This window comes from Streptomyces sp. NPDC058620, from assembly GCF_042717135.1.
Classification (GTDB): domain Bacteria; phylum Actinomycetota; class Actinomycetes; order Streptomycetales; family Streptomycetaceae; genus Streptomyces.
In genome coordinates, this window is the sequence record NZ_JBHXQO010000035.1 from 1 (window position 1) to 56815 (window position 56815).

51 protein-coding genes and 1 pseudogene (1 of these 52 cut by a window edge) are annotated in these 56815 nt (G+C 70.8%); 31 read left to right on the forward strand and 21 right to left on the reverse strand.

The window, feature by feature from the left end; all coding sequences use genetic code 11:
• Nucleotides 1–546 precede the first annotated feature (546 nt).
• Entirely contained in the window at nucleotides 547–1905 is a 1359-nt protein-coding gene (locus ACFWSK_RS26365) for a hypothetical protein (RefSeq protein WP_383790911.1), read from the forward strand.
• Here the strand turns inward: ACFWSK_RS26365 and ACFWSK_RS26370 are convergent.
• Nucleotides 1875–2408: an NUDIX hydrolase gene (locus ACFWSK_RS26370; protein WP_383790914.1), complete on the reverse strand. Its 534-nt coding sequence runs from the start codon at nucleotides 2406–2408 to the stop codon at nucleotides 1875–1877. The two genes, ACFWSK_RS26365 and ACFWSK_RS26370, sit on opposite strands and share 31 nt — an antisense overlap.
• 230 nt (nucleotides 2409–2638) lie before the next feature.
• Here ACFWSK_RS26370 and ACFWSK_RS26375 point away from each other — a divergent pair, with 230 nt between their 5' ends.
• From ACFWSK_RS26375 to ACFWSK_RS26430, 12 genes and pseudogenes are all read left to right on the forward strand, one after another.
• Complete coding sequence (locus tag ACFWSK_RS26375) at nucleotides 2639–2950, forward strand: hypothetical protein (RefSeq protein ID WP_383790917.1); 312 nt, start codon at nucleotides 2639–2641, stop codon at nucleotides 2948–2950.
• Between the two features lie 457 nt (nucleotides 2951–3407).
• Nucleotides 3408–8636 (forward strand): sacsin N-terminal ATP-binding-like domain-containing protein, encoded by a 5229-nt coding sequence (locus tag ACFWSK_RS26380; protein WP_383790920.1) that lies wholly within the window; start codon nucleotides 3408–3410, stop codon nucleotides 8634–8636.
• Nucleotides 8637–9309: 673 nt separating this feature from the next.
• A complete protein-coding gene (locus ACFWSK_RS26385; RefSeq protein WP_383790923.1) occupies nucleotides 9310–10347 on the forward strand; it encodes a hypothetical protein in 1038 nt (345 codons plus the stop codon).
• A gap of 377 nt (nucleotides 10348–10724) precedes the next feature.
• Nucleotides 10725–10856: pseudogene (locus ACFWSK_RS26390) on the forward strand (undecaprenyl-diphosphatase); the annotation flags it as partial.
• A 39-nt stretch (nucleotides 10857–10895) separates the two neighbouring features.
• Nucleotides 10896–12164, forward strand: coding sequence for an FAD-binding protein (locus ACFWSK_RS26395; RefSeq protein WP_383790926.1), 1269 nt, complete (start codon nucleotides 10896–10898; stop codon nucleotides 12162–12164).
• 423 nt (nucleotides 12165–12587) lie between these two features.
• On the forward strand, nucleotides 12588–12983 hold the full coding sequence (locus ACFWSK_RS26400; protein ID WP_383790929.1) for a molybdopterin-binding protein: 396 nt from the start codon (nucleotides 12588–12590) through the stop codon (nucleotides 12981–12983).
• Nucleotides 12984–13032: 49 nt separating this feature from the next.
• The gene (gene modA, locus ACFWSK_RS26405) at nucleotides 13033–13818 is read left to right on the forward strand and encodes a molybdate ABC transporter substrate-binding protein (protein ID WP_383790932.1); all 786 of its coding nucleotides are present in this window, start codon (nucleotides 13033–13035) and stop codon (nucleotides 13816–13818) included.
• Nucleotides 13819–13899: 81 nt separating this feature from the next.
• Nucleotides 13900–15843, forward strand: coding sequence for an ABC transporter permease (locus ACFWSK_RS26410; RefSeq protein WP_383790934.1), 1944 nt, complete (start codon nucleotides 13900–13902; stop codon nucleotides 15841–15843).
• Between the two features lie 157 nt (nucleotides 15844–16000).
• Nucleotides 16001–16741 carry a class I SAM-dependent methyltransferase gene (locus ACFWSK_RS26415; RefSeq protein WP_383790937.1) on the forward strand — a complete coding sequence of 247 codons (741 nt, stop codon included), beginning with the start codon at nucleotides 16001–16003 and terminating at the stop codon, nucleotides 16739–16741.
• Complete coding sequence (locus tag ACFWSK_RS26420; protein ID WP_383790939.1) at nucleotides 16738–17856, forward strand: pyridoxal-phosphate dependent enzyme; 1119 nt, start codon at nucleotides 16738–16740, stop codon at nucleotides 17854–17856. Before ACFWSK_RS26415 ends, ACFWSK_RS26420 begins: the two co-directional genes overlap by 4 nt.
• Nucleotides 17853–19076, forward strand: coding sequence for an ATP-grasp domain-containing protein (locus ACFWSK_RS26425; RefSeq protein ID WP_383790942.1), 1224 nt, complete (start codon nucleotides 17853–17855; stop codon nucleotides 19074–19076). The genes ACFWSK_RS26420 and ACFWSK_RS26425 overlap by 4 nt, the downstream gene beginning before the upstream one ends.
• On the forward strand, nucleotides 19066–20343 hold the full coding sequence (locus ACFWSK_RS26430) for an MFS transporter (RefSeq protein WP_383790945.1): 1278 nt from the start codon (nucleotides 19066–19068) through the stop codon (nucleotides 20341–20343). Before ACFWSK_RS26425 ends, ACFWSK_RS26430 begins: the two co-directional genes overlap by 11 nt.
• Here ACFWSK_RS26430 and ACFWSK_RS26435 read toward each other — a convergent pair.
• A complete protein-coding gene (locus ACFWSK_RS26435; protein ID WP_383790948.1) occupies nucleotides 20332–20982 on the reverse strand; it encodes a sigma-70 family RNA polymerase sigma factor in 651 nt (216 codons plus the stop codon). The two genes, ACFWSK_RS26430 and ACFWSK_RS26435, sit on opposite strands and share 12 nt — an antisense overlap.
• A 166-nt stretch (nucleotides 20983–21148) precedes the next feature.
• Complete coding sequence (locus tag ACFWSK_RS26440) at nucleotides 21149–21844, reverse strand: hypothetical protein (protein WP_383790951.1); 696 nt, start codon at nucleotides 21842–21844, stop codon at nucleotides 21149–21151.
• A gap of 229 nt (nucleotides 21845–22073) precedes the next feature.
• Between ACFWSK_RS26440 and ACFWSK_RS26445 the strand changes: the two genes are divergently transcribed.
• The 4 genes from ACFWSK_RS26445 (at nucleotide 22074) to lnt (ending at nucleotide 26531) form a co-directional block, all read left to right on the forward strand.
• A complete protein-coding gene (locus tag ACFWSK_RS26445) occupies nucleotides 22074–23048 on the forward strand; it encodes a ferric reductase-like transmembrane domain-containing protein (RefSeq protein WP_383790954.1) in 975 nt (324 codons plus the stop codon).
• Nucleotides 23049–23271: 223 nt separating this feature from the next.
• Nucleotides 23272–24138, forward strand: coding sequence for a universal stress protein (locus ACFWSK_RS26450; RefSeq protein WP_383790957.1), 867 nt, complete (start codon nucleotides 23272–23274; stop codon nucleotides 24136–24138).
• Nucleotides 24139–24232: 94 nt separating this feature from the next.
• Nucleotides 24233–24709, forward strand: coding sequence for a nuclear transport factor 2 family protein (locus tag ACFWSK_RS26455; RefSeq protein WP_383790960.1), 477 nt, complete (start codon nucleotides 24233–24235; stop codon nucleotides 24707–24709).
• A gap of 154 nt (nucleotides 24710–24863) precedes the next feature.
• On the forward strand, nucleotides 24864–26531 hold the full coding sequence (gene lnt / locus ACFWSK_RS26460) for an apolipoprotein N-acyltransferase (protein ID WP_383791084.1): 1668 nt from the start codon (nucleotides 24864–24866) through the stop codon (nucleotides 26529–26531).
• Here the strand turns inward: lnt and ACFWSK_RS26465 are convergent.
• Complete coding sequence (locus tag ACFWSK_RS26465; RefSeq protein ID WP_383791087.1) at nucleotides 26455–27360, reverse strand: Gfo/Idh/MocA family protein; 906 nt, start codon at nucleotides 27358–27360, stop codon at nucleotides 26455–26457. The two genes, lnt and ACFWSK_RS26465, sit on opposite strands and share 77 nt — an antisense overlap.
• Before the next feature lie 20 nt (nucleotides 27361–27380).
• The gene (locus ACFWSK_RS26470; protein WP_383790963.1) at nucleotides 27381–28577 is read right to left on the reverse strand and encodes an FAD-dependent monooxygenase; all 1197 of its coding nucleotides are present in this window, start codon (nucleotides 28575–28577) and stop codon (nucleotides 27381–27383) included.
• Nucleotides 28578–28653: 76 nt separating this feature from the next.
• On the opposite strand from ACFWSK_RS26470, the gene ACFWSK_RS26475 reads away from it, so the two are divergent.
• The gene (locus ACFWSK_RS26475; protein ID WP_383790966.1) at nucleotides 28654–29280 is read left to right on the forward strand and encodes a TetR/AcrR family transcriptional regulator; all 627 of its coding nucleotides are present in this window, start codon (nucleotides 28654–28656) and stop codon (nucleotides 29278–29280) included.
• A 41-nt stretch (nucleotides 29281–29321) separates the two neighbouring features.
• The gene (locus ACFWSK_RS26480; RefSeq protein WP_383790969.1) at nucleotides 29322–29837 is read left to right on the forward strand and encodes a DinB family protein; all 516 of its coding nucleotides are present in this window, start codon (nucleotides 29322–29324) and stop codon (nucleotides 29835–29837) included.
• Between the two features lie 747 nt (nucleotides 29838–30584).
• Here ACFWSK_RS26480 and ACFWSK_RS26485 read toward each other — a convergent pair.
• The 7 genes from ACFWSK_RS26485 to ACFWSK_RS26515 form a co-directional block, all read right to left on the reverse strand.
• Nucleotides 30585–31058, reverse strand: coding sequence for a hypothetical protein (locus tag ACFWSK_RS26485; RefSeq protein WP_383790973.1), 474 nt, complete (start codon nucleotides 31056–31058; stop codon nucleotides 30585–30587).
• 129 nt (nucleotides 31059–31187) lie between these two features.
• On the reverse strand, nucleotides 31188–31871 hold the full coding sequence (locus tag ACFWSK_RS26490; protein ID WP_383790975.1) for a uracil-DNA glycosylase: 684 nt from the start codon (nucleotides 31869–31871) through the stop codon (nucleotides 31188–31190).
• 77 nt (nucleotides 31872–31948) lie between these two features.
• On the reverse strand, nucleotides 31949–33529 hold the full coding sequence (locus ACFWSK_RS26495) for an ABC transporter substrate-binding protein (protein WP_383790977.1): 1581 nt from the start codon (nucleotides 33527–33529) through the stop codon (nucleotides 31949–31951).
• A gap of 117 nt (nucleotides 33530–33646) precedes the next feature.
• The gene (locus ACFWSK_RS26500; RefSeq protein ID WP_383790980.1) at nucleotides 33647–34402 is read right to left on the reverse strand and encodes an SDR family oxidoreductase; all 756 of its coding nucleotides are present in this window, start codon (nucleotides 34400–34402) and stop codon (nucleotides 33647–33649) included.
• Nucleotides 34403–34419: 17 nt separating this feature from the next.
• Nucleotides 34420–35181 carry a 3-oxoacyl-ACP reductase FabG gene (fabG, locus tag ACFWSK_RS26505; RefSeq protein WP_362846299.1) on the reverse strand — a complete coding sequence of 254 codons (762 nt, stop codon included), beginning with the start codon at nucleotides 35179–35181 and terminating at the stop codon, nucleotides 34420–34422.
• A gap of 215 nt (nucleotides 35182–35396) precedes the next feature.
• The gene (locus ACFWSK_RS26510) at nucleotides 35397–35780 is read right to left on the reverse strand and encodes a DUF3037 domain-containing protein (RefSeq protein WP_383790983.1); all 384 of its coding nucleotides are present in this window, start codon (nucleotides 35778–35780) and stop codon (nucleotides 35397–35399) included.
• The gene (locus tag ACFWSK_RS26515) at nucleotides 35777–36667 is read right to left on the reverse strand and encodes a HipA family kinase (RefSeq protein WP_383790986.1); all 891 of its coding nucleotides are present in this window, start codon (nucleotides 36665–36667) and stop codon (nucleotides 35777–35779) included. Before ACFWSK_RS26515 ends, ACFWSK_RS26510 begins: the two co-directional genes overlap by 4 nt.
• Nucleotides 36668–37111: 444 nt before the next feature.
• Between ACFWSK_RS26515 and ACFWSK_RS26520 the strand changes: the two genes are divergently transcribed.
• Nucleotides 37112–38611, forward strand: coding sequence for a hypothetical protein (locus ACFWSK_RS26520; RefSeq protein ID WP_383790989.1), 1500 nt, complete (start codon nucleotides 37112–37114; stop codon nucleotides 38609–38611).
• A 365-nt stretch (nucleotides 38612–38976) separates the two neighbouring features.
• On the opposite strand, the gene ACFWSK_RS26525 is transcribed toward ACFWSK_RS26520, so the two are convergent.
• Nucleotides 38977–40464: a SulP family inorganic anion transporter gene (locus tag ACFWSK_RS26525; protein ID WP_383790991.1), complete on the reverse strand. Its 1488-nt coding sequence runs from the start codon at nucleotides 40462–40464 to the stop codon at nucleotides 38977–38979.
• A 324-nt stretch (nucleotides 40465–40788) separates the two neighbouring features.
• On the opposite strand from ACFWSK_RS26525, the gene ACFWSK_RS26530 reads away from it, so the two are divergent.
• Together ACFWSK_RS26530 and ACFWSK_RS26535 are read left to right on the forward strand one after the other, a co-directional pair.
• The gene (locus tag ACFWSK_RS26530; RefSeq protein ID WP_383790994.1) at nucleotides 40789–41211 is read left to right on the forward strand and encodes a MerR family transcriptional regulator; all 423 of its coding nucleotides are present in this window, start codon (nucleotides 40789–40791) and stop codon (nucleotides 41209–41211) included.
• 98 nt (nucleotides 41212–41309) lie between these two features.
• Nucleotides 41310–41747 carry a Rieske (2Fe-2S) protein gene (locus ACFWSK_RS26535; protein WP_383790997.1) on the forward strand — a complete coding sequence of 146 codons (438 nt, stop codon included), beginning with the start codon at nucleotides 41310–41312 and terminating at the stop codon, nucleotides 41745–41747.
• Here the strand turns inward: ACFWSK_RS26535 and ACFWSK_RS26540 are convergent.
• On the reverse strand, nucleotides 41734–42402 hold the full coding sequence (locus tag ACFWSK_RS26540; RefSeq protein WP_383791000.1) for a cysteine hydrolase: 669 nt from the start codon (nucleotides 42400–42402) through the stop codon (nucleotides 41734–41736). The two genes, ACFWSK_RS26535 and ACFWSK_RS26540, sit on opposite strands and share 14 nt — an antisense overlap.
• Nucleotides 42403–42525: 123 nt before the next feature.
• Here ACFWSK_RS26540 and ACFWSK_RS26545 point away from each other — a divergent pair, with 123 nt between their 5' ends.
• Complete coding sequence (locus tag ACFWSK_RS26545; RefSeq protein ID WP_383791003.1) at nucleotides 42526–42996, forward strand: pyridoxamine 5'-phosphate oxidase family protein; 471 nt, start codon at nucleotides 42526–42528, stop codon at nucleotides 42994–42996.
• A 28-nt stretch (nucleotides 42997–43024) separates the two neighbouring features.
• Here ACFWSK_RS26545 and ACFWSK_RS26550 read toward each other — a convergent pair whose 3' ends face one another.
• Nucleotides 43025–43933 carry a LysR family transcriptional regulator gene (locus tag ACFWSK_RS26550; protein WP_383791006.1) on the reverse strand — a complete coding sequence of 303 codons (909 nt, stop codon included), beginning with the start codon at nucleotides 43931–43933 and terminating at the stop codon, nucleotides 43025–43027.
• 74 nt (nucleotides 43934–44007) lie between these two features.
• Here ACFWSK_RS26550 and ACFWSK_RS26555 point away from each other — a divergent pair, with 74 nt between their 5' ends.
• Nucleotides 44008–45057, forward strand: a complete 1050-nt coding sequence (locus tag ACFWSK_RS26555) for a DMT family transporter (protein WP_383791009.1) — start codon at nucleotides 44008–44010, stop codon at nucleotides 45055–45057.
• Here ACFWSK_RS26555 and ACFWSK_RS26560 read toward each other — a convergent pair.
• A complete protein-coding gene (locus ACFWSK_RS26560) occupies nucleotides 45044–46375 on the reverse strand; it encodes an aminotransferase class I/II-fold pyridoxal phosphate-dependent enzyme (RefSeq protein WP_383791012.1) in 1332 nt (443 codons plus the stop codon). The two genes, ACFWSK_RS26555 and ACFWSK_RS26560, sit on opposite strands and share 14 nt — an antisense overlap.
• Nucleotides 46376–46410: 35 nt before the next feature.
• On the opposite strand from ACFWSK_RS26560, the gene ACFWSK_RS26565 reads away from it, so the two are divergent.
• A complete protein-coding gene (locus ACFWSK_RS26565) occupies nucleotides 46411–47121 on the forward strand; it encodes a pyridoxamine 5'-phosphate oxidase family protein (protein ID WP_383791015.1) in 711 nt (236 codons plus the stop codon).
• Between the two features lie 56 nt (nucleotides 47122–47177).
• Here ACFWSK_RS26565 and ACFWSK_RS26570 read toward each other — a convergent pair whose 3' ends face one another.
• The 3 genes from ACFWSK_RS26570 to ACFWSK_RS26580 form a co-directional block, all read right to left on the reverse strand.
• Nucleotides 47178–48134, reverse strand: coding sequence for a DMT family transporter (locus ACFWSK_RS26570; protein ID WP_383791017.1), 957 nt, complete (start codon nucleotides 48132–48134; stop codon nucleotides 47178–47180).
• A gap of 158 nt (nucleotides 48135–48292) precedes the next feature.
• Nucleotides 48293–49324, reverse strand: coding sequence for a DMT family transporter (locus ACFWSK_RS26575; protein WP_383791020.1), 1032 nt, complete (start codon nucleotides 49322–49324; stop codon nucleotides 48293–48295).
• A gap of 49 nt (nucleotides 49325–49373) precedes the next feature.
• Nucleotides 49374–49916, reverse strand: a complete 543-nt coding sequence (locus ACFWSK_RS26580; protein ID WP_383791023.1) for a Clp protease N-terminal domain-containing protein — start codon at nucleotides 49914–49916, stop codon at nucleotides 49374–49376.
• A gap of 430 nt (nucleotides 49917–50346) precedes the next feature.
• Here ACFWSK_RS26580 and ACFWSK_RS26585 point away from each other — a divergent pair, with 430 nt between their 5' ends.
• A complete protein-coding gene (locus ACFWSK_RS26585) occupies nucleotides 50347–50778 on the forward strand; it encodes an SRPBCC family protein (protein ID WP_383791026.1) in 432 nt (143 codons plus the stop codon).
• A gap of 104 nt (nucleotides 50779–50882) precedes the next feature.
• On the opposite strand, the gene ACFWSK_RS26590 is transcribed toward ACFWSK_RS26585, so the two are convergent.
• Nucleotides 50883–51488, reverse strand: coding sequence for a PadR family transcriptional regulator (locus tag ACFWSK_RS26590; protein ID WP_383791029.1), 606 nt, complete (start codon nucleotides 51486–51488; stop codon nucleotides 50883–50885).
• A gap of 325 nt (nucleotides 51489–51813) precedes the next feature.
• Between ACFWSK_RS26590 and ACFWSK_RS26595 the strand changes: the two genes are divergently transcribed.
• The 5 genes from ACFWSK_RS26595 to ACFWSK_RS26615 all read left to right on the forward strand — a co-directional run bounded on the left by ACFWSK_RS26595 (nucleotide 51814) and on the right by ACFWSK_RS26615 (nucleotide 56192).
• Nucleotides 51814–52332, forward strand: a complete 519-nt coding sequence (locus ACFWSK_RS26595) for a toxin-antitoxin system HicB family antitoxin (protein WP_383791031.1) — start codon at nucleotides 51814–51816, stop codon at nucleotides 52330–52332.
• A gap of 83 nt (nucleotides 52333–52415) precedes the next feature.
• Nucleotides 52416–53264 carry a DUF4097 domain-containing protein gene (locus ACFWSK_RS26600; protein ID WP_383791034.1) on the forward strand — a complete coding sequence of 283 codons (849 nt, stop codon included), beginning with the start codon at nucleotides 52416–52418 and terminating at the stop codon, nucleotides 53262–53264.
• 62 nt (nucleotides 53265–53326) lie between these two features.
• Nucleotides 53327–54337: an ATP-binding cassette domain-containing protein gene (locus ACFWSK_RS26605; RefSeq protein WP_383791037.1), complete on the forward strand. Its 1011-nt coding sequence runs from the start codon at nucleotides 53327–53329 to the stop codon at nucleotides 54335–54337.
• A complete protein-coding gene (locus ACFWSK_RS26610; RefSeq protein WP_383791040.1) occupies nucleotides 54334–55125 on the forward strand; it encodes an ABC transporter permease in 792 nt (263 codons plus the stop codon). Before ACFWSK_RS26605 ends, ACFWSK_RS26610 begins: the two co-directional genes overlap by 4 nt.
• Before the next feature lie 245 nt (nucleotides 55126–55370).
• Nucleotides 55371–56192, forward strand: a complete 822-nt coding sequence (locus ACFWSK_RS26615; RefSeq protein ID WP_383791043.1) for a PhzF family phenazine biosynthesis protein — start codon at nucleotides 55371–55373, stop codon at nucleotides 56190–56192.
• 52 nt (nucleotides 56193–56244) lie between these two features.
• Here ACFWSK_RS26615 and ACFWSK_RS26620 read toward each other — a convergent pair whose 3' ends face one another.
• Nucleotides 56245–56815 carry the 3' portion of a CPBP family intramembrane glutamic endopeptidase gene (locus tag ACFWSK_RS26620; protein WP_383791046.1) on the reverse strand. It continues 209 nt past the right edge of the window, so the window shows 571 of its 780 coding nt (coding positions 210–780); the start codon falls outside the window, past its right edge — the gene reads right to left on this strand; it ends in the stop codon at nucleotides 56245–56247.

The window sequence follows — 56815 nt, forward strand, 5'->3', positions numbered from 1 at the left end:
TCAACCCGCCACCCTGTGGATACCTCATCCTCTCGTGATACCGCAGGCAGACACCCCTCGTCAGCCCTTATGACTTCACGAGTTCAATCTCAGTAAGGGAGCCTTCAACGCCGGAAGGCGGCCACTACGCCGACCCCGGCGCGATAAATGCCGGCTGAAAGGCACGGACCGACGACGAGGTACCGCCACAGCGGAGGCATTCGCACGGGGGGTAGCGGCCGGGGTTGGAGAGGATGTCGAACGGGTCGGCTTCCAGGACCCGTGTACGCGGCGACCACGTCCGGCCCGAGTCCCGCGATACCCGGATGCTCATCAGGACGCGGGGCTCTATGCCTAGGTCAGGGGTTGCCCCGAGGGCCGTTCGCTCTGTGTCAGGAGTGCCCGCCGAATCGTTCAAGGCGGTCGTCCTCGGTCGCTTCGCCATGTCCAGAAGGATCGCGATCAGGACAGCGAGCCAGAAAGGCCCAGCGGATTACCCAACTTGGGTAACATCACGGTCGGTTGAGAACTTGAAGCGATCCGTAGTCTTCCTCCGGAGCGTGCCCGATGCCCGAGACACGTCGTACGAAGGAACTACCAGTAAGTCTGCTCACCGAGCCCGAGATGATCGACGCGTGCCGCGTGCGCGACTTCGCGAGGGTCTTTCACCTGGTCAAGACTCGGGCAGGCATTTACCCGTCGATGATCGCGCGTCAGTGCGAGCTGACGCCGAGTCGAGTGGGTGAGGTGATCGCGGGTCAGCGGCAGCTCCTCCACATGGAAGTGATCGAGCGGATCGCTGATGGATTGCGTATCCCGAGGCACATGCTCGGGCTTGCCCGCCGCACGTGGGAGACGCCGGCTGTCTTGGCCCTGGCCGAGCGGGAACGGTCGGAGTTCGGTCACGTGGCCGTTGAGCCGAAGCTCCTCAGCGCCTTACCGGGCGTGGAGGTGGACAGCATCCTGGCCCTGGCCGCCGGAACCAACCCGAGCCCATCCACACTGCACGCTCTGCGTTCCTCGATCGAGGACTACTGGCGTCGCGATGACGAGCACGGGGGCGAGGCGCTTCGACCTGCTGTCGTCGGCCAGCTGCGATATGTCGAAGGGCTGCTGAAGGACCAGCGGCCCACGTCGATCCAGCACGGCCTGTACGGCATCGCGGCGGAGCTGGCGCGGTTGACCGGGTGGACGTACTTCGATGCCCGGCAGTACCACCAGGCCCGCGCGTACTTCTCGGAAGCTCTGCAACTCGCAAGAGAGATTGACGACCACCCATTCATGGCCAACGTCCTGGCCTGCATGAGCCTGCAAGCGACCTACCAGGACAAACCAGCGGACGCGCTCGCGCTGGTGTCTGCCGCCCAAGACCAGGCCCGAGCAGCCATCGGCACGACGCCGAGAGTACGAGCCATGCTGGCCATGCGTGAGGCATTCGCCCACGCGACCTTTGGTGACCGGACAGCAACCCACACCGCAATCTCCGAGGCGCACAGTCAGTACGACCGGATCAAGGCAGATGACCCGGACCCGGCATGGGTGACGTACTTCGACGAGCCGAAACTCATCGTGGACACGGGCATCGCGCACGGTCGTCTTGGCGAGGCGGCGATCGCCGAACCGTTGATCGCGGATGCGCTGGAGCGGGAGGACCCCGCGAACCAGCGCGGTAGGGCGTTTCACGCCTTCTGGTTGGCCCGTACGCAGCTCCAGCGGGGCAAGCTCGACCAGGCGTGCCACACGGCGATCGACGCACTGGTGCCCGCAGCAGCCGTGTCGTCGGAGCGGGTGACCGGGCACCTTCGCGAGTTCTACGAACAGCTTGCGCCGTATCGCGAGGTGCCGGCCGCGGTCGCCTTCGAGGCACGCCTACGAGCGATGCTTCCCCCGCAGGGTCAGCGAACCCCTTCGTCCATCAGGACGTAGAGCAGGCCGACGAGGGAGCCGCTGCTGACGATCTCGCGGCGGTCGATCATGCCCCGGATGTTCGACAGGGGGATCCACTCGATCCGGTCCGACTCGTTCTTCTCGGTCGGCGGCCCGTCGTACGTGGCTCCGTCGGCGCGGAACAGGTGGTGCTGGGAGTCGGTGATGCCGTTCGCCGGTTCGGCGTAGATCAGCGGCTTCAACGGGCGCGACCGCCAGCCGGTCTCTTCGAGGACTTCACGGGCGGCAGCCTCGCCGGGCGTCTCGTCCGCCTCGACCAGGCCCATGGGCAGCTCCCAGGCCCACGCGTCCGTGATGAAGCGGTGGCGCCACATCATCAGGACCTCTTGGCGGTCGTTGATGACAGCGGCCACGGCCAGGTGGCGGAGCTTGACGACGTGGTGTTCCCAGCGGTGCCCATCCGGCGTCTCGATGTCGGTGAGCCACAGGTTCACCCACTTGTTTTCGTAGATCGGACGTTCACCGTGGATCTTCCACTGCATCGCTGCGGCCCCTCTCGATCGGCCTCCAGCATCGCAGAGCCAATTTAGAAAGCAGCCTGGTTCAGGCAAATTCACGTCACAGTGACGAATATGAAGGGGGTCCTGCCGGTCTGTGGAGGGACCTGGGCCCGCAGCAGCAACCCGATGATCACTGATCTGACCGGACGGCTGTCCGAGATCGGCGAGCAGGCCATCGCCGGGCTGCTAACGGCGCTGCCGGGGGTGCCCCGTTGTATGCGCCGAACGTCAGCTCCCCGTCCCTCGCTCTCTCCGCGGCGCTCGCTTCGGTGACTTATGGCATCAAGCGGCAGCTCACCCCGCCGACGCCCTGCACTTCCAACGCCCACGAGGCCACCAACGCGGCTCTCCTGCCCCTCACCCTCGATCAGGCCCGATCCGCGTTCCGGCACAGCCCCGTCACCCAAGAGGTGTTCGGGAGGGGCGTGGTCGAGCACTACGCCCACCTCGCGCAGCTCAAACTCGACCACCACCGCGGCATCGTCACCGACGCCGAACAGGCGCGCTGGTTCACCCGCGCCTGATCCCGCCGCACCGAGACCAGACTCCGGCCGGGAGAGCTCTCCCTGGGCCGGGGTCTACTCAACCTGCACTGCCACGCCATCGCCGAAGCGAGAGGGCCCGTTCATGCCCGCGCGGACCTCCACGGCCGCCTCACATCCGACCCCGGCGCAGGTGAGGAGGGCGTGGGAGCGGCGCTCGACGCTGGGTAGCGCCTTCAGTGAGATCGCGCAATCGGCAGCCAGCGCCGCCCGGTAATCACCTGCATGGATCTGTGAAGTTGCACAGCGAGGGGGCACCGAAGTCTCCTCCGTGGCCACGCAGGCAGGATGGCCCCGCCAAGCCCCTTACCCGCTGATAAGATCATCTTGCGGTTGTCTCGGGGGGTACGGCGTGACGGGTGCTAAACATAGTCGGTCCGCGGATGCGCGGTCTCGGAAGTCCGCCGCGTGGCGCAAAACGGTCATGGACCGGGCGCTCATGGAGACCCGTGGCTGCCTGCGAGACTGGCAGGACGGCCGGGAGTCGGCCCAGGAACTCAAATCCGTCGCTGAGACGATCATCGTGCCCGAGTACCAAGGGCGAGTTCTGATCGAGCTGTTGCAGAACGCCCACGACGCGCACCCCTCACGTGCCCTCGACGGGCGCCTCGAGATCCTCCTCGACGAAGACGAGGGCGAGCACGGCACCCTGTACGTCGCCAACGGCGGAAGGCCCTTGGGTACAGGGGACTTCATCGACCTGTGCAACATCGGCCTCTCCCGCAAGCGCCCCGACGAGGGCATCGGGCACAAAGGCGTCGGCTTCAAAAGCGTTCTCCAACTCACCGAGTCACCCGAGCTGTACAGCGTGTCCCGGGCGGGTTCGAAGACTTTCGACGGCTTCTGCTTCCGCTTCGCCCTGCCCGGCGACTTCGCCTGGCTGGCCCGTCAAGTCGATCCCGGTCAGGAAGGCCTGGCTGCCTACCTGGAAGCCAACCTCTTCCGGCTCAAAGTGCCGGTCCCCTTGGACGAAGTGCCGGAGGCCACCCAGCGCTTCGGGCGGCGGGGTTTCGTCACCGTCGTCCGGCTTCCGCTGCGCTCGCCGGAAGCGGCCAAGGCCGCCCGGGATCAGCTCGGTGAGCTGATGGACGACGCGGCACCCTTCGAGCTCTTCCTGGACCGTTTGGAACGGGTGACCCTCGGCCGCAGGACGGCGGGCAGGACTCAGCGCAAGAGCTACGACCGCACGGTTCGCCAGCTCTACCGCTACCAGGGCCTCACGGTCCAAGAGGTCACACTGCGGCGGGGGATGCGCCTGATCCTGGTGCGGGCGAAGGTCGACGAGCAGCTGGCCCGGACGGCTATCGCAACCTCCGTCGAGGAGGGGACCATGCGCCCTGACTGGGCGGTGTGGGCGAAGAAGGCCGAGGTCAGCGTGGCCGTTCCGGTCGGCGATCCGCTGGACCGCGGCCGACTCTACACGTTCCTCCCCATGGGGGAGCAGATCTCCGCGCCGCTCAACGGCTTCGTCAACGCGCCGTTCTTCGCCGAACTGAACCGACGGTCCTTCAACGAGGCTATGCCCTGGAACGACCTTCTGCTGGACACCCTCGCGACGGCCTGCGCTCGTGCGGTCTTGCTCGGCGGCCGGGGGCGTCTCCCGCTGCCGGCGGGGGCGCTGACGGATCTGATGTGCTGGAGCCCGGACCAGGTGGAGCGGCTGGAAGCGGCGTTCGACGCGCTCGGCCACGACCTGGACCATGTGCCGTTCATGCCGGTGCTCGCCCCGGCCGGCGGGAGTACCTCCGTCGGGTACGGATACCTGTGGGCCGGCCAGGACACCGCGAAGGTGTTCACCCCGGAGGCCCTCGCCGCCACCGGCCTGGAAGACCTCATCGACCCCGGGCTCCACCCTGCCCGGCTGCTTCGCCTCACCGTGCTGGCCGACGCGCGCCGGCTTGGCCTCACCCCGGGACCGGATCAGGTTGCCGAGTGGGCCGAGAGGCTGGCGCAGAGGACCCTCAAGGATCCGCTCGACCCGGGCTGGTGGGCCGACTTCTACTACGACCTGTCCGTCTGCTTCCCGAATGCCTTGGCTCTGAACGGCAAGGAAATCATCCTCAGTTCCGCGATGACCCTTGCTCCCGCCGGCGCCGAGAACGTCTTCCTGGATCGAGGCGCCGATTCCGCGTCCGCCCTCCCGGCCATGCCCGCAGGGCTTGCCGATCACGTCTTCTTTGTCCACGAGTCGGTTGACTGGTCCGGGAAGCGCGCCAAGCGCCGGGCCTCGGGGCGGCGCTGGCTGCAGTCCGAGCGCCTGGTCCAGGAGTACGGGTCCGAGGCCGTTCTCCGTGTGGTCACGGCGGCCATGGGAGCCAACGGCCAGGACGAGGGCCTGCGGTTCCAGTGCCTGTGGTACCTCTGCTCGGTATCGACCGCGCTGGAGCGAGCCGGCCGTAGGGCACCCGCACCGCAGGGACTGCGCGTACCGACCCGCGGTGGCTGGCTGGAGGCGACCCGGGCCATGTTCGGGCCCGGCTGGCCCGGAGACCACCGTTCGGTGGACGACACCCTGACCCGCTTCCTGGATGGTGTCCTAGGCATCCCCGTACTGGCGACGACCGCCGGCCGGCTCCTGCTGACACCCGAGGAAATCTGCGGGGAATCGGGCCTGACTCCCCAGACCATGCTGCAGTTCCTTGAACGCCATGGCGTACGCCATGGCCTGCGGCCGCGCTACGAGGCGTTCTCGGGCGGCGTCAGAGGGGAGGGCCTCAACACGCCGGGATGGTTCTCCGGCATGTGGCACAAGGACGCGGGCGGCGACTTCCCGAAGCAGTGGCGTGACACCGCCGTGCACTGGCCCAATCGACGGCCCGTCGCCCACGCCACCGTCGAATACCACCCGTCCCGCAAGGCGCTGCCCGTGCTCCCCGGCCAGTACGACTACGCCGAGTTCGATGAGCAGAGCCGCCGGTTGTACGCGGAACTCATCGTGCACGGTCTTGGAACCTGGCGGGACAGTGATCTCGAGACGAGGTTCGTCCGTCCCGTGTCAGACGGCCACGGCACTCCGTGGCCGACGCCGCTATCGGCCTTCCTCGCCCAGGCACCCTGGATCCCCCAGATGCCTGCCCACGGAGGCGGGGTCACCTTCGCCCCGGCCGCGACAGCATGGTGGTGGTACTCCCACGAGACTCCACCCGACTACCTAACCGTAGTTCCCCCTGCACTGCGCCGGCGGCAGTCCGCGGGGGTGCCCGACCGGTTGCGTCTGCTAGGCATCCGCGCCTGGGATGATCTGCGGACCGCATCCGAGCGGCTCCGTCATCTCCCCGCCCTCGTGGAGGAGCACGGGTACCTTCGCCAAGGGATTCACCGGTACGCGCTGAGCCGAGCATACGAGCAGGCCTGGTCCGAAGTGCTCTCCGCACCGGAGGGCGCCGCAATCTCCCCGGCCGCGCCGGACCTCCTTCTTGTCGCACGGGCCGGGGCACTGGAGACTCATCGGAGCGTGCCGGAGGGCGAGACCGTCTACGTACCCGACCCGCAGGGGGCACAGAACCAGAAGCTCCTCGAACGCGTCCCGGTTCCCCTCCTGCCGGTCGAGGACAGAACTCTCGGCCTGCGGATCCACAAGTACCTGAAGGCGCGAGGGGGATTCGCCGTCCGCCGCGCAAGCAAGGCCGACACCGACATCCGCGCAGGGGTCCTGCCCCTGGGCCGGGCGCCGCGCGAATCACTGCTGGCGTACGCGGGGTCATGGCTGCGCACGTTCGTGGCAGCGGCGGTGGAGCTCGATGAGGAAAGGCCCTCGCGCCCGGACCCCGTAGCGCTGCCGGAAGTACTCCGGCGCCTGCAGGCGTGCGAGTTCACCGTGGCGCGCGAGGCCGTCGTCTGGATTGCCGGGCACAGGGTCGAAGAATCGGCCGCCGATCACTCGCTCCTGCACCAGGACCCGACTCGGCCCTGCCTCGTCATCCTGCACACGGGAGAGCCCACGAAGTGGCGGCTGCTGCGGAACGCGGCGACGGGGCTCGCCGGTCTCGTCGGCGCGCCCTACCTGGCCAAGGGTTTGCGCGCGGCACTCATCGAGCTACAGGATCGGTGCCCGCAGACGGAGGAGATCGACGACGAGCAGATCGCGGCCGCGCTCGACGTGCCCCTGCGAAGGCTGGAACTCGTCCTCGCGGACCGAGCCTCACGGCGCTCCGGCAGCGCCCTGCTCGTCCCCCTCCTCGCCTGCGTCGACATCGATCTCGCGGAGGAGCTGCAGCGGAGCCTGGAGAGCTTCCACGGCCGTACCGAACTGCGAGACTGGCTTGCCGGCAAGCTCGATCACCACCGTGCGGACCTGCTGCTGCGGCTGCTCGACGATGACGACCGGCAGCGGCAACTGACCGAGCTGTCCGTCTCGCTGGCCGACGCCAACCAGGCGTGGCGGACGCTGGGGCTGCCGACGCTCGACCACCAGGCCAGGCACCGGCAGCAGTTCGAGGCGTGGCTGCAACGGAACCAGCCGGCCCTCGCCGCGCGGGTCCGCGACGCCCACGCCGGCGTGCACCGGTCGGGCCGCTCCCTCGCCGGATACCTGAGGCTGCGCTCGCTGCCGGGGTTCGAGCCCGACCCCCTGTGGCACACGACCCGGTGGGACCTGTCCCCCGAGCTGCTCCAGTTCCACGCGGACGCCTGGGCCGCGGCCCGACTTCCGGCTCCTGCCCGTCGGCAGATCACCCTGCGCCCCCTGGAGGAGGTCCGCGAGACGTCCATCGGCGCGGTCCACCGATCACTGCCGAGGCTACGGGGCCTCATCGAGGAGTGGACGCGACGCGCAGGCTCCGCATCGGCTCTCTCCCTGCCGGGTGCCGCCGACCTCGTCCAGGAGCTGGACGAGGAGGGCCTGCTCGATTTCGAGGCCCTCACCTCTTCGGTCCTCATCGGCTGGCTGAAGGGCCACGGCTACTGGCCCGACGGGATGCCCGCGACGGACCGTCGCGCCGAACTGGGCCTGGATACTCCCCACGTGTCGTTGCCCAGGCAGCGTTCCGGTAGCAGCTCACCCTCCGGGTCCACCCCGCCTGCGGGGGGACCGGGACCGCACATCCTGCTCAACGGGCAGCCCCTGCCTACCGAGCCGGACGAACTGAGGGAACTTGCCCAGGCGGTCGCCGGCGACCTGACCGCTGAGCAACTGGCCACGCCCGCCCAGCCGACGGGAGCCCTGGCCCCGGCCGTTGGCAGAACCCGCAGAACACCGGGGTCGGGCGGCGGATCCGGAGGCTACCGCGCGCCCACCACCGACCAGGACAAGACCACAGCCATCGGTCTCGCCGGTGAGGCGGTCGTCGGCGCCTGGCTGCGTCAGCAGTTCGATGTCCCCGAAGAGACCTCCTGGAAATCCAGCCTGCGTTCCCATGTCATCGCTGGCGGACTGGGGGACGACAGGCTGGGCTACGACTTCCGCATCCACGACGGAGACCGGACGTACCTGTACGAGGTCAAGGCCTCGGTCGGCAACAGCGGCGAGTTCATCCTCGGAGACTCCGAGGTGGAACGGGCCTCTCACCTGGGCCCGGACGAGACGTACATCATCGTGTACGTCTCCGACGTCCTGGACCGCACTCGCCGCCGAATCACCCCGCTCCCTAATCCCTTCGGCGCACCAGGCCTGGCTGGTTACGAGCTCGTCAGCACGAGAATGCGGCTCCGTTTCGCCCTCTCACGGTAGAGGGTTCCCGGAGGGGTCTCGCCGAACTCATATGCGGACGCTGGTAATCAGCTGACTGAGCGCTACGCGGACGGTCGGCACGCCACCTCATCAGAATCGCCCGGTGGCGTGCAGCCCGGCCTCGCCAGGGGCACGGCAGGGAGTCGTCGGGTCGGCAGATCAGGTGATCCGCGACCGCGGAAGCCGCAGTGGCCCTGTATGCCGTCGGTGACCTTGAGCAAGGAGGTGACCTGCTCAGCTCACGGCGCGCTCCGACCCCGTACGGCAACGTGACCTCGAGCTGTGAGGCGACGGCAGGCCTCTCTCGCCGCCCAATACCATGCCCCGAAACTGGCAGCGGAGTTGCTTGAGCGAGCAGAACGGCTGGCCGACGACGTTTCTTCCGGCTCCACGGCCGATCCGAGCACCCCGTGACGGCCTGGGCCGCTGTCGCGGCCGCGGGCCCGCACGCCGCACGGCTGCACGACCGGATCGTCCGCTACGCCGACGAGTTCCCCGCCGCCCCCTGTCCTGCCTGGTCGACGCCGCGACGGCCTTTGCCCTGGCCAACGACCGCCCGGATCACGCGCATGCGCTGGCCCGGCAGGCAGCCCGGCGCCTTGAGAGTGCGCTGGGCGACCCCGACGCTCTTGCCTACGACGACGCGCAGAACCTCGCCTTCCTCCTGGCCCCGATGCTCACGAGCGTTACACGCGCCCTGGTGGACACCGGCTCCACAGACGACGCACGCCACCTCCTGACCTGCGTGCCCGACACACGGCACACCTTCCTCGGCAGGGACGTACGCGACGGAGCGTACACAGTGATCGCCGCGGACCACCGCTCCCCGGTCGAGCACCCCTCCGGGGAAGCACTGGCCGAGCAGGCCTGCCACCTCGCGCAGCACAACCGGCACGAGGAGGCGAGCCGCCAGCTGCTCCAGGCCCTGGAATCACTCGAAGCCTCCCCCCACGCCGCCGAACCTCTCCGTCCGCGACGGCACGCCCGGCCGCGACGTCAGCGATGCGGGGGCCGACGCACAAGCCCTGGCGTATGCCGGCGAGGCCCGCGAGCCCGTTCCCTCGTGCAGGACACCAACGGCCCGGGCAGCGACCGGAGCCAACGCGCGCTCGTCGCCGTGGCGGCCGGGCTGCGCTCCCACGCCCCGGCCGCCGCAGCCGACATCATCGGCCACCAGCGGGAACTGCTCCTGGCCAGCACCTCCCCGCGGGGGCCGGGCGGGCGCATCGCCGATCTTGCCGAACTCCTCACCGCTCTCCAGGACACGGATGCGGCCTGCGCCGAACGCCTCCGCGACGCCGCCGAACGCACATGGGAACAGCTGAAGGACACACGCACACCGCTGGATGCGGAGGACACCCTCGTCCTGCTCCTCCTTAATACCCCCGGGCAACGCGAGCAGGCCGGGCAGACACTGACAGGGTGGGAGGAGAGCAGGACGAACGTGCCGCCGTGGGAACTGCCGACCGCAGCTGTGGCCGTCGCACACGCCGCGTTCGGCGACCTTGATGCCGCCCGCCGCTGCGCGAACGGTCTCAACGTTCCCCACGGCCGGTCCGCGGCGTTCGCCGACGTGGCCAGCTACCTCACCGGCGCGCCCGTAGCCCTCGGATCCGTCTCCGAAACCACCAGCACTGCCTTCGCCCGGACGTTCCGGCCGGGTTCCGGCGTCGGCAGTTCCCCGCATCGGTCCTGGAGTGGTGGGCGTTGACCTCGTCTCCTCCGCTGCCGGTGAACATGACGTCGCACCGTCGGGTGGTTGCCTGGGCTCGTACGACGTCGAAGGCTTCTTGGTAGAGCGCCCCTGCCGGATCATGCGGCCGGGGCCGACCGTATCGCCGTCGACCGACCGTTCTACTCGGGCAAACACAAGCTCGCGGGCCGCACGGACGTCATCGACGGACCGACAACTCGCACGTTTCCCTGACCATGCAGCAGGAGATTGCCGATTCGCTGCAAACCAGGTGGCTGCGCTTCGTGGCCAGCGAGGGAGAGCACTGGAAAGTGCCATCTCCCACTGCTCTCCCATTCGATCTTGATGAGTGGTGGAAACAGCAGGTCAAGGCCGCCCAGGACCTCGACTTGAACTGGTTCATGAAGTTCATTACCACCAAGAGCTTCATGCCGTTCGTCATCTACCGCGTGCTGCTGGGCATCCTGCTGTTCGTGCTGGTGTCGGCCGGAGTGCTCAGCCCGCACGCGGGTGAGTCGGCGGGCTAGCCGGCGACCGTTGCGGGACCAGGGCAGGGGAGAGACACGATGACGACGGACGGCCTGCGGACAGCCGTGACGAACTGGGCGGGCAACGTCGGTTTCACCGCCCGTGAAGTGCTGCGCCCCGCCTCGCTCGACGAGCTGCGGCGCGTCGTCGCGGACGGGCGGCGCGTGCGGGTGCTGGGCAGTGGGCACTCGTTCAACACGATCGCCGACAGCGACGACGTGCTCGTGTCGCTGGCCGGGCTGCCGCCGGCCGTGGACGTCGACACGGCGGCGCGCAGGGTGCGGGTGGCGGGCGGGGTCCGTTACGCCGAGCTCGCGCGACGGGTGCACGCCCAGGGGCTCGCCCTGCACAACATGGCCTCGTTGCCGCACATTTCCGTCGCCGGTTCCGTGGCGACCGGTACGCACGGTTCGGGCGATGCGAACGGGGCGCTGGCGAGCGCGGTCCGAGAGGTGGAACTGGTCACCGCCGACGGTGAGCTGCTGACACTGAGCCGTGACAAGGACGGCGAGCGCTTCGGCGGCGCCGTCGTCGCGCTGGGCGCGCTCGGTGCGGTGACCTCGCTGACGCTGGACCTGGTGCCGGGATTCGACGTGCGTCAGTACGTCCACACGGACCTCGACCTCTCCGACGCGCTGGCGCACTTCGACGCGATCACGTCGGCCGGTTACAGCGTGAGTCTGTTCACCCGGTGGCGGGAGCCGTCCTTCGGGCAGGTGTGGCTCAAGTGCCGTGCGGGCGAGCCGCGGCCCGACTTCCCGTGGGCGGCACCCGCGGTGAAGCAGGTCCATCCGGTGCCGGGGATGCCCGCGGTCAACTGCACCCCGCAGCTGGGCGTGCCCGGTCCCGCCCATGAGCGACTGCCGCATTTCCGTGCGGAGTTCACCCCGAGCGCCGGTGCGGAGCTGCAGTCCGAGTACCTGGTGGCCCGTACGGACGCGGTGGCGGCTCTGAGCGTGCTGGACGGGATGCGGGAGGTCATCGCGCCCGTGCTCCAGGTCTGCGAGGTGCGCACGATGGCCGGGGACGAGCAGTGGCTGAGCCCCGCCCACGGCCGCGACACGGTCGGCCTGCATTTCACCTGGGTGCCGGAGACCGCGGACGTACTGCCCGTGCTGGCAATCCTGGAGGAGCGCCTCGCCCCGTTCGCCCCGCGTCCGCACTGGGGGAAGGTGTTCACCGTCCGCCCGGACGTGCTGAGGGGGCGGTATCCGCGGATGACGGACTTCGAGGCGCTGGCCCGCGAGCTGGACCCGTCGGCCACGTTCACCAACACCTTCCTGCGGGACGTGCTGTACGGCGCCTGACGGCGCGGGGACGCCGGGGGCCACCCGGTGGGCGGCTCAGCGGCCGGGACGTGTGACGTTCCAGGACAGCGGTGGCAGGACCGCCCGCAGCCGACCGTCCGTGAGCATGGCCCCGTCGACGCTGTACGGGGCGCCGGGTTCAGCCCGCTCCGGCCCCGGCGGCGGCGGCTGCTGACCGCGAACGCCGTGAGGTGCCGTCCTCACCGTCCACGGCCCGTGGCGTGCAGCAGGTCCGCCTCCGCGTACGACGGCGTCTCGTACGTCGGTGAGTCCACGCGCACCTCCACGACGCGGCCACGCCGACACCGGCCACCTGCGTGCACGGAGGTCACTTTGGATCATCCTCCAGCCGATTCCGCAGGTGCTCCAAAACTCGGCGATATCCATTGCACGTGCGAGATGAATCCGAATATCTTGTCGCACATGCAGTCCTACACCATCGGCCAGGCCGCCCGCCTGCTCGGCGTCAGTCCCGACACCGCCCGGCGCTGGGCCGATGCCGGGCGAGTGGCCACCCACCGGGACGAGGCCGGGCGGCGTCTCATCGACGGGCGTGACCTCGCGGCTCTCGCCGTCGAGGTGGGCCGGCCCGGGAGCGAGGAGGAGGACCCCTCCTTCACTTCCGCGCGCAACGCGTTCCCGGGCATCGTCACCGCCGTCAGACTCGGCGATGTCGCGGCCCAGGTCGAGATCCAGGCAGGGCCCCACCGGGTCGTCTCGCTCCTGACCCGCGAGGCCGTCGAGGAACTCGGACTGGCCGTCGGTATGCGGGCCACCGCCCGTGTGAAGTCGACCAGCGTGCACATCGACCGCACTTGAGCCGGCCGGCTGCCGGCCGTCCGACGTGTACCCGAGGAGTCCCCCGCCCATGCCACCCGCCATCACCGGACGCCGTCTCGTCGTGACCGCGCTGACCGCCGCCCTGCTCGTTCCGCTCGCCGCCTGCGGCAGCGACGGCGGGAGCGAGGACAGTGCCTCCGGGGCTCCGGAAACGAGACTCACCGTCCTTGCCGCGGCCTCCCTCACCGACGTGTTCGCGACGGCGGGCGCGGCGTACGAGAAGGAGCACCCCGGCACGAAGGTGACCTTCTCCTTCGCCGGCTCCCAGGAGCTCGCCGCCCAGGTCGAGCAGGGCGCCCCGGCGGATGCCCTGGTCACCGCCGACACGAAGACCATGGACGGGCTGGCGTCCGAGACGGGCACGCCCACCGTGATCGCGAAGAACCGGCTGGTCATCGCCACCGGCGAAGGCAACCCGGAGAAGATCGAGGGCCTGGAGGACCTGGCCCGCAGCGGACTGAAAGTGGTCCTCGCCGCACCGGAGGTCCCCGTCGGCCGCTACAGCAAGCAGATCCTGGACGCCCAGAAGCTCACCGTGAAGCCGGTCTCGCAGGAGGCGGACGTCCGCGCGGTCCTCAGCAAGGTCGCGCTCGGCGAGGCGGACGCGGGCCTCGTCTACAAGACCGACGCCGCCTCGGACGCGGACCGGGTCGACGCGGTCGACATCCCCGACGCGCAGAACGCCGTCGCCTCCTACCCGGCGGCCACCCTGCGGCAGTCGGAGAACGCGGAGGCCGCGACGGCGTTCGTGAAGTGGCTCGGCGGGCCCGAGGCACAGAAGATCCTCCAGGACGCGGGGTTCCAGCAGCCGTAACCGCGCGGCTCCCGGGGGGCGATCCGCGTGCCCGTCCCCGGGCCGTCCCCCCTTGGCCCCGCCCCAGTTCAGGAACCGCCGATGAGACGCCTTCGCCGCCGCCGGACCACCGGCGCCCGTACTCCCCTGGCCCTGGCCGTGCCCGCGATGGTCGCGATCGCGTTCCTGCTCATGCCCCTGGTCGGCATCCTGGCGCGTACGTCCTGGCGCGACCTCGGTACGCATCTGACGAGCCCCGGCGTCACCGAGGCGCTGCGGCTGTCCCTGCTGGTCTCGTTCTGGGCGCTGGGTCTCTCCCTCATCCTCGGTGTGCCGCTGGCCTGGCTGCTGGCCCGTGTCGAGTTCCCCGGCAAGGCCCTGGTCCGCTCGCTCGTGCTGCTGCCGATGGTGCTTCCGCCGACGGTCGGGGGCGTGGCCCTGCTGCTGGCCTTCGGGCGGCGGGGGCTGCTCGGGCCGTGGCTGGAGGACACGTTCGGCATCACGCTGCCGTTCCACACCTCGGGTGCGGTGCTGGCCGCCACGTTCGTCGCGATGCCGTTTCTCGTCATCAGTCTCGAAGGCGCGCTCGCCGGGCTGCGTCCCCGTTACGAGGAGACCGCCGGGTCCCTCGGGGCCTCCCCCTTGCGGGTCTTCTGGACCGTCACGCTGCCGATGGTCGCCCCCGGGCTCGCCGCGGGCGCGGCGCTCACCTGGGCGCGGGCGCTGGGTGAGTTCGGCGCGACCATCACCTTCGCGGGAAATCTGCCCGGCACCACCCAGACCCTGCCCCTCCAGGTCTATCTGCTGCTCCAGGACTCGCCGGAGGCCGCGACCTCGGTGTCCCTGCTCCTGCTGGCCATCGCCATGGCCGTCCTCGTCGCCCTGCGGGGCCGCTGGACCGGCGGAACGGGAGGCCGGGTCCGCGAGGTGCGGAATCCGGCCGACGACGCCACACGGCCCCCGGCGGAGCCGCCGGTCCCCGTACCCGCGGAGCAGGAACTCCCCGAGCAGCGGTGGCCGCTCCACGCGGTGGTCACCGGCTTCGATCAGCTGACCCTGGACGCCGCACCCGGCACCACCATCGCCGTCGTCGGTCCGAACGGGGCGGGCAAGACCACCCTCCTGCGCGCCCTGCTCGGCCTCACTCCGAGGGCCCACGCGGAACTCCGCCTCGGCGACACCGACGTCACCGGACTGGCACCGCATCACCGGGGCGTCGCCTGGGTCCCCCAGGACGGCGCGCTCTTCCCGCACCTCAGCGCCCTGACCAACACGGCGTACGGGCTGCGCGCCCACGGCGTACCCCGTGCCGAGGCACGGCGCGAGGCGCAGCGGTGGCTCGACCGGCTCGGTGTGGGCCACCTCGCCCAGCGCCGCCCCGCCCAGCTCTCCGGCGGTCAGGCGGGCCGGGTCGCCCTGGCCCGCTGCCTCGCCGCCCGCCCCCGTCTGCTGCTCCTGGACGAACCGCTCGCCGCCCTCGACCAGACCACCCGCGCCCAGGTCCGCCACACCCTGCGGGCCCATCTCGACGGCTTCGCCGGGGTCTGTCTGATCGTCACCCACGACCCGGTGGAAGCGGTCGCACTGGCCGACCGGGTCCTGGTGCTGGAGGACGGCCGCATGATCCAGTACGCCCCGCCGGCCGAGGTCACCCGGCATCCGCGCTCGCCGTGGGTCGCCCGGATGCTCGGCAGCAACGCCTGGACGGGGACCGCCACCTCCGACGGCCTCGCGCTGAGCGGCGGCGCGCATCTCGTGGCCGCGGAACCCCTTGCGCCCGGCACCGACGCCCTCGCCGTCATCGCCCCCGAAGCGGTGTCGCTGCACCGGAACCCTCCGGAGGGCAGCCCGCGCAACGTCTACCCCGGCACCGTCCGGGAGATCACCGCGCTCGGCAGCCGTCTGCGGATTCTCGTCGACTGCGAGGGGGTGCCCGGACTCGTCGGGGAGATCACCCCTGCGGCCGCAGCGGAACTGGGCCTGCGCGAGGGCAGCGCCGTGTTCGCCGGCATCAAGGCCACCGAAGTACGGCTCGTCGGCCACTGACCACGCGCGGCTCCAGGGACCGCGCCACGGGCCACCGGTCTCGTCCTCCGTCGTGATCTCCGGGAACCAGGTGCCGGAGTCCACCGACTACTGGGACGAAGCACCGTGACACGAGCGGTATCAGGGGCCCGTGCGGCCCAGGAGGAGGCCGACAGGCATGCACTGGTACGAGGACGACTCCCTGTGGTCCGACTTCGCACCCACGATGTTCTCCGCCGACCGCACCGCCTCCGCGGCTGCGCTGGTGGAGTCCTCGCCCCTGCTGGACTTCCCGCCGGGCTGCCGGGTGCTCGATCTCTGCTGCGGCCCGGGACTCTTCCTGGTGCCGCTGGCCCGCCGCGGCCACGTCGTCACGGGCGTCGACCTCTCGCCGTCGATGCTCGGCCGGGCGCGGAGCGCCTGCGAGCAGGCGGGGGCCGAAGTCCGGCTGGAGCGGGCCGACATGCTGACGTACACGGCTCCGGGGGCGTTCGACGTCGTACTCAACGTGTTCACGTCCTTCGGGTACTTCGACGACCCGGACGACAACCTGCGGGTGCTGCGCAACGCCTGGCAGAGCCTCGCCCCCGGCGGGCAGCTCCTGGTGGACGTCATGGGCAAGGAGGTACTGGCCGGCTGGATCGGGCGCCCGCAGGCCGTGGACCTGCCGGACGGTTCGTACGTCGTCCAGCGGGACACCGTCCTCGACAGCTGGCGGCGGCTGCGGACCGACTGGACGCTGGTGCGCGGCGCCTCGGCCCGTACGGCATCGCTGACGTCCTGGCTCTACAGCGCCGCCGAACTGCACGCGCTGTTCGAGACCGCCGGGTTCACGGATGTCGACTGCTTCGGGGGCTTCGACGGATCGGACTACGACCACCTGTCGAAGCGCCTGATCGTCCGCGGGCGGCGCAAGTGAGCCCCCGCGCGGAGGCGAGCCCTCCCACCACGGACGCGCGTTCCGGAGCACCGGGCGTCCATGAGCACATCACCGACGCCATCAAGGCGCCCGACCTCGTCCGGCTGGACGGCAATGTCGTGCTCGCCCGTTTCGAGACGATGAAGGTGTACGCGGCGCTCGGCGCCGTCCGCTCGCTGCTGCGGCGGGGGCGGATCGTGCCGGGCCAGACGCTGATCGACAGTTCGAGCGGCATCTACGCGCTCGCCCTCGCCATGGCCTGTCACCGCTACGGTCTGCGGTGCCACATCGTGGCGTCCACGACGGTCGACTCGGTGATGCGCGCCCAGTTGGAGATCCTGGGCGCCACGGTCGACCAGATGCCCCCTTCGCAGAGCCTCCTCCTGGACCAGGAACGCCGGGTGCGCCATGTGCGCGGGCTCCTCGCCGACCGTCCGGACTTCCACTGGATGCGGCAGTACCACGACGCCGTCCACTACGAGGGGTACCGGGACTGCGCCGATCTCGTCTCCGGGGCGCTGCCCGAGGGGCCGGTGACCGTCGTGGGCGCCGTGGGCACGGGGGCGTCCACCGGCGGTCTCGCGCAGGCCCTGCGGGCGTCGGGGCGGGCGGTGCGCCTGGTGGGCGTCCAGCCGTTCGGCAGCGTCACGTTCGGCAGCGAGCAGTTCAGTGACCCGGACGCGATCATCGCCGGTATCGGCAGTTCCATCCCCTTCCGGAACGTCCGCCACGAGCTGTACGACACCGTGCACTGGCTTGACTTCCGGCACGCGATGGCGGGTGCCGTCGGTCTGCTGCGGCAGCACGCGGTGTTCGCGGGTCTGTCCACGGGCGCAGCGCATCTCGTCGCGTCGTGGGAGGCCGCCAGGCATCCCGAACGCCTCCACCTCGTCCTCGGCGCCGACACCGGTCACCGTTACGCGGAGCGGGTCTTCTCCCGGCACGCCGAGGCGCGGGACATGGCGGGACTCCGGCCCCTGTCCATCGGATCGCTCGCCGAACTGCGCCCGCCGTGGTCGGTCATGGAGTGGGCGAACCGCGCCGCACCGCCGGGAGCCCGCTGCAGTGGTGAGAACGCCCCAGAATCCGTACCGTCCGTGGAGCTGACGTCATGACGCTCGCCGCACTCGAATCGCTCTCGTTCGGCCTCGCCCGTATGGTCTCGGCCGCCGAGGAGACCGGACACCGGCTGTGCCTGCTCACCGGCGACCGGTCGGTGTACGGGCACGAACTGGCCACCCTCACCGACGACGCGCTGACCGTCGTCGATGTCGACACCCACGACCCGGTCGCGGTCCGTCACGCGCTGGCCGCCGTCCCCGGTCTGGCCGGACTGATCAACACGACCGACACCTGGAGCGTCCCGGCCGCTGATCTCGCGGCGGAGTTCGGGCTGCCGGGCCCGGACCCGGCAGCGGTGCGCCTGCTGCGCGACAAGCACCGGGTGCGCGGCCTGCTGCACCGCCGCGGTCTGAGCGGCGGCGGCGCCGTGCGCGTCGAGACGGCCGGAGACGCGGCGGGGGACATCCTGCGCGAGGTGGGTCTGCCCGCGGTGCTCAAGGACTCCGCGGGGACCTCTTCGCGCAACGTCTGGATCGTCCACGACGAGGAGGCCCTGCGTGACGCACTGGCGGAAGCGGCCCAACAGCCCTTCATGGGAACGCTGTTCGCGGAGAGCTTCCTGTCCGGCCCGCTGTACAGCGCGGAGACGCTCAGCTGGGACGGCGTCACCCGGCTGCTCGGCGTCCTGAGCCGCCAGACGTCCCGGCAGCCCGCGGTACGGGAGGAGGCCGCCGCCTTTCCCGTCGCCCTGCCGGACACCGAGCGGCGGGGGATCGCGGAGTGGGTCGGGCGGGTCCTGTCCGCGGCGGGGCACCGGAGCGGCTTCGCCCACGTGGAGTTCATCCTCACGGCCAGGGGACCCGAACTGGTCGAGATCAACCGGCGGATCGGCGGGGCGCTGGTGGGCGAGGTGCTGTGCCGCTCCCTGGGGACGAACGTGTACACCGCCATGATGGAGGAGGCGCTCGGCCGGCGGCCCCGGCTGATGGACGCGCGCCTCGACGCAGCGGGGCCGGCGTTCGGCTTCGTGCTCGTCCACGCGGACCATCCGGGTGTTCTGAAGGGCTGGCTCGGGCTGGACGAACTCGCCTCCTTCCCCGGCTCGGTGCGCTGGTACCCCACGAGGGAACCGGGCGAGACGCTGGCCCACGTCGGCGACCAGCGCGGCTGCACGGGCATCGTGCTCGCCGAGGCCGCGACGGCGGAGCTGGCGCAGCACCGCGCGTGGAGCGCGGCCACCCGGGTGCGGCCCGTGGTCACCGGTGGGCCGTGAGGCCGCGGCCGCCGGGCGGCGGGTCACCGGCCCGCAGGCGTTCCTGCTGGCCGGCTCGTTCCTGATCACCCTCGGCAGCTTCGCCGTCCTGCCCTACATGTCGGTACTGCTGCACCAACGGCTCGGGCTGGGGCTCGGCACGGTCGGATTCGTCCTGGCCGTCGCCTCGTTGGTGCAGTTCTCCGGGGGTGCGGCGGCAGGGGCCGTGGCCGGCCGGATCGGTCTGCGGGCGACGATGCTGGTGGCGCTCGCGCTGCGCACTGCGGGATTCGCGGCGTTCCTGCCGGGGATGCGCAGCCCGGTGGCCGCCGTCGGCGCCCTGCTGCTGGTGTCCTGCGGAGCCGCCCTCTATCTGCCGGCCAACAAGGCGTACCTGGTGGAGGGTGCCACGGAGGCGGACCGGCCCCGGGTGCTGTCGGCCGGGAACTCGGCGTTCAACGCGGGCATGGCTCTCGGGCCGCCCGCCGCGGCGCCGTTCGTCCTGGGGTCGCCGGCCGTGCTGTTCGCCTGCGTCTCCGTACTGTTCGCCCTCGTCGGCGCGGGGCACGCGCTGCTGCCGCAGGTCGGAGCCGGAACGGCGACCGCCCCCGCGAGCGCCGGCAGCGGCCCCTCGTACGGCAGGGGCCCGGGCCCCTCCCCCTTCGCCGCGACCGTCCTCGGCGTGTACGTCTTCATGTTCTTCCAGCACTACCTGGCCCTGTACGCGGTACCGCGCACCTCGGCAGCCTTCTACGGGGCCGTCCTGATGGGGTACGCCGCCCTCCTGGTGGTCGTCCAGCCCCTGCTGTCCCGCCGGATCGCCGCGCTGACCTACCGCAGCGCGATGCGGGTGGGATTCGGAGCCATGGCCGCCGGAACGGCCGTCATCGGCTTCGGCGGGTACGTGGGCATCGGCGCGGGCGCCGCGCTGATGTGCCTGGGGGAGATCGTCCTCTTCCTGAAGAACGACCTGGAGGCGCTGGCCCGTTCGTCCGCGCCGCCTGCCGCGGTCTTCGGCAGACAACGGCTGGCGGCGGGTATCGGCGCGTTCGGGAGCGGTGTCGTCGGGGGCCAGTTGTACGCGACGGCGGACGCGGCGGGCTCGGCCCGGGCGTTCTGGGTGGCCGTATGCCTCCAGGCCGTGATCCTTCCCCTGTGCTTCCTCCGTGGCCGGGTGGGGCCGGTTCCAGGTACCGGCCCCACCCGGCCGGTTCCAGGAACCGTCCGGCGACGGAGGAGGCGACGGCCGCCGGAGCAGCCCGGCGAGCCTGTCAGGTCAGGGCAGTAGGGCGTCGGGGCCGGACCCGCCGGCCGGTATCGACGGTTCCGTGCTCCAGACCGCCGCGAGATCCCGCCGGGCGCGCGCCACGCGGGAGCGCACCGTGCCGATCGGGCAGCCCGCGGTGTCCGCCGTCTCCTCGTACGACATACCCAGGAGCTGGGTGAGGACGAACGCCTGGCTCCGCGCCGCGTCCATGGTCCGCAGTGCGTCGAACAGCGCCACGCTCTCGTCGAACCCGGGCGTGTGCCGCGGCTGCGCACGCTCGGCCGCGGCCTGCCAGTCGGCCGTGTCGGCGATCCGTGGCCGGACCGAGGCCGTGCGGTAGCCGTCGATGACGACGCGCCGGGCGATGGCCAGCAGCCAGGTGCGGGCACAGGAACGTCCCGCGAAGCCGGCCAGTCCACTCATGGCGCGCAGATAGGTCTCCTGGGCCAGGTCCTCGGCGCCCGGCCCGTCGGCACCGAGGTACGTGACGAACCGGCGTACGTCCTCATACGTCGCCCGGACGAAGTGCTCGGCCGCCTCACGGTCACCGCAGCCGGCGGCCAGCGCCCAGCCGGTGATCTGTAAGTCCCTCCGCTGAGCGGGAATTCTCCGGGCGGCGGCGGGCCCGGGAGCAGGAGAAAGCGTCGGGGCAGGGGTCATCACAACACGTCCTTCGCGTCTTGCGCGGAGCCGCGGCGTATCCACGCGGGCTCCTCGTGACCGGCTCCCCCGGCCTGTCGGAGTACGTCAGGGAGCGGAAACCGGCATGCCTGTCACGGGCGCGTGCACGCGAGCCGCGCGCACGTCCCGGAAGCCGCCCGGCAGGTCAGTGGGCGAATGAAGGCCGGACGGAGAGGCCGTTCGGAGGCGGGCCGCGCAGGGACAGGCCGTGCAGCAGCAGAAGTTCCCGGGGACGGCGTCCCGGCCTGCGCCGCTTGCGCCATCGTGTGACCGGCGCCGCGGGCGCATCGACGGTCCACAGCCGCCAGGCGGTGTGCAGGGGTGCGGCGACGAACAGGGCGAGGGAGCGGCCGAGCTGGACGAGAGCGATCTCGCCGCGCCACAGCCACCAGCCGCAGACCAGACCCGCGACCAGGTGGGCCGCCGCCATGCCCGTGGTGAGCACGGAACCGTCGAAGGCCCCCGCGAAGGCCAGGTCCGACGGACCGCCGGCCATCGCGTCGTGGGCCGAGTGGTCCATGACGCCGGAGTGGTGTCCGGATGCGTGGCCGGCCGATGCGCCGGCCGTGGACGGTGCACCGGACGCGGGGGACGGGAGCGAGCTGAACAAGGTGTGCAGTGACACCTGGCCCAGGACGCTCGCGGCGACGACGACGGAGGCGGTCCGTTCCCTGCCCGCCAGCCACCACCCGGCGCCGCTCACCAGCAGCAGGGCGGCCCCCAGGGCGGAAAGCGGGAGCGGCCCGCCGGACATGTGGGCGTGCCCGAGCCCGGACACGGAGACGCACACGACCGCGAACAACACGGCGTGTACGAAGCGGAGTGCGGGTCCGGCCCCCATGACCGCCATCGTGCCAGTGCCACCCGTCCCCGTGAGAAGACCATCACATCCTGATATCAGGCGACTTGACCCGCCATGAAATGACACCTTCACCAGTGATCCATGTCACATGGAACCCGGGGGAACTTTCCGCAGCCCGCACCCGACTGCTCCAAAGACGCACCCCCGCACGCCTGGTGGCCCGGGACCGCACCCGCCGCACCGCCGACGCGACTGAAGAGGCCGCACGATGAAGCCGTCCCCAGCGCCCCCCGCACCCGAACCCGCCGAGGCGGACGCCCCCGCCGCGGGAACCGGCGGCCGGCCGCCGCGCCCCACGCTGCGCTCCGATCTCAGGGCCTCGCTGCCCGACGGACTCGTCGCCCTGGCCGTGACCGGGGCGGTGTTCGCGCTCCTCTACGTCCGGATCAGGGCCAAGACCTCCTCGACGGTGTCCGTCATGCCGTTCATGGCCGACGCGGGCGGCTTCTGGATGTACTTCCTGAGCCAGGCATTCGGCTGGTCCGCGCTGCTGTGGGCGTGGGGCACCGTCGTTCTCGGCCTGCTGCTCTCCGGCCCCCGTCCGCGCCGGCTCCCGCTGACCGGCCCCCGCCTCGAACGCCTCCACCGCACCACGAGCCTCAACACCATGGCGCTGATCGCGGCTCACGCCCTGCTCTTCGCCGCCGAACTCTTCCGGCACGACACCGCACGGTGGCACTCGGCGCTCGCCACCGCGTTGGTGGAGGCGTTCGTGCCGGGCGGGTACGACTCCGGCACGGGCCGGATCGCCATCCCCGTCGGCCAGGCCGCGCTGTACCTCGCGATTCCGCTCGGCCTGCTCTTCTACGTCAGAGACCGCATCGGCCCCAAAACCTGGCGGGTGCTGCACCGTTGCGTGATCGTCGTGTACGTCCTGAGCGTCTGGCACACGCTGCTCTACGGGACGAACGTCTGGTACGACGGATGGTTCCGGACCAGCGTCTGGCTCCTCCAGCTCCCGATCGCGGCCCTTCTGCTTCTGCGGCTGCTGCGGCCCGCTCGCCGCTCGGAGCGCCTGCCCCGGCCCGGCACCGGTTCGCCGGCGGGCTGGACCCTGCGCCTCACCGGCCGGCTGGCGGTCGCGGGTGTCGCTGTCGCCGTCCTCGCGGTCGTGCTCAGCGGACACGACGGTGGCCGGGCCGTTCCGCCCGACGACACCTCCTCCACCCACAACCACGACTAGGTCTGCCGTCCGGCCCGCCCGGCCCGTCCGGCCCGTCCGGCCCGTCCGAAGGGCCCGGACGGGGGTGCGTCCCGGGCGGTGGCCGCCGTACGGCGTAGCCTTCGGACCGTGCCCCCGCTCCCGGCCGGAGGCGAAGGTCCCGCGACCGGGGCCGCACGTCCCTCCCCTCCGCCGTGCGGAGGGACCGGGTCGGGAGGTGCACCACCCGACCCCGGAGGGAATCATGACCGCTACCGACCTACCCGTGATCGCCGCGATCGACGGCTCCGCGCACAGCATGCAGGCGCTCGACTGGGCCGCCCAGGAGGCCCTTCGGAGGCAGTTGCCCCTGATGATCGTGCACGTGCGGCCGCCGGCCCGGCGGACGAGCCAGGAGTCCCAGCTCCGGGAGGCCGAGGAACTGCTGACGGAGTCCGTACGGCGGACCGCTCTGCTCGCGCCGGGGCTGCACCCGTCGACCCTCGCCCCACAGGACTTTCCGGCGGCGGCCCTGATCTCGCTCAGCCAGGACGCGTCGATGGTCGTGGTCGGCTCGCGCGGCCTGGGCGGTTTCCGTTCCCTCATGATCGGCTCCAACAGCCTGGCGGTCGCGTCGATGGCGGCGTGCCCGGTCGTCGTCGTCCACGGCGAGAGCCGCGCGGACGAGGACGAGGAGGACGCGGCGGAGGCGTTCCCGGACATCGTGGCGGGGGTGGCCGCCGACGAGAGCAGTGGTGCGGTGCTGGAGTTCGCCTTCTCGACGGCCGCGACCCGGCCCGGTGCCCGGCTGCGGCTCGTGCACGGGTGGACGATGTTCTCCTCCATGCTGTCCGGCGGCCCCGTCTTCGACAGGGAAGCGGCGGCGAACGCGGCGGAGCGGAGCCTCGCGGAGGTGACCGCGGGCTGGCAGGAGAAGTACCCGCAGGTCGAGGTCGTACGCGAACCGGTCAGCGGTTCGGCCTCGCGCACCCTGGTCACGGCCTCGGGCACGGCGGCGCTGACCGTCGTCGGCCGGCGCAGGGGCGGCGAGGAACTCGGTCTCGGCCTCTCCCCCGTCGCCCAGACGACGGCGACGCACGCGCTCGGCCCGGTCGCCGTCGTCCCCTGCTGACCCGGCATCCGGCCACCGGCAGTGGTGGGCCCCCGGTCCCACCGGTCGTTGCAGGCCCCTTGGCCTGACGGGCGCGGTGGCCGAGACTTGGCCGATGACACAACGCGTGGCTCTGGCAACGGTGATGGACCAGCTCTCCATCGACGCGGTGATCACCGGCTACGCGGTGGCGGTGGACGACGGCGCGTGGGAGGACTACCGCGCGCTGTTCGTGCCTGAGGGCCGGGCCGACTACCGGAGCGCGGGCGGTATTGAAGGCCCGGCCGCCGACGTCTCCGAGTGGCTTGCCGAGACCATGCGGCTCTTCCCTGTCCGCCAGCACCTGATCGTCAACCGGCTGCTCGACCTCCAGGATCTGGGCGGCTATCCCGGCGACCACGCGCAGGTGCGGGCCGACTACCTCAACCCGATGCGACTCGACGCCGGCGGCCGGGACACGGCCGCGGGCGGGGAGACGGCACCGAACTTCGTATCCGGCGGCCGCTACACCTTCGAACTGCTCCGCACGGAGCCGGGCTGGCGCATCCTCACCGTCGTCGTCCACGAGAAGTGGCGGCGCGTCCCGGGCTGATCCGGCCTCGGACCGTGCCCGGGCGACGCGCCCGCGCACGCACGCCCGCTGTCCGCCCCGGACGCTCTCCTCCACACTGGGACCACAGCCTGACCATGCGGCGACGGACATCGCTCACCAGGCAGGACGAGGAGGGCGCGGGATGGGCATGCGGATGGGGCGAGCCCCGGCCGGCCGGATTCCGGACGACCGGTCTCCCGCCGACGCGGACTCCGCGGGCGGTGCCCCCGTAGGCCGGCGCGAGCGGGGCGCGGCGCTGCTGCGGTCGCCCTGGTGGCGCGGTGCCGCGGCCCTGTTGGCGGGCGCCCTGCCCGCCCTCGCGTTTCCCGAGCCGTCGCTCGGGTGGTTCGGGTACCTCGCGCTGGTGCCCTGGCTCCTGTTGATCCGCTCGGCGCCGACGGCCCGACGGGCCGCTCTCGACGGCTGGCTGGGCGGGATCGGCTTCGTCATCGGCGTCCATCACTGGCTGATGCCGAGCCTGCATGTGTTCATCGTCGTGCTGGCCGCACTGATCGGCCTGATGTGGGCGCCCTGGGGTGTGCTCGTCGCCCGGCTGCTCGGCGGATCTCCGTCGGCCGCGCGCTGCGCGGCGGCCGTCGTCGCGGTCCCGTCCGGGTGGCTGATGATCGAGCTGGTGCGGTCCTGGGAAGGGCTCGGCGGCCCCTGGGGGCTGCTCGGTGCCGGCCAGTGGGAGTTCGCGCCCGCTCTGCGGGTGGCCTCGGTGGGCGGCGTATGGCTGGTGAGCCTGCTCGTCCTCGCGGTGAACACCGCCCTCGTCCTGCTGCTCGTCTCACCGCCGGCCCGCACGACGGCGGCCGCGTCGCTCGTGGTCTGCGCGCTGGCCGTGGGCGCCGTCTGGGCCTGGGCGCCACAGCCGGAGCGCACCGGACAGGCCCGGATCGCGGTGGTGCAGCCGGGTGTGGTGGAGGGCACGGGCAGCGTCGAGCGCCGCCTGGCACGCAGTGCGGAGCTGACGCGCGGACTCGCGGACCAGGACGTCGATCTGGTCGTGTGGGGGGAGAGCAGCGTCGGCGTGGATCTGACGCGCGACCCCGCGACCGCGGCCCGGCTCGCGGAGCTGTCGCGCCGCGTCGGGGCGGAGGTGCTGGTCAATACGGACGCCCGGCGGACGGACGACGCGGCACGGAACGGAATCTACAAGTCCGCGGTCCTGGTGGGTCCGGACGGACCGACCGGGGACCGCTACGACAAGATGCGCCTGGTCCCGTTCGGCGAGTACGTGCCGTTCCGTTCGGTGCTGGGCTGGGCCACCTCGGTCGGCAAGGCCGCGGGCGAGGACCGGCTGCGCGGGACCCGCCCGGTGGTGATGGACCTGCCCGGCCCCGACGGGCTGCGGCTCGGACCGCTGGTGTGCTTCGAGTCCGCGTTCCCCGACATGAGCAGGCAACTGACCCGGGACGGCGCCCAGGTGCTGATCGCCCAGTCGTCGACCTCGACGTTCCAGCACAGCTGGGCACCCGGTCAGCACGCCTCGCTCGGCGCCCTGCGGGCGGCCGAGAGCGGGCGTCCGATGGTGCACGCCACGCTCACCGGCACGAGTGCGGTGTACGGCCCGCTGGGCGAGAAGGTGGGCTCACCGCTCGGTACGGACGAGAGCAAGGCCGCCGTCTTCGACGTGCCTCTCGCGACGGGCACCACGCTCTACGTGCGGCTCGGCGACTGGGCGGTGTACGCGGCTCTGGCGGTGCTGGCCGCCCTGGGCGCCGCCGAGGGGACGCGGCTGCTCAGAGGGCCTGCTCCAGGGCGTCCCGGACCACTCGCTCGCACAGCTCATGGGTCGCCAGAGCGTCCCGGGCGCTGAGCACCTTCCCGGCCCGCACCGCGTCCAGGAACGACAGCACGCTCTGCTCGATGCCCCGCTGACGGGCCACCGGCACCCAGTCGCCGCGCCGCCGCACGCTGGGCTGGCCCTTGTGATCGATGATCTCGGCGAGGTTGAGCACCTGGCGCTTGGAGTCCTGGCCCGACACCTCCAGGATCTCCTCGGTCGATCCGTTGAGGCGGTTCATCATTCCGATCGCGGTGAAGCCCTCGCCGGACAGCTGGAGCACGACGTGGTGCATCAGTCCGTCGACGATCCTCGCCCGCACTACGGTGCTCTCGACCGGTCCCGGCACCAGGAAGCGCAGGGTGTCGACGACATGGATGAAGTCGTCGAGCACCATGGTCCGCGGGTCCTCGGGCAGCCCCACCCGGTTCTTCTGCATGAGGATCAGCTCGCGCGGGTGCTCGGCGCACTGTGCGTATCCGGGGGCGAGCCGGCGGTTGAACCCCACGGCGAGGCTGACGCCGCGTTCCTCGGCGAGCGTCACCAGCCGTGCGGAGTCGTCGTACGCGTAGGCGAGCGGCTTGTCGACGTACGTGGGGACGCCCGCTTCGACGAGACGTCCTGTGATCTCCGGGTGTACCGCTGTGGGGGCGTGCACGAAGGCCGCGTCGAGCCCCTGGGCGAGCAGCGATTCGAGGTCCGTGTGGCACTGCCGCGTGGGAATCCGGTGGGTCTCCGCGACGGCGGCCAGAGTGGCCGGGGTGCGGGTCTGCAGATGCAGTTCGACCCCGGGCAGTGTGCTCAGCACCGGCAGGTACGCCTTCTGCGCGATGTCGCCGAGCCCGATACAGCCGACCTTCACAGGGGTCTCCCTCATCACTGTCATATGCGCGTCCTCGGTTCCGCAGCATACGTGCGCTGCGGCGGCTGCCAGTCGGCGATGCCGTCGAGGGAGCGCAGGACGAGTCCGGGGCCGAGACGGGCGACGGTGGCCATGAGGCCGTCGCGGAGTGCGACGGCGGGGGCGCTGGACCAGGCCATCAGCCGGGCGACCTGTGCCGACTTGCGGACCACCGCGGTGGTACGGGGCAGCCTGGCCGCGCTGTACGCCGCGAGACCTTCTCCGAGGTCTCCGCCGGGGGCGACGTGGTGGGCGAGGACGATGGCGTCCTCGATGGCCTGGTTGCCGCCCTGGGCGAGCATGGGCGCCATGGCGTGCGCGGCGTCACCGACCAGCACGGCGCGGCCCCGGTGGAAGGACGGCAGGGGGTCGGCCATGTGGTGCACGTCGTGGCGGAGTATCCGGTCCGGTTCGGTGGCGGCGATGATCGCGGGAATCGGGTCGTGCCAGTCACCGAACCTGCGCAGGAGTTCGGCCTTCTCGTCGTCGGCCCTGCCTCCGGCGGGTGTGACGGCGCCCGCGTAGGCGTAGATGCGGCCGTCCTTCAGCGGGTGGGTGCCCCAGAGTGCCCCCTTGCCCCAGCTCTCGTGCGGAGCGAAGGGGCGCCCGAGGCCGGGGACCATGGCGCGCCAGGTGGTGAATCCGGCGTACGAGGGCCCGGGGTGGCGGGGGAAGAGCATGCCGCGCACCGCCGAGTGGATGCCGTCCGCGCCGATCACGAGGTCGGCCTCGATGTCTCCGGAGGGCGTCCGGACGACGGCCCGGCGGCCTCCGGCGCTGCCCGGGCTCACGAGTTCCGCCGGGGTGCCGGTACGGAGCGCCGATGCGGGCAGTTCGGCGGTGAGGATGCCGACCAGGGTGGCGCGGTGGAGCAGGACCAGCGCACCGCCGAAGCGCTCGGCGGCGGCCACGTTGTCCGTACGGGCCAGCCAGCGGCCGCTCGGGGAGCGCATGCCGCCCTCGCCCTCCCAGGCGGCCAGGGACCTGACCGCGTCGCCCAGCCCGATGACGTCCAGCGCCCGCTGGGAGTTGGGCGCGAGGCTGATGGCCGCGCCGACGGGTTCGAGTGAGTCCGCGCGCTCCAGAACGGTCACCTGCCAGCCGCTCCGGTGCAGGGCCACACCCGTGGTGAGACCGCCGATTCCGCTGCCGATGACGACTGCGTGGTTCCTGGTCATGACGCCCCCTCGCAACTACACCTGTAGTGACACCTCCACCGTACTACAGGTGTAGTTTCGAGGGTAGGTTGGCTCCATGGCCACACGTACCGACGGGACGCCCGGCAGGTCCCGCGCCGACCTGATCGCCGACACGGCACTGACCCTCCTCGTCGAGCGGGGGATGCGGGGACTCACCCACCGCGCGGTGGACGAGCGCGCCGGACTCCCCCAGGGCTCGACGTCGAACCACGCGCGCACCCGGCAGGCCCTGCTGGAGGCTGCCGTGCGCCGCCTCGCGGAGCAGGAGGCGCGCATCCTGGACCCAGGCCGGCTCCCACGGCCCGGCGGCGAAGCCGCGGCGCCCGGAGACCCGGACCAGGTGGCCGCCGTACTGGCGCTAGCGTTGCACCGCTATCTGACGTGCCACCCCGAATACCCGGTCTGCCGCTACGAGCTGGCCCTGGAGGCCACCCGGCGCCCGGAGCTCCGGGCGTTCTTCGACGCGGCGGGCCGGCAGTTCCGCGAGCCGCTGGTGGCACTGATGACCGCGGCGGGGTCGGCCGAACCGGAACGCCACGCGCTGTCCCTCGTGGCCTGGTGCGAAGGAATGATGTTCTCGTGCGCCGCCGGCTCGTACAGCGACTCCGTACCGACCGAGGCCGAACTGCGGACGGGGATCAGCGAACTCCTGCACGGAATGCTGGCGCCGCGGAGTCGGTAACAGCTGGCCAGGTCCATGATCCATCGGCGAGTATGACCGGCATGACGACACCTGAACGCATCGAACCCGACATAGACGCCGCCGAACGCCCGATGCTCGAAGGCTGGTTGGACTTCCACCGCGAGACGCTGGCCTCGAAATGCGCGGGCCTCACCGACGCCCAGCTGCGGGAGGCGTCCGTGCCTCCGTCGGAGTTCACACTCCTCGGGCTGGTGCGGCACATGGCGGAGGTCGAGCGCGGCTGGTTCCGCGAGGTCCTGGTCGGTGAGGACGTGCCGCCGATCTACGGAACGGACGAGGACCCCGACGGCGAGTTCCATCTCAGCGAGACGGACACCTGGGAGGAGGCGCACACGACCTGGCGCGCAGAGATCGAGCAGGCCAGGACGAACGCGGCGAAGTACGGGCTCGACGACCTGTCGGTCGGTCTGAGCCAGAGGCGCGGCAAGCCGTTCAACCTCCGCTGGATCTACACGCACATGATCGAGGAGTACGCGCGGCACAACGGTCACGCGGATCTCGTCCGGGAGCGGATCGACGGCGCGGCCGGCGTCTGATCCACCCAAGCAGGGCCGTGGCCGGCGTTCGGGCGCCCGCGTGCGCCCGGCCCTCGGCCGTCAGCCCCCGGACCCCCTGCGGTGTCTCCGGGCGCCGTCCCGCTGACCGGGTCACCCGTGCGGGCCAATCAGGGCCCGACCGGCACCCGTCGAGCCCCGCGCACCAGCAGAGTTGGCGGGTGCATCGAACCAGAATCACAGCGAACCTCCTGGTGGGAGTGGCTGTCACGGCCGTCTCCGGCTGCGTGTCGGTGGAGCCGCAGGCCGCCGTCCCACCCCGGCCCGAGACCAGCCGACCCGTCCAGGACGTGGCCCCGCAGATCGTGCAGCCACCCGTCCGGGAGTCCCTCGAATCCCTGCCGGACCCCACGCCGTCCGCCTCCGCCCCCCGCCCGGGGCGCCTTCCGGGCCCGGCCGTGCCGAGCCGCGCGCACCTCGGCAGCGCGGACCCGCCCAGGCACCTCCCCGGCGGGTACCGCACCAGGCCCCCCGTGTGCCTCCCGCCGTCGTGCCGGCTGCGCCCGGCGCACATCCGGCAGGGACGGATGTCTGCGCTCTCGGGCGGGGCTACGGGGGCTGGCGCGCGGGCAGCACCGAGGCGAGGATCTGCGAGGAGACCTACGGCCGCTGATCGCGGCCGAGGGGCCCGAGCGCCCGAGCCTCCCCCTGCGTACCACGCGTGGACCGCCGGAGGTGTACCGCTCATGAACCACTGGGGCCCGTCGCGTCATCCGACGGGCCTCGGCCTCACCGGTCGCGCATCCGCCGCTCCAGCCGTCCGATGGCGGCGCGCACCCCTCCCCCGTACCCGTCGTGCGTGAGCACGCCGGCGGCGTCCCGCGCCCGGTCCAGATGGAGGCGGGCCGCCTCGGGGTGGTGAAGTCTCAGATAGTCCGCCGCGAGACTGAGATGCAGCGAGGGGTAGAAGGCGCGCACGGCGAGCGCGTCCTGGTGCTCGGCCACGCGCTCGTCGGTCAGGCCGTCCGCCGCGGTCAGCGCCCGCAGGTCCCAGGCCAGCTCGTCCTCGGGGTCGTCCTGGGTGTCGGCCATGTAGTGCGCGAGGGTGCAGCGGTGCAGGGCGTCGCCGTCCTCGCCGATCTCCGACCAGATGGCGGCGAAGCGATTCCGGGCCTCTTCCCGGTCCCCGCCGTGGAGCAGCATGATCGCCTGGCCGATCCTGGTCATGACGGCGTCCCGTGCCGCTTCCTGCTGCTCTGTCACTGCGGTCTCCTTCGCGCCCGTCCGGCCCGTACCGGTCGTCCTGACGCTAGCCGCCGCAGGGGAGAAACCCGCTCAGGCACGGACCCGGCCCGCCGTCCGGGTCCGTGCACGGTCAGCGCGGCCGCACGGTCAGCCGAGGTCGGGGATGCGCCAGTCGATGGCCTCGTGGCCCTGGGCGGCGACCGCCTCGTTGATAGCGGTGAACGGGCGGGAGCCGAACCACCGCTTCGCGGAGAGCGGTGAGGGGTGCGCGCCCTTCACCACGATGTGGCGCTCCTCGTCGATCAGCGGGAGCTTCTTCTGGGCGTAGTTGCCCCAGAGCACGAAGACAGCGGGGTCAGGGCGCGCGGCCACGGCCCTGATCACCGCGTCGGTGACCTTCTCCCAGCCCTTGCCCTTGTGCGAGTTCGCCTCGCCGCCCCGGACCGTCAGGACGGCGTTGAGCAGGAGGACGCCCTGCTCGGCCCACGGCATCAGATATCCGTTGTCCGGGATGGGCAGGCCGAGCTCCGCCTGCATCTCCTTGTAGATGTTGCGCAGCGAGGGGGGCGTCTTGACGCCCGGCTGCACGGAGAAGCACAGTCCGTGCCCCTGGCCCGCGCCGTGGTAGGGGTCCTGGCCGAGGATGAGGACCTTCACCCGCTCGTACGGAGTGGCGTCCAGCGCGGCGAAGACCTGCTCGCGCGGCGGATACACCGGCCCCTTGGCCCGCTCTTCCTCGACGAAGTCCGCAAGCTCCTTGAAATACGGCTTCTGCAGCTCTTCGCCGAGGACGCCGCGCCAGGACTCGGGCAGCAGGTCGGTGTCGGTCACGTCCACAACCTCCGGTAAGCAATCAGTTCTTGACCACAGAACCTACCGGGGGCCACTGACAACGGACCCCGCGAGCCCTACCAGCTGGTCTTCCGGTACAGCTCCCACAGCTGCATGACCGTCTGCGGGTCCAGGGCCCGCTCGCCGCCGCCGATGTCCTCGCCCGCCGCGACGTACAGCTTGCCCTGCCACAGCGGCAGGAGCCGGACGTCTTCGACGAGGATCTGCTGGGCCTGCTCGAAATGCTTGCTGACCGCACCCCGGTCGCTCTCCTGGCGGGAGGACGGCAGCAGTTCGTCGGTGATCTCCGCGTTCAGGTACGGAGTGCCGGTGACGCTCTCCTTGCCCACGAAGGGGGCGATGAAGTTGTCCGGGTCCGGGAAGTCCGGGAACCAGCCACGTCCGAAGACGGGGTACTTCCCCTTGGTGAATCCTTCCTGGAAAGCCGTCCAGGGCGCGCTCTTCAGCGTGATCTCGAACAGCCCGGACTCCTCCAGCTGGCGCTTCAGCTCGGCGAACTCCGGAGCGGTCGAGGAGCCGTACCGGTCGGTCGTGAACCAGAAGGTCATCTTGACCGGCTCGGTGATGCCGGCCTTGGTGAGGATGGACCTGGCCCTGGCCTCGCTGGGGTCGCCGAAGGTGTCGAAGAAGCTGGTGGTGTGACCGGCGATGCCCTTCGGCACCATCGAGTACAGGGGCTCCGCTGTGCCCTGGTAGACCTTGGCGACCAGGGCGTCACGGTTCACGAGCTGCGCGATGGCCCGGCGTACCGCCGGGTTCCCCGCCGCCGGGTCCTGCGGGTTGAAGACCAGGAACCGGATGTCAGCGCCGACCGTCTCGACGATCTGGAGACCGTTGTTGTCGGACTTGTTGTCCTCCAGGCTGACCACTTCCTCGGCGGTCAGACCGCGGTACGTGGCGTCGATCTCCTTCTTCTTCAGAGCGTTCACCATCGAGGCGGAGTCGTCGAAGTACCGGATGGTCACGGCGTTGTTCTTACGGTTGGCGAAGCCCTTGTAGTCGGGGTTCTTCGTCAGCTCCGAGATCTTCTTGGGCGTGTACGACTCCAGGAGGTACGGCCCCGAGCCGGTGACCTTCCCGTCGCTGCGGAGCTTGTCCTTGGGGTACTCGCCCGGCGCGACCAGCGACATCGCCGGCGTGGCCAGGATGAACGGGAACGTGGCGTCCGACTTGTTGAGGTGGAAGATCACCTCGTCGTCGCCCTTCGTCTCCACCCGGTCCAGGGAGCCCAGCATGCCGAGGGGGCCGCCCTTGACCTTGATGGTCCTGATGCGGTCGATGGAGTGCTTCACGGCCTCCGCATCGATCTTCTCGCCGTTGGAGAACTTCAGATTCTTACGGAGCGTGCACCGGTAGGCCATGCTCGTCTCGTCGGTGAACGTGCAGGAGTCGGCCGCATCGGGCTCGGGACTCGTGCTGCCCGTGGGGAAACTCACCAGGGTCTGGAAGACATTCCGCATCAGCTCCCAGGAGCCGTCCCAGGCCGCGGCGGGGTCGAGCGTCGAGGGTGAGCTCGTCGTACCGACCGTTATCTGCTGATCCGTCTCGGAACTACTGTCGGACAGCAGACCGCAGCCGGCCAGCAATGACAGGGAAGCAAGGGCTGCAGCAGCCTGCAGACTGGCCCGGTAGAACACGTGCACGCTCCTCGATCAGCCATGGGTCGGCAGACCATACCGCAGCGCCCCATCGGGTCAATCCGCTGGCCCGACGGGGCACTTGAGTCAATCAGGGTGAAATCCACTCAGGCCGTATCAGGCCACGCCCGCGTTCAGGAAGATCCCGCCGTCCACGACGAGAGTCTGCCCCGTGATCCAGTCGGACTGGGCGGAGGTGAGGAACGCCGCCGCACCGCCGATGTCCTCCGGTACGCCGAGCCGGCCGAGCGGGTAGGCGGCGGCCGCCTCCGCCTCACGGCCCTCGTACAGCGCCTCGGCGAACTTGGTCTTCACCACGGCCGGGGCGATCGCGTTGACCCGGACGACCGGCGCGAACTCGTGCGCCAGCTGAAGGGTCAGGTTGACCATGGCGGCCTTGCTCATGCCGTACGCGCCGATGAACGGCGAGGCGGAGACACCGGCGACCGAGGCGATGTTGACGATCGCCCCGCCGTTGTCCTTCTGCCACGCCTTCCAGGTCTGCTGGGCGAAGCCGAGCGCCGAGATCACATTGGTCTCGTAGACCTTGCGGGCGACGTTGAGGTCGAGCTCCGCCATGGGGCCGAACACCGGGTTCGTACCGGCGTTGTTGATCAAGAAGTCGACCCGGCCGAAGACCTCCATGGTGTGGGCGACGGCCGCGGCCTGGTGGGCCTCGTCGTGCGCCTTGCCGGCGATGCCGGTCACCCGGTCGGCGCCGAGCTTCTCGACGGCCTCCTTGAGCGCGTCCTCCCCCCGGCCCGTGATGCAGACCCGGTCGCCGCGGGCGACGAGCGCCTCGGCGATCCCGTAACCGATACCGCGGCTCGCACCCGTGATGAGGGCGACCCTGCCACTGTCCTGCACAGTCATGTCCCTTGCCCTTCGGGTTAGTTGAGCGGTCCGCCGGCGACGTACATGACCTGGCCGGAGACGAAGCCCGCGTCGTCGCCCGTAAAGAAGGCGATGGCGTTGGCGATGTCCTCGGGGTGTCCTACGCGCTGCACGGGGATCTGGGTGGCCGCCGCGGCCTGGAACTCCTCGAAGCCCATGCCGACCCGGGCCGCCGTCTGGGCGGTCATCTCGGTGACGATGAAGCCGGGTGCCACGGCGTTGGCGGTGATGCCGAACTTGCCGAGCTCCTTGGCGAGGGTCTTCGTGAAGCCCTGGAGACCGGCCTTCACGGCGGAGTAGTTGGCCTGACCCCGGTTGCCCAGCGCCGAGGAGGAGGACAGCGACACGATCCGGCCGAACTTGGCGTCCACCATGTGCTTCTGGACGGCCTTGGCCATCAGGAACGCGCCCTTGAGGTGCACGTTCATCACGAGGTCCCAGTCGGACTCGCTCATCTTGAAGAGCAGGTTGTCACGGAGGACACCCGCGTTGTTGACGAGGATCGTCGGGGCGCCCAGCTCGGCGGCGACCCGCGCGACGGCGGCCTCCACCTGCGCGCTGTCCGACACATCGCAGCCGACCGCGAGGGCGGTGCCCCCGGCGGCGGTGATCTTCTCGACCGTGTCCTTGCAGGCCGCCTCGTCGAGGTCGAGTACGGCTACGGCGCGGCCCTCGGCCGCCAGACGCACTGCGGTGGCGGCGCCAATGCCCCGCGCCGCTCCCGTCACGATGGCGACGCGCTGCTCGGTGGTGGACATGCTTGGTTCTCCTCGCCCTTGGATCGCGGCTCAGCGGACGTGGGACATTCCCTGACAGAAAGTTCCCGATGGCTGAGCAACCGCTTAGTACCTTCAGCAGACGAGACGCTAGAAGCCCTGGCACCCGGTGTCAACGGCCCACGGGCGCCGGGGCGCATGTCACACTCGGCGGCGCTGCGGCCCGGCCCTCCCCCGCGGCGCCGCCGAGTACCCGATCAGCGCACGAGCAGGTCGAGCAGCCGTTCGACCTCGGCCGCCGGGTCGGCCGTGAGCCCGCTGTGCACGGCGCCCGGCTGGACCACCGTGGAACGCGGCGCGATCAGCCAGCGGAAGCGCCGGCCGGGGTCGTCGCCCGACGCCTGGCCCGCCGCGTCGCCGCCGTCGCAGACCCCCTCCACGGCCCGCAGGGCGGCCCGTACGCCGACCACGTCGGCCTGTGGGTCCAGCGCCGCGAGCTTGCGCTCGTCGAGGTGCGTACGGGCGGCCACGAACGACTTCGCCCGGCAGTACACGAGCACGCCCGCGTTGAAGCACTCGCCGCGCTCCACCCTGGGGACGACCCGCAGCACGGCGTACTCGAAGACATCGCGCTGGGTCATCGGACGCCGTCCTTGCTGCTCTGCTCGTTACTGCTCCGGGCGTCGCCGCTCTGCGCGTCGCGCTTGTCCGCCGCCTGGGGGGCGAGTCGCCCGGCGAGCCAGCCCGGCGCCTGCGAGGGCTTCGTCCGGGTCGGCGCGTCCAGCGAGATCCGCTCGTGGATGCTGCCCGCGCGCGCCAGCAGCGGTGCCACATAGGCCCGGCGCAACGCGTCCGTCGAATCGAAACCGGGCTCGTCGACCAGCCACTCGTCGGGTACGTCGGCGACGACCTCGGTGAGCAGTTCCTCGGTGACGAGCGGGGCCAGCTCGGCAGCCGCGGCCGCGACGTCGGGGCCGAAGGGCGCGAGCACGTGGTCCGACGCGTTGTAGGGCTTGGCGGCCGAGGTCTGGGCTCCCGGCCAGTTGTGGTGCCAGATCATCGTGGCGCCGTGGTCGATCAGCCAGGGATCTCCGTGCCAGACCAGCATGTTGGGGTTCCGCCACGACCGGTCGACGTTGTTGATCAGCGCGTCGAACCAGATGACCTTCCCGGCCTCGGCCGGTTCCACCTCGTAGGCGAGCGGATCGAAGCCCAGCGAGCCGGGAAGGTAGTCCATGCCGAGGTTCAGGCCGCCGCTCGCCTTGAGCAGCTCCTGGACCTCCTGGTCGGGCTCGGCGAGCCCGATGACGGGGTCGAGCTGAATGGTCACGAGCTCCGGGACACGCAGCCCCAGCCGGCGGCCGAGCTCCCCGCAGACGACCTCGGCCACGAGGGTCTTGCGGCCCTGGCCCGCTCCGGTGAATTTCATGACATACGTACCGAGATCGTCGGCCTCGACGATGCCGGGGAGCGAGCCGCCCTCACGCAGGGGCGTGACGTAGCGGGTCGCCGTGACTTCTGTGAGCATTTCCCCAGGCTATCGGGCCCGCCGTCAGGTCCTCGCGAGCGCTGGTACGGGCGAGAGTCCACTCACCCGGGGCCGGGACCATTCACCGCGTGCCAGAAGTCACCTCGCCTGCCGCTCATTTACCGTTCAATTCAGTAGTAGTGACGGCGGGGCTCCTGTCAGCTACAGCCCTGGGTTGCACTGACAGAACTGCGGTAGGAGCCTGGAAGAGCCACCACTTCGGACGAGAAACGCAGTCTGCGTTCTGCGTTCAATACAAGGGCGGCAGACCGGAATGGCCTCGTGCCGCAGGTTGGATACACCGGCGGTACCCAGTCGGAGGGGCTTGACTGGAGGTGGGGTGAAGTAGGCGGCGACGTTGGCAATGCTGACTTGCCATCAGCACATCGAGCATTCGCGTTCTCATGACCACGAGGTGAGGCGGTCGCGGTGTCACGCATACGCATGGCGGTCGAGATTCACAATGAGTCGTCCGTACCGCTCGCGTGGGCCACGGACAAGATTGACTGGGGAGATTGGACCGACCCGTGGTACCCCTCGCGGGCCAGTCCCATCGCTCCCGGAAAGACTGCGGAATGGCGGGCCGAGGGAGACCTGTTCATCGAACCGACGACCGGCACTGAGGGCAGAGTCTGGTACAACGTGAATGGCGACCCTGGGCGGCAGTTGTACATACACTTCAACAGCCCTCTGATCGAGTCCCAGTACGGGAATACGTTCCACGTCTGGGCACCGCCGGGTTTCGAAGTGGCGTACAACGGCGGCCAGGGTCACGAGGGCCGACTTGTCATTCGTCTCCGGGAGACCGCACGTCGCCAGGTTCCCGGATTCACGCCGTCTGTCAACGGGTTCCAGTTTGCGAACCACTGGAATCCTGGCCTTCCCGCCATGACCGTCGGCTTCCTCTGGAATCGACTGCTCGACGAACTCGGCGGGGCAGCCGCCAGCACCCTGGGAATCGCCCGCGTCGATGACGATTGGCTGCCCATCACACAGGCTCAGGCGGGAATGTGCGGTGGAATGACGTTCGGCGCCATGGACTACTTTGCCGCCGGTAAGCTCCCGCCTGCTCCGACGACGGCGCCTGACTCCGAAGCCGACCCGCTCTTCCAGTTCATCAGGGGCCGACTGCTTGACAGCTTCGACATCACCGGTTCCGGGCACCGGTGGCTGGGGTACTCCTCGCCGCACTACCCGAACGGCGACGAAGGGGTCATTCAGGTGGCAGGACTGGCTCGTGGCCGCTCTTGGGTGACCTACCGGGACGAGTGGCCGCGAATCCGGGACGACATCGACGCAGGAAGGTTGTCGCCGATCGGGCTGATTCAGACCGGCTCGCTCGACATCGGCAAAAACCACCAAGTGCTTGCCCACGCTTATCAACAGAGCGGTCAGGTCGTCCAGCTCTGGGTGTACGACAACAACTACCCGCGCGAAGACGGCCTGCATCTCCAGTTCGACATCACCGACACAGCGGGCGAGGTCCACGTCCAACGCCTTGGCCCCTATCGTCCTGGTGAGCCGCGGATCTTCTGCATCTTCCGCACCAACGGCTATAACCCACATACGCCGCCGGACGGACGTCCGTTGCCACCGGCCGCACCGTCCCCGGCCGAGATGCCTCCCGCCGATATCATCAAGGCGCTGGACAAAATCTGCGTGGACTTCAGTGTCACTGAGACCGACCTACGCGACTGGCTTGCCAATCCGCTCTACACCCCCTACCCGGCCATTTCACAGGCCCTCCTGCTCCAGGGGTGGAAATTCAAGGCCCCGGTCTTCCTCGACGTCATCGTGTGGAACTACGAACACACACCTGGTGCAGCTTCCCCTCGTCGCGTAGATGAGGTGAACCGCGACATCTTGAAGGCGGCTGTCCTGCAGGGCTGGAATGTGCGCTACGCCACGCAGATCACAGACTTCAGCCAACTCCTGGCAGCCTGAAGCGGGCGGCTGACCTGTTGGGTCAACCCTGCTCGTCCGAACGGCAGGCACCGCCGCAGCAGCTGCCATGGCCGACGTCCCGGTCATGGCTGACCTGGCTGCGTTCAGTCGCAGGACATCGCTGCGAGCCTTCCGGTCCCTGCTCGCCCGCTCCGCCGTGGCGCGTAGTGCCTGCCCTTCTCCGCCGCCCGGACCACCCGCTCGTTGTAATCCAAACGTTCCAGGAACAGGGCTCCACCAAGCCCGAACGCTCACGAACTACGCGGCACCGCTCAGCCCGTGAGGCCCTGCCTCTCATCGCACGGTGCCTACGGTGAGACCCGTGGGGAAAGTCCGGGAAGCGTTGCGCCTGTCTCGTCGCCGACTCAGTGGCTGGCCAGTTCGCCGCTGAGCCTGGCATGGAGGTCCGCACTGAGGTCGTTCAGGCCGGTGATCTCGACGGTCTTGCCGCGCTGGGCGTACTTGGCCTGAATCGCGTCGAGGGCGGCGACGGACGAGGCGTCCCAGATGTGGGCGGCACTCAGGTCGATGACGACGTGGTCCGCGTCGGCGGCGTAGTCGAACCGTCCGACGAGGTCGTTGGACGAGGCGAAGAACAGCTCACCGGTCACGGCGTAGACCACCGTGCGGCCCTCGGGGTCCGTCACCGAGGTGACGTCGGCGAGGCGGGCGACGCGCTTGGCGAACACCACCATGGCGGTGACCGAGCCGACGACGACGCCGACGGCCAGGTTGTGGGTGGCAACGACGCAGCCGACGGTGATGACCATGACGGCGATCTCCCCGGCCGGCATACGGCGGAGTGTCCTGGGCGCGATGGAGTGCCAGTCGAACGTCGCGAACGACACCATCACCATCACGGCGACGAGGGCGGCCATCGGAATGTCGGAGACGATCGGGCCGCAGACGATGCAGAGCACCATGAGGAACGCACCGGCCAGGAAGGTGGACAGCCGGGTCCGGGCGCCCGAGACCTTCACGTTGATCATCGTCTGCCCGATCATCGCGCAGCCCCCCATGCCGCCGAAGAAGCCGGTGACGATGTTGGCGATGCCCTGCCCGATCGACTCGCGGGTCTTGTTGGAGTGGGTGTCGGTGATGTCGTCGACCAGCCTGGCCGTCATCAGCGACTCCATCAGGCCCACCAGCGCCATCCCGAAGGCGTACGGAGCGATCGTCGTCAGCGTGTCCATGGTGAACGGCACGTCCGGCAGGCCGGGCACCGGCAGCGAGGAGGGCAGCTCACCCTTGTCCCCCACGGTCGGCACGGCGATCCCGGCCGCCACGGTGATGACGGTGAGGATGGCGATGGAGACCAGCGGGGCCGGGATCGCGGTGGTGATCCTGGGGAAGAACACCATCAGCGCCAGACCGCCCGCCAGGAGCGGGTACACCGGCCACGGCACGTCGTGCAGCTCGGGGACCTGGGCCATGAAGACCAGGATGGCCAGGGAGTTGACGAAGCCGACCATCACCGAACGCGGAATGAACCGCAGCAGCTTGGCCACACCGAGCGCACCGAGCACGACCTGGAAGACACCGGCCAGGATCACGGCCGCGATCAGGTAGCCCAGCCCGTGCTCCCGGTTCAGCGGCGCGATGACCAGCGCCACGGCACCGGTCGCCGCCGAGATCATCGCCCGGCGTCCGCCGACGACCGAGATGACCACGGCCATCGTGAACGAGGCGAACAGACCCATCGCTGGATCGACGCCGGCGATGATCGAGAACGAAATCGCCTCCGGGATCAGCGCGAGCGCGACCACCAGGCCGGCCAGCACCTCGGTACGCCACACCCTGGGGTCGGCGAACCAGTCCGGACGCAGACCGCGCAGCCGCGCGGCAGGAGACACAACGGAAGAAGACAACGAACGGTGACCTGTCGTGCTCGGGCGCACTCCGCTGGGGCGTACGGAAGGAATCGGAGGAGCCGGGTCGGCACCCCGCGGTCGGCCCTCGGAGCGAGCCTGAGGTCAAGGCCGGACTGAGGGGTGGCCGGTGTGCACCGGTGCAGGAATCGGGTGGCCACCGGGGGCTCCATCGGCCCCGGCACGGCACAGGGCGGGGCCGCAGCAGGCGCCCTCACCACGGGCAACTCTACCCTAACGTTAGAGTAGAGATCGGCGGGGTCGCACGGGCTCGGCCCGCCAGGGACGAGAAGGGCCAGGACCACACGCGTGGACGACAAGCACATGCGGATCGGCGAAGTCGCCGCGCGGACGGAGTTGTCCCTGCGCACCATCCGGCATTACGAGGAGTCGGGCCTCGTCGCCCCCTCCGCCCGCTCCCAGGGCGGCTTCCGCCTCTACACCGAGGCGGACGTCGCCCGGCTGATGGTCATCCGGCGCATGAAGCCGCTCGGCTTCACCCTCGACCAGATGCGCGAGCTACTGGATGCCACCGACCGCCTCGACGCCGGGACCGGCCTCGAAGCGGTCGAACGCGAGGCGCTGATGGGTCGCGTGCGCGCGTACGAGCAGGCCGCAACCGAGCAGGTCGACAAGCTCCGCGTCCAGCTGGCCCGCGCGGAGGAGTTCGCCGCCACGCTCCGGAGTCGCCTGGAGCAGGGCGCACCCGGCACCTCCGCCGAAACGCCCTGATCCGCCACCCGGACGGAACTCCTCCCGTTCTTGAACACGGCGGCGTTCGCTCCCGTATGCATGGTCGACGTCATGTATCCGATGAAGGGAAAGCCGGCATGAGCGCAGCGCAGGAGCGTCAGGTCCGCCTCGGGCGCCGCACCGTGATGACCGCGGTCGGTGCCGCGGGGGTGGCCGCCGCACTCACCGCGTGCGGCAGCGAAGCGGCCGGGGACGGGGACGGGGACGGGGACGCAGCGAACACGGGTGGCGAAGTCCTCGGAAAGACCGCCGACATCCCCGAGGGCGGCGGAGTGGTCTTCGCCGACCGGGGCGTCGTGGTGACACAGCCGAAGGCCGGTGAATTCAAGGCGTTCTCGTCGAAGTGCACCCACCAGGGCTGCTCGGTGAAAGGCATCTCGGGCGGCGTCATCAACTGTCCCTGTCACGGGAGCACCTTCGACGCGGAGACCGGCGCGGTGACCGGCGGACCCGCGACCCAGCCGCTGCCCGCCAAGGCCATCACGGTCGAGGGCGGGTCGATCAGCCTGGCGTGACCCCTCCCCGCCGCCCCGCCCGCCGCCAGCAGGCCAGCGCCTCGTCGGTGGTCGTGATCGTCGCGACGAGCGCGAGCGTGTTGCGGATCATCGCGGGGGTGTACTCGGCGGGCACCCCCGCGATGGCGTCGGCCGGCACCACCGCCGTATAGCCGAGGTTCACCGCGTCGAAGACGGCGTTCGGGATCGCCACATTGGCCGAGACCCCGGTGACGACCAGCGTCCGGCAGCCCAGATTGCGCAGCAGCGCGTCCACGTCCGTCCCGGCCAGCGGGGACAGACCGTGCAGTCGCCGTACGACGAAGTCCTCGTCCGCCACCTCGATGGGAGCGGCGATCCGTACCGCCGTACTGCCGGTGTACTGCTGGACGGGCAGCCGGGCCGCGGCCCGGAAGAGGCGGGCGTTGCGGTTGGCGCCGCGCCCGTCCGGGCGGCGCTCGGCGACGGCGTGCAGGACCTGGACCCCCGATTCGTGTGCCCCGGCGACGAGGCGCGCGATCCTGGTGAGCGCGCCGGAGGACCTGGCCTCCTTGGCGAGCTCGGGCAGCGCGCTGTCGTCGCCCACGACGCCCTGCTGGCATTCGACGGTCAGCAGGACGGTGGTCGCCGGATCGAGCTGCGCGGCGAGGTGCTCCTTCGACTGTTTCGAGGGCACGGCGTCCCCTTTCGTACGTGTCGGCCGGGCGCGCGACGCTAGCGCCCATTGCGTGACGAAGGAAGAGGCTCCATGCTTCCTGACACACAGTCAGAGAACTGGCCCAGCAGGAGGGAACGCCCCATGACCGCCACTCAGCGGCGAGGCCGCCGGATCATGATGACCCCCGGCGAACGGGATTCCTACCTCACCGAACAGCGCACGTGCCGGGTGGCCACCGTCTCCGAGGACGGCCGTCCGCACATCGGGGCCCTGTGGTACGTCTGGGACGGCACCTCACTCTGGCTGTACTCGATCACCCGGAGTCTGCGCTGGTCCCAGCTGCGCCAGGACCCGCGTCTCGCCGTGGTCGTCGACGACGGAGCGGAGTACGGCGACCTGCGCGGCGTGGAACTCTCCGGTACGGCCGTCACCGTCGGCGAGGCTCCCCGTACCGGCGAGACCTGCGCCGAACTGGACGCACCCGAGCGGTTGTTCGCGGCGAAGTACTTCGGCCTCGAGGACATGCCGCACGACGGCCGGCACGCCTGGCTGCGCCTCACGCCGGACGCCGTCACCTCCTGGGACTTCCGGAAGCTGGCGGGCCTTTCGTAGCCACCCCCTGGCAGCACCATCGGCGCGGTCAGGGTGCGTCCAGCGCCCGGCCCGCCGTGCGCAGCGCCTCGACCGCCGCCCTGATCGAGGGCCGCCGGTCCGCGTCGGTCCGCCACACCGCATGGATGTGGCGCCGCATCTTCTGCCGTACGGGCACCAGGCGTACCCCGTCCGGCACCGGTCCGCGCCCGAGCCGGGGCGCCACGCACACCCCGAAACCGGCGGCGATCAGGGCGAGTTGGGTGTGGTGCTCGCCCGCCAGGTGTGCGATGCGGGGCTCGATCCCCTTGGAGCGCAGGGTGAACATCAGCCACTCGTAACAGAATTCACCCTCGGGCCAGGACACCCATTCGTCGTCGGCGAAGTCCTCCAGATCGACTTCGGCACGGTCCGCGAGCGGATGGCCGGCCGGCATGGCGATGTCCGGTGCGTCGTCGAGGAGTTCGGCCTTGGCGAGACCGCCGGGGACAGGCAGCCGCTTGTTGCTCCAGTCGAGCACCACCGCGAGGTCGCTGTCGCCGCGGAGCACCGCGCGGATGCCGTCCTCGGGCTCCAGCTCCGTCGTACGGACCTTCAGTTCGGGGTGGTCCGCACGCAGCGCCGTGAGTGCGGCGGGGAAGAGGCCGCGGGCCGCGGTCGGAAATGCCGCGAGCCGGACCTCGCCCACCACCCGGCCGCGCTGCGCCTCGATGTCGGACTGCGCTAGCGCCACCTGGGAGAGGATCCGGGCCGCATGATCGGCGAGCAGCCGCCCAGCGTCGGTGAGGCGGACCCCGCGACCGTTCTTGGCGAGCAGTTGCTGGCCGACTTCCCGTTCCAGTTTGGCCATCTGCTGCGAGACGGCCGATGTCGTGACGTGCAGCCCGTCGGCGGCCCCGCTCACCGAGCCGTGCCGGGCGAGGGCATCCAGCGTCCGAAGCCGCTCCAGATTCAACATGTAAGAAATGCTACGCGAAGCTCGCCAGAAAGTCTCACTTGTCCTACGCGGTCTCGCTGGTCATCCTTGAGCTCATGAACGCCCCTTCCGCCCCGCGAGCAGTTCCCGGGACCCCGTCCTCCGCCGAGCACCCTCCCCCACCGGACCTCCCCGCCGACGCCGGCCGCCGGTCGGTCGACTGGCGCATCCGCTTCGCCGCGCTCGCGCTCATCTGGGGCTTCAGCTTCCTGCTCATCAAGGTGGGCACCGACGGGTACGCCCCGCTCCAGGTCTCCTTCGGCCGCCTGTTCTCGGGAGCGGCGGTGCTCGCCGTCGCCATGGTGGTGCGCCGTGAGCGGCTGCCGCGCTCGGTGAAGACCTGGGGCCACCTGTTCGTCGCCGCACTGTTCCTGAACGCCCTTCCGTTCTCGCTGTTCGCCTACGCGGAACTGACCATCCCGTCGACGCTGGCGGGGATCTGCAACGCCACTTCGCCGTTGTGGGGCATGGCGCTCTCGCTCGTCGCACTCTCCGAGGACCGGCCGACCCGCCGCCGCGTCGCCGGCCTCGGACTCGGCTTCATCGGTGTACTGACGGTGCTCGGTGCCTGGCAGGGCTTCTCCGGCCTGGACTTCGCCGGTACGGCGATGGCACTGCTCGCCGCCCTCTGCTACCCGATCGGCTGGATCTACGTTCGCCGGACCCTGACCGGCAACGACTCGTCCGCACTGGCGCTGACGGGCAGCCAGCTCCTCGTCGCCACCGTCCAACTCGCCCTGGTGACACCCTTCTTCACCGCCGCTCCGGACGGGTTCCCGCTGCTGCCGACCCTCTCGGTCCTGGCCCTGGGATCGATCGGAACCGGCTTCGCCATGCTGCTCCAGTACGAGCTGGTGCAGGAGATCGGGCCGACCACCGCGCAGATGGTGACGTACTTCATCCCGGTCATCGCCACCGCCGCCGGAGTGGCCCTGCTCGGCGAGCAGCTGAGCTGGAACACTCCGGTCGGCGCCCTGATCGTCCTCGCCGGGGCCGCGCTCACCCAGAGCCGCGCCCGCTCCTCCGCCGGAAGTCCGCCCCGCAAGGCACGGCGGGAGCGAAACGGCCGGCGCACCGCCCGGGGCCGAGGGCTCAGCCGAAGCTGATCGGCCGGGCCGGGCCGGCCGCCGCGGCGACCGCGTCCGCCAGCGGTTCGATGTCGGCGGCGGTCAGCCCCGACACGGTGATCCGCACCCCCTGGGGTGCGGACATCCGGAAGCGCGCGCCGGGCGCCACCGCCCAGCCTGCGTGCAGCAGACGGGTCACGGCCCCGGTCTCGTCGCTGACGGGCACCCACACGTTCATCCCGCTCCGGCCGTACGCCGGGACCCCGCGCTCGGCCAGCGCCCGGACGAGAGCGTCCCGCCGCTCCGCGTACGCCCGGGCAACGGCCACCGAGTCGACGGCTTTCGAGGTCCACAGGTGCACCACGGCCTGTTGCAGCAGCCTGCTGACCCAGCCGGGTCCCAACTGCTGCCGCCCCGCCACCCGGTCGACCGTGACCGCGTCCCCGGTCAGCACGGCGAGCCGCAGATCGGGCCCGTACGCCTTCGCGACGGACCGCACGAACGCCCAGCGGTCCGTGATCCCGGTGAGCGGATGCAACGGCAGATCGACGATCGCGTGCCCGTGGTCGTCCTCGACCAGGAGGACTCCGGGGTGGCGGCCGAGGACCGCCCGCAGCTCGCGCGCCCGGCCGGCGCTCACCGCGGCGCCCGTGGGATTCTGCGCCCGGTCGGTGACCACCAGCGCCCGGGCGCCTCCCCGCAACGCCCGCTCCACATCCTCGGTCAGCGGGCCTTCGTCGTCCACGCCGACCGGCACGGCGTGCAGGCCCAGAGCGGGTACGAGGTCGAGCAGGCTGCCCCAGCCGGGGTCCTCGACGGCGACGGCGTCACCCGGCTTGAGATGCGCCGACAGCACGCGCTCGATCGCGTCCAGAGAGCCGGACGTGACGACCACGGGCCCCGCGCAGACCCCGTCGGCGTCCATGGCCGCCCGGGCCGACGCGACCAGTTCCGGAAGCACCGGCGCGTCCCCGTACATCCCCGGACGCGCCGTATGAGCGCGCGCCGCCGAGGCGAGCGCCTCACCGAGATCCGGCAGCAGGTCCGGGTCCGGGTTCCCCTCCCCCAAGTCCCGTACACCGGGCGGAGCTTCGACACGCAGTGAGCCGCGGGCGGTACTCGCCGGGCGCGGCCGGACCCGGCTACCCCGACGCCCTGCCGTCTCAATCACCCCGCGCTCGCGCAGGGTTCGGTAGGCAGCCGCCACGGTATTCGGATTGACCTCCAAACGGGCCGCCAACTCCCGCATGGGCGGTAGGACCTGGCCGGGCGCGAGGTCACCCGCCCCGACCGCCCGCTCCACACTCGCGGCAATCTCGGATGCACGCCGGCCACTGATCGGATAGTCTCCTAGCACAAAACATATTATGCACTAGTGCAATGGAGTACGCAATGTCGGACACCGCTGTGCCGGACCCCCACGCGCCCGACAGCACGGGCCCGCGCGTCGCTGCCCCGTACGAGCCCACGGACCGCACGGTCCCGACCAGGGGCCGCGAGCGCGCCACGTACGACCGCGAGCTGGTCCATTCGGTCCTCGACTCGGCCTACCTCTGCCACCTCGGCTTCGTACGGGACGGGGCGCCCGTCGTCCTGCCGACACTGTTCGGCCGGGTGGGCGAGCGGCTCTATGTGCACGGCTCGACCGGTTCCCGGCCCCTGCTGGCCGCGGGCAGGGAAGACCCGGGCCTCGCGGTCTGCCTCACGGTCACGCACGTCGACGGACTGGTGCTGGCCCGCTCCGCCTTCCACCACTCGATGAACTACCGCTCAGTGGTCGTCCACGGGACAGCCCGTACCGTCACCGACCCCGAGGAGCGCCGGGTCGCACTCGACGCCATCGTCGACCAGGTCGTCCCCGGCCGGTCCCAGGACTCGCGGCCCGCGGACGCGAAGGAGCTCGCCGCCACAGCGGTGATCCGCCTGGACCTCGACGAGGTCTCCGCCAAGGTCCGCACCGGCGGTCCGAACGACGATCCCGAGGACGTCCCGCTCCCCCACTGGGCCGGCGTCGTCCCGCTCACCCGCGGCTACGCGGCCCCGGTCCCCGCCGACGACCTGGACCCGGCCATCGCGGTGCCGGAGTACCTGACGGCTCTCTGACCGGCCGCCTCGGTGACGGGCCCGCCGCAGGGGAGCGGGCCCGTCACCGAGCGCGGTCAGACGAGCACGGCCTTCCGGCGCGCGACAGCCGCGCCGCGCGCCTCGGCTACGGCGAGGCCGGCCACCGCGACGAGCAGCAGCAGCGTGCCGGCGACGGTGGCCGCCGTGAGCTGTTCACGCAGCACGGTCACAGCGATAACGGCCGCGCTCACCGGCTCCAGAAGCATGATCACGGACACGGTCGCCGACCGTACGGCCGCCGCTCCCGCGAAGTACAGCGCATAGGCGAGCGCCGTCGGCACGGCGGCCACGTACACCAGCAGCCACACCACATGGGCGATGTCGGCGGTGTGCGGTACGAGCCCTTCCGCAAGCGCCATGGGCAACAGCCCCACCGCACCGATCCCGAAGGCCCAGGCACTGGTGGCCAGCGCGTCGCCGCCCCGGCCACCGCGCCCCAGCCACCGGGTCAGCACCGTGATGGCCGCATAGCCCGAGGCGGAGAGCAGGGCCAGGGCGATACCGAGCGGCTTCACCTCGGCCCCCTCACCCCCGAGCACCAGCACGACGAGACCGGTGAGCGCACCGGCCACGGCCGCCACCCCGCCGCGGCCGAGCCGCTCCCCCATGGTCAGCCGTGCGCCCACGGCGATGAGGACGGGTCCGGCGCCGAGCGTGACCACGGTCCCGACGGCGAGACCGGTCACCTCCACGGCCGCGAAGTACGCACTCTGGAACAGGGTGAGACCGATTCCGGTGCCCAGGATGCGCACCAGCCGGCGCCGTCGCGACTCGGCGGGCGCCGCCGCGCGCCGCCCGGGCCTCAGCGCGAGCGCTCCGGCCAGCAGGACGAGGCCGCCGACGCAGCGCCAGAAGGACAGGGCGAGCGGGCCGAGATCGCTGACCCGGAAGATCAGGGAGGCGGCGGCCCCGGCCGTCCCCCAGGCGACTCCGGCGACGATCAGATAGACGATGCTCCGGCCGACGGGCAGGCCGGACGTGGAAAGGGACACGTGCTTCTCCAGACAGAAAACGGGAGGGTGGTCGCTCGGCTCCGCACGCGGGCAGCGACGAACCGCTCGGGGACTGCCCGAGTCCGGTCTTCGTCTGGAGTTGCCGCCCGCGCTAGAGGGCAGGCGGCGGAAGCACAGTGAGATGCATGATCGTCACACTACGGCGAGGCCCGACGGGCGGACAACTCCCCCTGGGAATCCGCCGTACCCTGCTCGGCAGCGACGGCGCCGTGCCCGGAGGCCACCGGCCCCGACGGCGGCCTCGGCGCGGAGGACTGCGCGATGAACGCGCCGACCAGCACCACGCCGCCGCCGATGAGCTGGGGTCCGGACAGGTGCTCGCCGAGCAGTACCCAGGCGAGTACGGTCGCGATGACCGCCTCCAGACAGGCGACCACGCCCGCCACCTGCGGGGAGAGCAGCCGCACCGAGATGACTCCGGTGGCGTAGGCGACGACGGTCGCGAGCAGCACGATCCAGACGAGCAGCATCCAGGCGGGGACACCGGTCCCGTTCATGTCCGCACTGCCGCCGAGGATCGACCAGTCCATGCCCCAGGGCCGGGCGACCACGGTGAGGACCGCCGTACCGATGAGCAGTCCGTACGCGATCACGCCGACCGGATGCGGAGGTTCGGCGTGCTTTCCGGGGCCGGCTTCGCTGTCCTGTCCGCCCTGGTCGGAGAGGACGAAGTAGCCGACCTGGCAGCAGGCGGCGCCGAGTGCGAGGAGCAGTCCGATGGCGTCGAAGCTCAGCCCCGCCCATACCTCGACGACGCAGGCGAGTCCGCCGACCGCGAGGACCACGCCCACGGCCGCGGCACGAGTGACGGGCCGGCGCTGCACGAAACGGACCCATCCGAGCACGAGTGCCGGCGCCAGGTACTCGACGAGGAGGGCTACACCGACGGGGATGCGCGAGATGGCGGCGAAGTAGCACGCCTGCACGCCCGCGACGGCGAACAGTCCGAAACCGGCCAGCAGCGCGGGCCGCTCTCGGATCAGATTCCGGTGGCGCCAGGCGACCGGCAGCATCAGGAGCGCGGCACCCGCCACCCGTAGCCACACCACATGCAGGGGGTCGAGCCCCGCCTCGATCAGCGGCTTGGCCGCCACTCCCGAACCACCGAATGCGAAGGCCGAGACCAGGGCGAGTCCCAGGCCGGCGCTTCTCCCCTGAGACGCGTGCATCGGCACATCATGACAGGTGCCATCAGTACCGTCACCCCTGTCACGGCTGTCACGCCCGGCCGGACGCCTCCGCTGTGCGCTCGGCCGTACGGCCCGCCAGCCATGCGGCGTCCACGCCCGCCCGGTCGAGCACCTCCACCGCACGGCACTCGGGGTCCGCGGCGAGTGCGGCGAGCAGATCCAGCCCGCCGGCACGGTCCTCCCCGCGCCGCTCTGCGCGTGCACGCGCCCCTTCCATGGCGGCCACCGCCGAGGGTGACCAGCCGTCCACCCCGGGGTCGTGCACCAGGGGAACCACACCGGAGTCCTCGACCGCCCCCTGCCAGCGGAGCCCGTAGCCGATGCTGCGCTGCACGAGATAGCCGAGCACCCTCGCGAGCTGCGGACCGCCGTCGAAGGCCGTACGGACCTCGGGATCCGACTCGATGAGCGAGTGCAGCAAGTGGGCGGTGTCGATGTGACGGTCACCGTCACGCAGGGCCCGCCGGCGCGCACCGGTCACGACCGAGGTCAGTTCCACAGTGAAGCCGGCGTCGAGCTCGGCACGGGTCGGTGCGGGCTGTTCGGGTATCTGCGGCGTCCGGTTTTGCACACCTCTCACCCCATCAGTCCCGTGGCCGGAACACATCCCCGGAGGGGCCCATTTAGACATCCCACCCAAGTTGGGCACACCCGCGCGGTTCCTCATCCTTCCGGATGAGATCCGACGGCCGCACGGTACCGATCAGGAGAAACGGAGCGCGCCGCCTTGCTTCGCGCTTCCGGAGCAACCGACAGCCACGCCGCGTACGTCCCTCAGGCCACAGCCTGATGACGACGCCGGAGGGGGCGCGAGATGTTCTGGATGGCCGCCCTGCCGGCGATCGACGGCCCGCACCCGCGCGCGTCTGACTGTTCGATTCCGCTGCCATCTGGCGGAGTCACCGGACCCAAGCGGATCTGACGGGCCATCAGTATTGAATGTTGCCGCCGCTGCCGCTACGTTCCGCGACACCGTAACCCGACGAGCAAGGGGTGGTCGCATGGCCGAAGTCAGCGCGGAGGCACGCATCGAAGCACCGGCCGAGAAGGTCTGGGCGCAGCTGACGGACTTCTCGGCGTACGGCGAGTGGAACGCCACCCACACCAGTTTCCCCAAGGGCGGACCGGACTCCCTGGAGCTCGGGGCCACCTACGAGGAGAACATGAAACTGATGGGCTTCCCCGCCGAGGTGACCTGGACGGTCGCGGAGCTGGAGGCCGGGCGCCTGCTGACGACCACGGGCAAGGGCCCGATGGGCGTCAACCTGACCATGCGTTACGCACTGACCCCCGACGGGGACGCGACCACCCTGCGGATCGACGGGGAGTTCACCGGCGCCGCGGTCTCCCTCATGGCGGGCAAGCTCAAGGATTCGGCCACCTCCGCCCTCCAGGAATCGCTGCGCAAGCTGGGCGGCCTGGTCACCGTGTAACCCTCCCCCACGGCACCACGACTCCACGGTCGGCCCCGGAACCCCGGAAGGGCCCCGCGGCCACCGGCCTCGGGGCCCTTCCGGGCAACTCACGGACGACGGGGTCAGTCCTCGTCGGCCAGAATCAGGTAGAGCTTCTTACGGGCCTCGTTGATGACGGCGAGCGCCTTCTGCCGCTGCTCGGCGGAACCGGTCTTCCAGACCTGCCCGTACGCCTCCATCAGACCGAAGCCGGCCTGCCTGATCTCGTTGGCACTCTCCCAGTCGACCCCGCGCCCGGCCTCTTCCCACGGGGCGTCGGGGCCGGACTCGACCTCGGTTCGCCCGGCGTCGGTGAGCGTGAACAGCTTCTTGCCACCCTCGCTCTCGCTGACGATCAGACCCTCGTCCTCCAGCAGCTGAAGGGTCGGATAGACGGAGCCGGGGCTGGGGCGCCAGGCCCCACCGCTCCGCTCGCCGATCTCCTGGATCATCTCGTAGCCGTGCATCGGCCGGTCCTTGAGCAGCGTGAGGATCGAGGCGCGCACGTCTCCGCGCCGCGCCCTCCCCCGGCCGCCACCCCGGCCGCGCCCGCCGCCGAAAGGCCCGCCCCCGAAGGGCGGACCGAACGGACCGAAGGCCGCCCGCCTCTCCTCGAAGTCGCCCTGACCGCGATGACCGGGCCCGCAGTGCCCATGTCCGTGCTCATTGCCGTGTCCATGTGAACGCATCGCTACGCTCCTTCCATCGTTGACCTGTCACGATGCCTCAACGATATATCGGTACGTGTCGCTTGGCAAACATCTCCGGATCGGGCGGCACACCCTGCGCCCTGCAGGCGAGGCACGATGACGCCGGGCTGGCATCACATGGCGCCACCCGGAGCCACCCGGCGCCATTTCGTGCCCCCAGAAGCACGTGCGCCTCCATGGCGCCACCATCACCCATGCGGGTGCCAGCACATTTCCGCAGGTCAGGGCCACTTCATCAGCAACCCAGCCAAAGATGCCACCCCGCGCCTTGCGCATGGAGCCATAGTGGTGCCATGATGGCGTCATGGACCTCACCCCGTATGTCGACACCCTCCGCCATGAACTGGCGGTGGCCGCCGCGGCCGGCGGCGACGAAGCCCGCGAGCTGGCGGACAGGCTCACCGCTCCGCTGGAGTCGGCGACCCGGCTGACCATGCTCAACGTGCTCTCCGCCGCGATGGACGAGATCACCCGCGACCTCGCCCCCGGCTCGGTCGACGTACGGCTTCGCGGGCTCGACCCCGACTTCGTGGTGACACTGCCGCCCACCGACGGCGGCGCCGGGGCGGAGCCGGCCCCGCCCGTCGAACCGCTGAAGGCGCAGGCACCCGCCGACCTCGACGAGGGCGGCACCGCCCGCGTCAACCTGCGCCTGCCGGCCCACCTCAAGGCCCGCGCCGAGGAGGCCGCGAGCCGCGAGGGCCTGTCGGTCAACGCCTGGCTGGTGCGGGCCGTGTCGGCCGCGGTCGACGGCGTTGGCACACCGCGTCCGACAGAGAGGGCCCGCACCGTCGGACAGAACTACACGGGCTGGGTGCGGTAACCACGCCCGGCGCCCGCACCACTTCACCCACACCACGTCCCACCAGCGGGGACGCCCTGAAGACCCAAGAGGACGGGACAGCCATGCCTTCTTTCGACACTCCCGAACCGATCTCGGCCACGGCGCACGTGGAGGCCGGTTCCATCCAGTTCACCGCGGGCGACCGCCTCGACACCGTCGTCGAAGTGCGGCCCCGCGACCCGAAGAAGGACCAGGACGTACGGGCCGCCGACCAGACCGAAGCCACGTACAGGAACGGCGTACTGAACATCAGGACGCCCAAGTCCAATCTGCTCGGCCTCGGCCGCACCGGCACCGTCGACGTGACGGTCGAACTGCCCACCGGCTCACGCATCGACATGACCGGCGCCTGGGCCCAGGTGCTCGGCGAGGGCCGGCTCGGCGAGGTCCGCGTGAAGACCTCGTCCGGCGACGTCCGCCTCGACACGACCGGCCCGCTGAAGCTGACCGCGTCGCACGGCTCGATCACCGTGGACCGGGTCGACGGCAAGGCCGAGATCACCACCAGCTCCGGCAGCCTGCGCGTCGGCACCGTCGACGGCCCCGCCGTCCTGAAGAACTCGCACGGCTCCACCACCGTCGGCACCGCGACCGGCGACCTGCGGGTGAACGGCTCCAACGGCGACATCGACATCGCGCGCGCCGAAGGCTCGGTCGTCGCCACCACCGCACACGGCACCCTGCGCGTGGGCGAAGTGGCGCGCGGAACCGTCCAGCTGGAGACCTCCTACGGCGCCATCGAGGTGGGCGTCCGCGAGGGCACGGCCGCGTGGCTCGACGTCAGCTCCGACCGCGGGCAGGTGCGCAACACACTCACCGCGTCCGAGACCCCGGAGAAGACCGAGGACACCGTCGAGGTCCGCGCCCGGACCCGCTGGGGCAACATCGACGTACGCCGCTCCCGGGCCTGAACACCGGCCCCGCCAACTCGCCCACTCCCCGCGTCACTTCAGCCTTCGAAAGGGAGGGCTCCATGCCTTCGTCTGTCATGTCCACGTCCAATCGGGACGGCAGTCCGCAGCCGCCCGCCGCCGTCTCCGCTGTCGGTCTGCGCAAGTCCTACGGTGACAAGGTCGTGCTCGACGGCATCGATCTGAGCATCCCGGCCGGGTCCGTGTTCGCGCTGCTCGGTCCGAACGGCGCCGGCAAGACCACCGCCGTCAAGATCCTCTCCACACTCATCACCGCCGACGCCGGGGACCTGCACGTCGGCGGCCACGACCTGGCCACCGACCCGCAGGCGGTGCGCGCGGCGATCGGTGTCACGGGTCAGTTCTCCGCCGTGGACGGTCTGATCACCGGCGAGGAGAACATGCTCCTCATGGCGGACCTGCACCACCTCTCCAAGAGCGAGGGACGGCGGGTCGCCGCCGAACTCCTGGAGCGCTTCGACCTGGTGGACGCGGCGAAGAAGCCCGCCTCCACCTACTCCGGCGGCATGAAACGCCGCCTCGACCTGGCCATGACCCTGGTCGGCAACCCGCGGATCATCTTCCTCGACGAACCCACCACCGGCCTCGACCCCCGCAGCCGCCACAACATGTGGAACATCATCCGCAACCTCGTGGCCGGGGGCGTCACCGTCTTCCTCACCACCCAGTACCTGGAGGAGGCCGACGAGCTCGCCGACCGCATCGCGGTGCTGAGCGACGGCAGGATCGCCGCCGAAGGCAGTGCCGAGGAGCTGAAGCGGCTCATCCCCGGCGGCCACATCCGGCTCCGCTTCACCGACCCGGCCGCGTACCAGGCAGCCGCCGTCGCCCTGCGCGAGGTCACCCGGGACGACGAGGCGCTGTCGCTGCAGATCCCCAGCGACGGCACCCAGCGCGAGCTGCGCTCGATCCTCGACTGGCTGGACTCCGCCGGGATCGAGGCCGACGAGCTGACCGTGCACACCCCGGACCTCGACGACGTGTTCTTCGCCCTGACCAGCGGCACCAGCGTCCCCAACCAGCCCAACCAGCCCAAGGAGAACGTCCGATGAGCGCCCTCTCCCTCGCCGTACGCGACTCGAACACGATGCTGCGCCGCAACCTGCTGCACGCCCGCCGCTATCCCTCCATGACCCTGAACCTGCTGCTCACGCCGATCATGCTGCTGTTGCTCTTCGTCTACATCTTCGGCGACGTGATGAGCGCGGGCATCGGCGGCGGGGGCGCGGACCGCTCCGACTACATCGCCTACATCGTCCCCGGCCTGTTGATGATGACCGTCGGCAGCACCGTGATCGGGGCCGCGATCTCCGTCTCCATGGACATGAGCGAGGGCCTGATCGCCCGCTTCCGCACCATGGCGGTCTACCGCGGGTCGGTGCTCATCGGGCATGTCGTCGGCAGCGTGCTGCAGGTGCTCGCCAGCCTGGTCCTCGTAGGCGCCGTCGCCGTGGCCATCGGCTTCCGCTCCACGGACGCCACGGTTCTGGAGTGGCTGGCGGCATTCGGGCTGATCGCGCTGTTCTCCCTGGCCCTCACCTGGATCGCGGTCGGGATGGGCATGGCCAGCCCGAACCCCGAAGCGGCCAGCAACATGGCCATGCCGCTGATCCTCCTCCCGCTCATCTCGAGCGCGTTCATCCCGGCCGGCACGATGCCAGGCTGGTTCCGGCCCATCGCCGAGTACCAGCCCTTCACCCCCGCCATCGAAACCCTCCGCGGCCTGCTGCTCGGCACCGAGATCGGCCACAACGGATGGCTCGCCATCGCCTGGTGCCTCGGCCTCACCGCGCTCGGCTACTACTGGTCGACCGCGCTCTTCAACCGCGACCCGAAGTAGCCGGGGCGACCGCGCGGGACAGGTCGTACCGCCGGAGGGCGGCGTACTCCGACACCGCGTCGGCGTACGCCGCCCATCCGCGTTCTCCCCGCCGACCCGGCCTGCCGGCCGACGGGCACCTGCTGTTCCTCGCCGAACCCGAACCCGGATGGCGCTCCCGGGACCGGTCAGACCGCCGCCCTTCCGGTCCAGTTCCCGCCGATTGGCCTTGGCCTGCGGCTTTCCGCCGGGCCTACGGTCGCGTCATGAGGATTCGTATCGTCGACGCGTTCACCGACCGCCCGTTCGCCGGCAACCCCGCCGGGGTCCTGCTCCTCGACTCCGGCGGCTTCCCCGACGACATCTGGCTCCAGCGGGTCGCCGCCGAGGTCAATCACGCCGAGACCGCGTTCGCCCACCCGCTGCCGCCGGGCGGAGAGGCCGACTGGGCGCTGCGCTGGTTCACCCCGGTCACCGAGGTCGACATATGCGGCCACGCCACTCTCGCCACGGCGCACGTCCTGCACACCACGGGCATCGCGAGCGGGAAGGTGCGGTTCGCGGCCCGTTGCGGAATCCTCACGGCCACCGCCCACCCCGACGGCACACTGGCCCTCGACTTCCCCACCGCCCCGCTGACGCCGGCCACCGCCCCGCCCGGCCTGGCGGAGGCGCTCGGCGCCGCGCCGGTCACCGTCCTCGACACCGGACCGCACATCGGCGACCTGCTGATCGAGCTCGCGGACGAGGCAGCCGTACGAGCGCTGGCTCCGGACCTCCCCGGACTCGCCGCCTGCTCACGGCGCGGGATCATCGCCACCGCCGTGGCCGAGGACCCGTCGCACGGCTACGACTTCGTCTCGCGCGGGTTCTTTCCCCAGGTCGGTATCGACGAGGACCCGGTGACCGGCAGCGCGCACACCGCCCTCGCCCCGTTCTGGTCGGCGCGGCTGGGCCGGGACGAGCTCACCGGTCTCCAGTGCTCGGCCAGGAGCGGCCAGGTCCGCACGTCCCTGCGCGGCGACCGCACCGTGCTGACCGGCAGCGCCGTCACCGTCATCGACGGCGAACTCCTCGCCACGCCCTGACCCGCCGAAGGGGCGTACGAGCCATCCGTACGCCCCTTCGCCGGCAGGCCGCTCACGGCGTGGGCAGCCAGCCCACGTTCCCTGCGAGCAGCGCGTATCCCACGAACGCGCCGATATCGAGCAGCGCGTGGGCGACGACCAGCGGTCCGACCCTTCCCCAGCGCTGATACAGCAGCACGAAGACCACGCCCATCACCAGGTTCCCGATGAAGCCGCCGATCCCCTGGTACAGGTGGTACGAGCCGCGCAGCACCGAACTCGCCACCAGGGCTGCCATCGGCGTCCAGCCCAACTGCCCCAGCCTGCGGAGCAGATAGCCGACGACGATCACCTCCTCCAGTACGGAGTTCTGGAGCGCGGAGAGAATCAGTACGGGGAACTTCCACCACACGTCCGGCAGCGACTCCGGCACCACCGTCAGGTTGAATCCGGTGGCCCGTGCCGCCAGATAGAAGGCGAGCCCCGCGCTGCCGATGCCCGCGGCGATCAGGGTGCCGCGGCCGAGGTCGGACCCGGGCCTGGTCCGGTCGAAGCCGATCGTCCGCAGGTTCGCCCCCTCCCTGATCAGCAGATGCGCCACCAGGGCTACCGGCACCAGTGCCGTGGTGATGCTGAACAGTTGC

Coding starts and splice junctions, on each gene's coding strand:
- ACFWSK_RS26365 (WP_383790911.1), top strand. CDS start 547: ATGCCCGAGACACGTCGTACGAAGGAACTACCAGTAAGTCTGCTCACC.
- ACFWSK_RS26370 (WP_383790914.1), bottom strand. CDS start 2,408: ATGCAGTGGAAGATCCACGGTGAACGTCCGATCTACGAAAACAAGTGG.
- ACFWSK_RS26380 (WP_383790920.1), top strand. CDS start 3,408: ATGGAGACCCGTGGCTGCCTGCGAGACTGGCAGGACGGCCGGGAGTCG.
- ACFWSK_RS26385 (WP_383790923.1), top strand. CDS start 9,310: ATGCTCACGAGCGTTACACGCGCCCTGGTGGACACCGGCTCCACAGAC.
- ACFWSK_RS26395 (WP_383790926.1), top strand. CDS start 10,896: ATGACGACGGACGGCCTGCGGACAGCCGTGACGAACTGGGCGGGCAAC.
- ACFWSK_RS26400 (WP_383790929.1), top strand. CDS start 12,588: ATGCAGTCCTACACCATCGGCCAGGCCGCCCGCCTGCTCGGCGTCAGT.
- modA (WP_383790932.1), top strand. CDS start 13,033: ATGCCACCCGCCATCACCGGACGCCGTCTCGTCGTGACCGCGCTGACC.
- ACFWSK_RS26410 (WP_383790934.1), top strand. CDS start 13,900: ATGAGACGCCTTCGCCGCCGCCGGACCACCGGCGCCCGTACTCCCCTG.
- ACFWSK_RS26415 (WP_383790937.1), top strand. CDS start 16,001: ATGCACTGGTACGAGGACGACTCCCTGTGGTCCGACTTCGCACCCACG.
- ACFWSK_RS26425 (WP_383790942.1), top strand. CDS start 17,853: ATGACGCTCGCCGCACTCGAATCGCTCTCGTTCGGCCTCGCCCGTATG.
- ACFWSK_RS26435 (WP_383790948.1), bottom strand. CDS start 20,982: ATGACCCCTGCCCCGACGCTTTCTCCTGCTCCCGGGCCCGCCGCCGCC.
- ACFWSK_RS26440 (WP_383790951.1), bottom strand. CDS start 21,844: ATGGGGGCCGGACCCGCACTCCGCTTCGTACACGCCGTGTTGTTCGCG.
- ACFWSK_RS26445 (WP_383790954.1), top strand. CDS start 22,074: ATGAAGCCGTCCCCAGCGCCCCCCGCACCCGAACCCGCCGAGGCGGAC.
- ACFWSK_RS26450 (WP_383790957.1), top strand. CDS start 23,272: ATGACCGCTACCGACCTACCCGTGATCGCCGCGATCGACGGCTCCGCG.
- ACFWSK_RS26455 (WP_383790960.1), top strand. CDS start 24,233: ATGACACAACGCGTGGCTCTGGCAACGGTGATGGACCAGCTCTCCATC.
- lnt (WP_383791084.1), top strand. CDS start 24,864: ATGGGGCGAGCCCCGGCCGGCCGGATTCCGGACGACCGGTCTCCCGCC.
- ACFWSK_RS26470 (WP_383790963.1), bottom strand. CDS start 28,577: ATGACCAGGAACCACGCAGTCGTCATCGGCAGCGGAATCGGCGGTCTC.
- ACFWSK_RS26475 (WP_383790966.1), top strand. CDS start 28,654: ATGGCCACACGTACCGACGGGACGCCCGGCAGGTCCCGCGCCGACCTG.
- ACFWSK_RS26480 (WP_383790969.1), top strand. CDS start 29,322: ATGACGACACCTGAACGCATCGAACCCGACATAGACGCCGCCGAACGC.
- ACFWSK_RS26500 (WP_383790980.1), bottom strand. CDS start 34,402: ATGACTGTGCAGGACAGTGGCAGGGTCGCCCTCATCACGGGTGCGAGC.
- fabG (WP_362846299.1), bottom strand. CDS start 35,181: ATGTCCACCACCGAGCAGCGCGTCGCCATCGTGACGGGAGCGGCGCGG.
- ACFWSK_RS26510 (WP_383790983.1), bottom strand. CDS start 35,780: ATGACCCAGCGCGATGTCTTCGAGTACGCCGTGCTGCGGGTCGTCCCC.
- ACFWSK_RS26515 (WP_383790986.1), bottom strand. CDS start 36,667: ATGCTCACAGAAGTCACGGCGACCCGCTACGTCACGCCCCTGCGTGAG.
- ACFWSK_RS26520 (WP_383790989.1), top strand. CDS start 37,112: ATGGCGGTCGAGATTCACAATGAGTCGTCCGTACCGCTCGCGTGGGCC.
- ACFWSK_RS26535 (WP_383790997.1), top strand. CDS start 41,310: ATGAGCGCAGCGCAGGAGCGTCAGGTCCGCCTCGGGCGCCGCACCGTG.
- ACFWSK_RS26545 (WP_383791003.1), top strand. CDS start 42,526: ATGACCGCCACTCAGCGGCGAGGCCGCCGGATCATGATGACCCCCGGC.
- ACFWSK_RS26550 (WP_383791006.1), bottom strand. CDS start 43,933: ATGTTGAATCTGGAGCGGCTTCGGACGCTGGATGCCCTCGCCCGGCAC.
- ACFWSK_RS26555 (WP_383791009.1), top strand. CDS start 44,008: ATGAACGCCCCTTCCGCCCCGCGAGCAGTTCCCGGGACCCCGTCCTCC.
- ACFWSK_RS26565 (WP_383791015.1), top strand. CDS start 46,411: ATGTCGGACACCGCTGTGCCGGACCCCCACGCGCCCGACAGCACGGGC.
- ACFWSK_RS26575 (WP_383791020.1), bottom strand. CDS start 49,324: ATGCACGCGTCTCAGGGGAGAAGCGCCGGCCTGGGACTCGCCCTGGTC.
- ACFWSK_RS26585 (WP_383791026.1), top strand. CDS start 50,347: ATGGCCGAAGTCAGCGCGGAGGCACGCATCGAAGCACCGGCCGAGAAG.
- ACFWSK_RS26590 (WP_383791029.1), bottom strand. CDS start 51,488: ATGCGTTCACATGGACACGGCAATGAGCACGGACATGGGCACTGCGGG.
- ACFWSK_RS26595 (WP_383791031.1), top strand. CDS start 51,814: ATGGACCTCACCCCGTATGTCGACACCCTCCGCCATGAACTGGCGGTG.
- ACFWSK_RS26600 (WP_383791034.1), top strand. CDS start 52,416: ATGCCTTCTTTCGACACTCCCGAACCGATCTCGGCCACGGCGCACGTG.
- ACFWSK_RS26605 (WP_383791037.1), top strand. CDS start 53,327: ATGCCTTCGTCTGTCATGTCCACGTCCAATCGGGACGGCAGTCCGCAG.
- ACFWSK_RS26610 (WP_383791040.1), top strand. CDS start 54,334: ATGAGCGCCCTCTCCCTCGCCGTACGCGACTCGAACACGATGCTGCGC.
- ACFWSK_RS26615 (WP_383791043.1), top strand. CDS start 55,371: ATGAGGATTCGTATCGTCGACGCGTTCACCGACCGCCCGTTCGCCGGC.